Genomic DNA, 55,440 nt, shown 5'->3' on the forward strand with positions numbered 1-55,440 from the left:
GCACCTAAAAACTTCAAAATACGGCTGTGCATTGCAATGCACTTCTGACCGCCATCCGAAATCGGGTAATTTTTTCGCGTCATAATTTGCAGGACAGTTTTCATTTAATCCTTCCTTAAACGCAGTATTTTCTCAGACATTATCTACATAAAAGCGTATAGGCAAGCTGTGCCACATCCTCTGCATCGATGCTGCGAATACACCTATAATCCGTACACTTCGGTTTATTGTAACATGGCCAATATTCACAATCAAATTTTCCTGTCACGACGCTGCTGAGAGGAGTCTGCCAAATATGAAAATCATTAGCTCCATTCAACATTATACTGCGGACGCCTAAACTGTAAGAAGCGTGAACAGCGAAACTATCCAAACAAATAAGCAAATCAATGTGCCGAAGCTCTTCTAAAAAAAATTGCAGTTCTCCCGCAATGATATTGGAACTCTGATCAATCTCGATATTTTCTTCGAGAATTGCTCGTTCTGCGGGGGAACAAAAGAATTGTACAACACAGCCTTTTTCAAGCAATAATCTATACAATCTATCCCATTTTTCCCACTCCCATAATCTGCATTTCTGGCTGGCAAAAGGGTGTATTCCAATAATTGGAGGGGAAGCACATAGCCCGTTGGGTTCCTGCGTCCATTTTTGAACATCTAAATACTTTAGTAAATATGCAAGTTGGATATAGACATTTACCATATCCTTCGGTATGACGACAGGCTCAACAAGGAACGATAAGCCTCGGCGAATCAGATGATTGAAGGGATGCCCCTGCTCTCGCTCAATACTGATTATCCTTTTCGGATGAACCAACCACAAAAGAAATCTCTCGCGAAAATCTCCCATTGTATCAATTGCAAGGTCATAACGTTCCTTACGGAGTGTCCATATCGTTCTTGCAAGTGTGATGATATTCCATGACTTCATTCCAGCGATGGGAAATCCGGAATGGTAGACTTTATGAATTCGTGTGTTTCTTGAAAATATATCTGCAAACTGCCGCTTTGCCCAGAGATCAATTTGCTCTTCCGGATGCCCTACACCGTACTGAAAGATCAGTGTGTTCTTTATTATCGCATCGCCAAAATTTCTCGCTTCGAGAAACAACACCTTTCTGCACTGTCTTACATCAGACATGTATCCCAATCTCCCAAATACAATATTCTATAAATCATGTAAAACTAACAGAAAAGAAATATTTCACGAACTCCCATCCATATGCTTCAAAAAGATAGAGTCTGCTGTACCCATTTCTTTGATAGGCACGAGCCTTTTCAGAGGCACGTTCCAGCATTTTTGAAAAATTGGCATTGATGCTTGTTCCGCCGGCTTGAAAATAAGCTATAACTTCATCTCCTGGAAATATAACAATTTTAATGGGGAGTTTTCGAACCTTTAAGAACCAATCAAAATCCGCATATGCTTTAAACTGCAAATCAAAGGGGTAATTTAAGTATAACTCTCTCTTTGCAAAGCTGCTGGGATGATTCCAATTTCGGCTGGAAACAAAAGTGTCAAGGCGCGATTTCTTTTTTAGAATTTCTCCTTTTGCCCCCATATATTGAATTGTTCCATATGCAAAATCAAAAGGCGCCTCGGCATATGTTTTCTGTACTGTCTTCAGGGCAGTCGGTGTATACCAGTCGTCTGCATTCAAGAAAGCAATGTACTCCCCTTTTGCAAGCAAAACACCTTTGTTAAAAGCATCGTATATTCCACTATCTTTTTCCGAAACAAGGCTGTATATTATCCCCGCATTTTCAAATGCAGCGCGATAGGACTCCGCGATTTTTAGTGTGCGATCGGAAGACAGGCCGTCAATAATAAGATATTCATATGGTTTTACATCCTGCGTCAATACTGATTCAATTGTTCTCTTTATGGTATTTTCGCCATTATACACAGAAGTAATTACCGTGATTTTCATATAATTATGCTCCCAGCCCCTTCACGATCTCCACGTTTAATACGCACCTTTTCCCGTGAATACCGTCTTCACAGTCTTGAAGAGGTACACAAGGTCAATCCAGATCGACCAGTTGCGAACGTACCAGGTATCCATCGCAACACGCTCTTCGTAAGTAGTGTCGCTGCGCCCGTTGACCTGCCAGATTCCGGTGATGCCCGGAGGAACCATGTAGTATTCCTTGATGTTTTCTCCGTAGCGCTCTATCTCCTGCGTCACGATCGGGCGCGGTCCCACGAGGCTCATATCGCCCCATAGGACGTTCCAGAGCTGAGGCAGTTCATCCAGACTGGTTCTGCGCAGGAACGCTCCCAGTTTTGTGACGCGCGGATCATGGGTCAGCTTAAAGGATTTTTCCCACTCCCGCCGTGCAGCCGGGTTCTCTGCAAGATACTCCTCCAAACGGTGCTGCGCATCCGATACCATCGTCTGAAACTTGTAGCACGGAAAGAGTTTTCCATGCTGCCCGACACGCCGGTGGGCAAAGATCACGCGGCCTTTGTTGTCAATCCCGACAATGATGCACAGGACGAGCAGAAAGGGCAGGATGAGCAGGCCTCCGCAAATTGTTGCAGTGAGATCAAACAACCTCTTGGCAAAGCGGTTTCGCTTGCGGGCAAGGTTGTTGCGGATACTCAGCATAAACACCTTTTCGGTGTAAAAAGGCTCCACGCCGATGTTTCCGAGCGGAAGTGCCAGCAAATCCGGCACAAACAGGACATCACGAACGAGCGGCTGGATTCTGGAGATCAGTTGTCCCAAGCGTTCACTTTGCAGTCCCGGTGCCGTGATGATGACCGTATCGACGCCGGAACTGCGGATGATGGTCTCGGCGTCTGCCAGTGTGCCCATCAGCTGGAATTGCTGCGGCAGCGTCTTGGAGATCGGATGGTCGTCGAGAATGCCGATGACCTCGTAGCGGTACCCGAGATCCCCGTCGAAAAAGTGAAGGACCTGTTCCGCTGTCTTTCCTGCACCGATCAGGATGACGGGCTTTGTCAGCGTATGCGTTGCTTTCAGGAGCTTTAGGAGAATATAGCGCACTGCATAGATACTGAGCAGTGCGAGACAGCCGAACAGCACAACATAGAGGCGCGACGCGAGCAGTCCCGCCTGCATGAAGTAGAGTGCCAGAATGCACGCAATCATCGAGTAGAGCACAGCGTAAAAGATCTTGCGCACAGTCTCGAGGACAGGCTGCATCTTCGTATACGTCTGCATTCCCCACAAGAACGCAATGAATACGAGCGGTATCCAAAAAAGGAGATAGGAGAACGGCACGTAGAAGGTGCGCCCAACAATCATCCCGTATATTTCATGCAGTTCAAACGCCATTTTCTCCGCGAACAGAATGGCGAGATAATCGAAGGCCATAAAAAGGAGGGGAGCACATAATCTGCGCATGCGAGCCGACATCTGCGATCTCGTTTGCATGAATGTACTCCCCTCCCTTCATGTCTAAGGAAAATGACTGTTTAAAAAAGCTCCAACGTCTTGAGCAGAAATAGCCATCCAAAGATGGTAAAGCAGGACAATGCGCTGCTGTATACGACACAGTTGCCGGCGAGCTCGGCATCCGCCCGCATCTGCTGCGCCATGGCAAATCCTGCAACAGCACAGGGCGTGGCAAATATGGCGACGAGCGTGACGAGTTCCACACCCCGGAAGCCGAGTGCGATCGCGAGTGTAAGCATAATCACCGGCACAAGGATCAGACGCGATACCAGGCAAAAGACAAGCTGGCGCAGGTGCTTGCGGAAGCTGCCACCACGGAAGGAGGCCCCGAGGATGATAAGTGCCACGGGTGTCGTAGCCGCCGCGATCTGTGCCACGGGTTTCAGCACGGGGGCAGGGATCGGCAGCTCCGCGAGACGACAGAGACCCCCTGCGATCGCACCCATAATCATAGGATTCATTAGTACGCCGCGCAGGATCGGCAGGAGATCGAACCGTCCGCCGCGAAAGGTCTCGAGAACGAGCACGCCGAGGACGTTGTAGAGCGGAACGATCGCAGCGACCATCATCGTTGGTATAGCGAGCACCGCATCGCCGAAAATATTGCTGATGAGAGGGATGCCCATGAGCACGAAGTTGCTGCGAAAAATCGCCTGGATCATCGGCCCGCGCCGTGCATTGTCCACCTCAATCCGACAGACGATGATACCGAAGACAAGCGCCGTGAGGAGCACACCGCCCGCGCCGAAAAGCATCAGTTCCGGCTGAAACGCCGTTCCCGGATCGGAGACATAGATGTTGTAGAACATCATGAAGAAGAAGAACACCTGGAACACCATGCGGTTCACATGCAGGAGTTCCTCCTCCGTGAGCAGACGCGACCGCTTTATAAAAACGCCCACGGCCATCAGGCAGAACAAGGGGACGACGCCGCCAAGCGCGACAAAAAAATTGCTGAGCATAAAAAAAGCGCCTCCCCATCCATTGTCCTATATTATAACAGGAAAGGACAGGAGAGGCAACGGATAAAAGCCCGGCCCGCGGCGACGGATTGCCTGTATCTTCACGCATTGCGGAGAATCTTTATGCACACAGACGCATCTTCCGTTCACGGAATGTGACGACCTGCAGATCGAACGCGCGGGCAAGCTCCTGCGCGCACGCGTAATGGTTCCCGACAGCATTCGGAACATGGGCGTCCGATCCGATGGTAACAGCCCGCCCGCCGAGTTCGCGGTAGCGCCGATAGACGGGTGCGAGTTCCTTGATGCCGCGCGGTGCACCGAGACGGCGCGTATTGATCTCGATGACAGTATCGGTCTCGACGAGTGCGCGCAGAACGGCATCCACATCGTCGCTAAATTCTCCATAGGAGATCTCGGGATTCTCGAACGGCGCATTGCGCGCTATGTAGTCGATATGTGCAAGCACATTGATGAAAGGATGTGCATAGATCTCGTCGCGCATGACGGTAAAGTACTCATGGTACATTTCCGCCTTTGCACGCCCCTCAAAGGTCTCGGCAAAATATAAATCTTTCACGTCCAGAAAGTGAATGGAACCGAGCACAAAATCAAACGGAACGCGCTGCAAAAACGCGGCATTTTTCGCGCGCGCACTTGCCATCATTCCCATCTCGACGCCGAGCGAAAGGTTCCCCTCCGCCCGCAGAGGCTCATATGCCGCCCAGTATTCCTCTGGATTGAAGATAAACTCCTCCGCCCCTGCCGCGGGGTAGTCGTAGTCCAGATGCTCGGTAAAGACGAGCCCGAGCCCCTGCTTCTCCGCCGCCGTCAGCGCCTCCGCCGCCGTCATCTCTGCATCGGCAGAAAATGCCGTATGGATATGGCTGTCAAAAAACATTGTTACGCCTCCCGCATTTCCAGATCTCCAACAGCGTCAGACAAACGCGCAAAGTCCGCAAGAGAGAGCTGCTCGCCGCGTGTATTCTCCGCAATCCCTGCCGCCGAGAGTCCTGCACGGCTCATCTCCTTCGTCAGCCCTGCACCCGTCAGCGCGTTGAGGAGCATCTTGCGCCGCTGTCCGAATGCGGCGCGGATCAGTCGGAAAAAGAGTTTTTCATCGGCCGGCGCAGCGGCCGGCGTCTCCCGCACGCGGCAGGCGACGACCGCACTCGTAACCTCGGGCGCAGGCATGAACGCACGCGGCGGCACATCCATGACTATGCGCGGCTCGGTGAAATACTGCACGGCAATCGAAAGTGCGCCGTAGTCCTTTGATCCGGGGCGTGCCGTCATACGGACAGCGACCTCCTTCTGCACCATCGTGACAAGGCGCTCGATCGGCAGGCGCTGTTCGAGCAGCGTCATGATGATCGGCGTCGTGATGTAGTAGGGCAGATTTGCAGCGACCTTAAAGCGCTCGCCCTCCTTTAGTCCGAGGATTTCCGGGATATTCAGCTTCAGGATGTCCCCCGGCACAATCGTGACATTGTCATAGCCCTTCAGCGTCTCGGCAAGCACGCGCGGCAGTTTCTTGTCAATCTCAACGGCGACGACCCGCGCACCGGTCTCAGCAAGGCCCTGGGTGAGCGTTCCGATGCCGGGTCCGATCTCGAGCACCGTATCTCCCGGCGCGAGTTCCGCGGCCTCCACAATGCCGCGCACGACGCCGACATCTATGAGAAAGTTCTGCCCGAGCCGCTTGCTCGCACGCAGGCGAAATGCGTTCAGGATGTGGCGCGTGACCTTTGGATTGGCAATGACGGGAATTCCTGCGTTCATGACAGCTCCTCCATTGCAGATTCAAATTCATCGCGCGTAATCCCATAGGTATTGAGGCGCCGCAGAAAAGTCTTGGCATTCGCAAAGCCGATCCCGAGACGCCGGCCGAGGAATGCGCGCCGTACGGCAGCATCCTGTGTTCCCGTGAGTCCGCAGGTCATCATATCACTCATGGAAAAAAGAGGCTCCGGACGCTCCATCGGCGTACGAACGAGCGCGAGCGCCGCACGGATAGCGGCAGGATTTGCCTGCTCTACGCCGATATCTCCATCGTTCACATTCGTCGCATCCTCGACAGGAATGAAGGCGTGCTTTGCACGCGGGAACATCCCGATCAGCCGCGCGCGGATGCGTTCGCCGACGGTATCGGGATCGGTGAGGATAATGATGCCGCGTTTTTCGTAGGCGGCGCGAATGTTCTTGATCGCGGAATTCCGCAGGCGAAATCCGTCGGTGATGATGCAGTCCGCCTCAACCGCGCGCCGCACGGCAGCAATGTCCATCTTCCCCTCGACAACGATGACTTCTTTGATCACAGCCGCCTCACAGCTTCCCCGTACAGTTTCTCGTGAATTGCCTCAATCGGCAGCGGTGCACCATCCGTACTCGAAGGGATGCGCACCCAGCCGTAGCGCTCGGCGAGGAGGACATAGGCGGCATGTGCACGTTCGAGATAAGCGGCGTCGCGCTCGTGGATGTCGGGTGCTGCGCCCTTCTCCTTTGCCCGCATGGCGATCAGATGATCCGCCGCGCACGGCTCCATATCGAGGAAGAACACGGCATCCGGCACAGGCAGCCCCATCTTGCGGAACTCGAGATCGTAGAGCCAGTCGAGATATGCGTCCCGCTCCGCTGCGTCTCCGATCTTCACTGCTTGATGCACCATATTCGAGGTCGTATAGCGGTCAGCGAGGATAACAGCACCATCCTCGTAGTCCTTCCCCCACTTCATCCGATAGGAGGCATAGCGGTCCACGGCAAAAAAAGTCGAGGCAGCATAGGCATTCACATCATCCGCATGCGTACCGAAATCTCCGCGCAGATACATGCGCACAAGCATGGACGAATCCGCCTCATAGTCGGGAAAGGCAACGGGCACAACGCGGCGCCCCTCCCGCACAAGCCGCTCTGCGAGCATGCGTGTCTGCGTTTCCTTGCCCGAGCCGTCCCCCGCCTCAATGATAAAAAGCTTTCCTTTTGCCATCGTCATCCTTCCGCAATCACCGTCACCGTCCGAAGAGACATATCCGCCGCACCGACAACGTGTGCACCGACCGCACGCATGGCACGCAGGTAGCGAAGCGTCTCCTGATCAATCACATCGCCGGGCGCAAGCACGGGAATCCCCGGCGGATAGAACATGATCGTCTCCGCCGCCGTACGCCCCGCGGCAGATTCCGCCGCAATGCATTCGCTGCGCGCAAAATATGCGTCCCGCGGCGAGAGTGCCGTCTGCGGCAGAGGCGGCAGCGCAAGAAATGCTGTCTCCGACCCGCGTGACGTACACACGGGAGCATTGCGTTGCGCCATGCTCCGGAGCGCAGCGAGCAGCAGTTCTGCCTCCCGTTCTCCGTCCGCATAGGAGAGCAGAAAGAGCACATTGCGCGCATCGGCAAGCTCGCAGGCAATGCCGCGCCGCCGCAGTTCCTCCTCCGCAGCAAAGCCCGTCATCCCGAGGCCTGTAACCTGCACCGTGATCTTCGTCGGATCGAGCGCTGCCGCCCCTGCCGTGCCCATATACTCCGGCCCGAACGACCAGAGTCCCTCGATCTCATTGATCCGGCGGCGCAGCTCCCCGGCCAGACGGATGGCGGAGGCGAGGCGTCCCCGCCCCTCCTCCGCCATCTGTGCCCGCGCTGTGTCGAGCGAGGCGAGCAGGACCTCATTCGGACTCGTTGACTGCATGATCCCCGATGCCGCACGAATGCGCTCTGCTGGCACACGTCCGCCGCGCGCCAGCAGCATGGAGGTCTGCGTCAACGAACCGAGCAGCTTATGCGTGCTCTCCGCCGAGAGGTCTGCCCCCGCCGTCATTGCAGACGGCGGCAGCGCGTCCGAGAAGGCGAAATGCGGCCCGTGCGCCGCGTCCGTGAGGAGCAGCATATCATGCGCATGCAGGAACTCTGCGATCGCCGCCAGCTCTGTCGCCACGCCGTAATACGTCGGATAGACAAGGAGTGCCGCGCGCGCCTCGGGGTGTTTCCGCACGGCATCCTTCACCGCCCCGAGCGATATGCCCATCGCAATGCCGAGGCGCGTATCGATCTCCGGCTGCAGCCAGACGGGCCGCACCCCCGTGAGAATCATCGCACCGACGACGGACCGGTGCGCATTGCGCGGCACGAGGAGCACATCGCCGGGCGCAAGCGCCGCCATCAGCATGGTATGAATCGCGCCCGTCGTCCCGTTCACCATGAAATATGCCGCATCCGCACCGTACGTCTCTGCCGCCAGTTCCTCCGCCGTGCGGATACAGCCCGTCGGCGTATGGAGATCGTCGAGTTCCGACGTCAACGAGACATCAGCGCGCAGCCCTTCCTCTGTAAAGAAGCGGCGCAGCAGCAGATGGGCGCCGCGTCCGCCCTTATGCCCCGGCGTGTGGAACGGCAGGACGCCGCATCCCGCGTAGCGGAGCACCGCCTCCGCAAGCGGCGCGCTCACCGATCCTCCGCCAAGCGATTCTCCACGCGCAAATGTACCTTTGTCCCCTTGCCCGGCTCAGAGAGGATCTGGATCGCCGCGCCGATGATCTTGGCACGCTCCTCCATGCCGATCATACCGAAATGGCGCCCCCGCTGCCGGCGCTGCGTCTCCATATCGAGCGCATCGTCTGCATCCTCCGGCTCCTCCACACGGCGATTCGGATCGAATCCTACGCCGTCGTCCGCGATGAGCACCGTGAGTGCCTGATCCGTGTAGTGCATGCGCACACGCACCTTGTCGGTCTTGGCATGGTGAACGACATTGTTCAGTGCCTCCTGCACAATGCGGAAGATCGCGATCTCCACATGTTTTGGAAGCGCGTAATACGTCCCCTCGAGGCTGAATGTCCCGCGGAGCTTCCCGCGCTCGCCGAACAGCCGGACGAGCTGCTCCACCGCCTGCGGCAGCCCGAGATCGTCAAGCGCCATCGGACGCATGTCGAAGATGATCTGCCGCACGCCCGTCAGACATCCTCGGATCTCCTCGCGCAGCTCAACGAGCGTTTTCTTTGCCTCCGCCATGTCCTGGTCCATCAGCCGCTCCGTGATTGTTGTCGTAAATAGGGCATTCGCCAAGTCCTGCGCAGGACCGTCATGGAGCTCGCGCGAGATACGGTAGCGCTCCTCCTCTGTCGCCTTGATGATGCGTGCGCCGACAAATTTATCCTTCTGCACCGCCTCGATCTTCCATATAACTCCGCTGACCTGCGTGCTGAGATAGCTGAGAACCGATCCGATGGAAAGCGCCATGTGCTCGGCACGCTCCACCACCGTAAAGAGATAGCGCAGGCGGATCTCGAGCTTGTCGCGCTCCACGCGCATCGCCTGCTCCTTCTCGCGCTCAATCGCGAGGTTGATCTGGATGATCGAGACCGCCTCATAGCTCTTTCGGATCTCCTCCTCCGTATGCTCGGAGAAGTTCCGGCTCACCTCGGCAAGCCGCTGCTTCGCCCGCTGCTCATCCGCCGCGAGGGCGTCCACGCGCGCGATCGTATCCGCGACGTTCTTCTTGAGCTCTGCAAGCCGGTCCCGTGCCTCGTCTACCTCATTGCGCGTATTTTGATAGATGTCAAAAATCTGCGTCTTATTGTCCTCGATCGTGTCGATCGTATTGGTCAGGAGCCTGCGCAGCTGTCCTTCCTCAAGGCCCTCTTCGATCCGCTCGTCTGCCAAATCGGCACGCGCATGGCGCTGTTTCTTACTCGTACGCATCCGTCCCCTCCTGCACTCTGTCATGCGCCTATTGTACCCCATTTCCCCGTAAAAGTCACGCAGACTTCTCCCTTGCATTTTTCTTAAAAAATCGGTAAAATGACCAAATGGAGAGAAAACATATCCACAACAGATAAAACGAAAGCACAGGTGATCCGCATGAGCATATTCTCACGCTTCCTCCCGAAGCGCAAACCGCCAGAACTTAAAAACAACATCCCGAAGGAGAAGGAGAACATCCGCAAGACCTTCGGCGTCTACTGCAAAAATCATCACGGCGGCAGGAACGGGAAGCTCTGCCCGAGCTGCACCGCGCTCCTCGCCACCGTCTTTACAAAGATGGATCGTTGTCCCTACGGCATCACAAAGCCGATCTGCGACCGCTGCGACCGTCCGTGTTTCGGCACGAAGGCGACGCAGGAATTCCTCGCCATTATGAGCAGCTCCCAGCGCGGCATGTTCCTGCGCCACCCCATCATGACGATCCGGCACAAGATCGCCGGCATGGGCGTGAACTACGCGAAATACCAGCGGGACAAAAAGACCAGCGAAAAGCTGAAAGCGAGAGAGCAGGCCGCAAAAACACGCGCAAAGGAAAAAGAGAAAAAAACAACATAAAAGGAACCTCCCGGAATGAAACGGGAGGTTCCTTTTACATTTCAGTCCCCTGTTATGCCAGCTTCTTGATATAGTCCTTGAGCTCTTCTGCCGCATGCGTCACACGCGAAAGATTCGCCGTAATCTCCTGCGTCGACGCCGCCTGCTGCTCGCTGATCGCGCCCGTCGTCTCGATGGATCTCGAGATATCCTCGACTGCGCGGTTCATCTCGTTGAGCGTTACCTGAATGCGCTCCGTTGCCTCGCGTGACTGCTCGGCAAGCTTGCGCACCTCCTCCGCCACGACCGCGAAGCCGCGTCCCTGCTCGCCGGCGCGCGCCGCCTCAATCGCCGCATTCAGGCCGAGCAGATTCGTCTGGCCCGCGATATTCGTGATAAAATCGATCACCTTGATCGTGTCGGCATTGCGCTCCTCCAGGAACTTCGCCTGCTTGACCGACTCCTGACCTGCGCTCGCGAGTTCTGTCGCGCTCTGCGCAACCTGCTCGATCGCCGCGTAAACCGTCTGCGTTGATGTGGCGATCTGCTCAACCGCTTCAAGCAGGCGCTCGTGGTCAATCTTTGTCTCTTCTGCCATTTTCTCTCCCTCTCTGATCCACCCTGATAATGATGTCATATACGCTGTCTGCTATCGTTTTAATTCAACATATATGAGAAAAAACCTTCCAAGACAAAAAATTATCTCTGATCTTCCGGCATGAGGATAATGTTCACCGGCAGGTTGGATGCGCCGGGCGGCGAGTACTCGAACTGCACGGACTGATCGCTCGAATATGTGCCGAGATCGGCGAGCTCCGTGTACTCTGTGAGCAGCAGCCGCCCCTCCGCACGCGCCTGTGCCGCCTGTGCGGATTCCGGGCGCGTCTGATCGCCGAAATACGGACGGAGCGACGGCGTCTCCACGAGGCGCTTCTTTGTCCCGCTCACCGCACGAATGGCACCTGCATAGACACCTCCGAGCGGGCTGAGAAAGTATCGCGTCTGCACGCGCCCTGCCGTTGGTATATTGATCTGATAGAGGATGCCGTAGTTGCCGTAGTTGACGACCGCAGTGCCGTCTGTCGCATCGACGCCGCTGCGGTAGGTATCGTGCACATTGTCGCCGATAGGGAAGTAGACCGCCCCGTCGCGGGCCGGATAATAGACCTTCCCCGAAGTGACGATGCGGTTCATCCCGCGGAACGTTCCGCGCAGCGCAATCTCATCGCGCGGAAGCACGTGGGCCGTACGAAGGAATGCAAATGGGTCGACGTCGGCGCCGTACATGATGACAGAGACCCGTACGGGGGCGCTCGCATGGAAATCATAGACGCCGTAAACCAGCTCCCCCGGTGCGAGAACGGTTTCATCCATCGCAGGTGCGAGCAGGCGCGGGCGCTCCTTTGTCACATGGATGCGCTCACTCATCTCCTGCGGGTCAAAGTAGCCGATCTGCGTTGCCTTGCCGACATACAGATAGTCCACACTTGGCATACTTGCCGCGCCGCGGGTCACAGAGACGACTGCAAGATCCGCATCCGTCTCAAGAATAACGGCGACCTTCTTCGGCTGTGCCGTATCGTTCAGATGATAGTAGAGGATGCGTGCATCCCCATCCACCGTATCACGGTAGAGGATTCCGCTCTCCTTGACGTACTCTGGGCTGTCGGAGAAGAGCAGCGTGCCGCCCGTATCGCGGGACTCCACATCCCAGCGGCGCACCATGCGCGACGCACCGGGTGAGAATATGCTGTTCTGCGGAGGCGCCTCCGCCTTGATAATGCTGGCAACGCGGCCGCGGATGTCCACCTGTGCCGTTCCCCTTTCACGCATGATCGTCGTTCCCGCACTGTGGGGCGCCGCCCCTGCATATCCCGTCAGGCAAAGAAGCGCAAGCATCAGCATTGCTGCATCCCGAAACATTCCCTTATTCATGTCTCTGTCTTACATTCCCTTCATTTTACAGATCATCCCCGCGCAGCTTTGCCCTCAGCTGCATAAGATTGTCCCGCAGAGCCGGCGGGAGTTCCGCCATCCGCACATCCAGCCGCGCGGCAATGTCCGCCTTCATAAGGCGCAGACGGAACTCCGTCAAGCCGAAATGCGGCGGCGGGATATTGACACGGTGCAGGAGATACGGATTCGTCTCCGTATTGTTCAGTCCCGCTTCACCCGTCACCGCCGTCAGATAGTCCTCCTCCGCGAGCATCGCAACGATGCTGTCATCGTAGGCGCCGTTCGGATAGGAGAAGCTGTAGATGGTCTTCATCCCCTTCCACTCAAGCGTCAGCTTCGAGAGGCGCAGCTCATCACGCTGCTGCGCCGGCGTGAGGGTCGTGAGCGGCAGATGATTCGCTGTATGGCTGCCGATCTCCATGCCGCGCCGCTCCAGGTCGAAGAGATCCTCCCATGTCATATAGCCGGGCTGCCCGATGTCGTTCGTCACCATATAGAACACCGCCCGCATCCCGCGCTCCTCAAGCATCGGAAGGACTACACGGTGGTTGTCCTCATAGCCGTCGTCAAAGGAGAGGATAACCGGTTTCTCCGGCAGCTCCTGCTTGCCCTTGCGGGCTCGTGCATAATCCTGCGGCGTGATGGTCGTATAGCCCTCCTCCCGCAGGTAGTCGAGCTGCGCCGCAAACTCCTCCGGAGGAACGACATACGGCTCTGCGTCGGGCCGCGGATTCTCCGTCACCATATGATACTCGAGAATCGGAAATCCTGCGGGCGGCACTGCTGTCAGAATCCATACGACAAATGCACACAGCAGCAAAGAGGGCAGCGAAAAGCTCCTCCCGAACCGTCGGCCTATTCCTCTGATCAAATCGATACCTCCTCCGCCATCGCACGAATCTTCCGCAGGCGATGGCTCATCCCAGACTTACTGATGTGGCAGAGAGCGGCGAGTTCTGCCATGCTGACCTCCGGATGCATGCGCCGCATCTCGGCCGTCTCACGCAGATCCTCCGGCAGAGAGGAGAGCATTCCCACCGAATGCAGGCGTTCAATCGCCGCCAGCTGCTCTGCTGCCGCATCCACAGCACGCTGGAGGTTTGCCGTCTCGACATTGACCAGACGGTTCACCTGCGCGCGCACCTCCTTCAGATTACGTGCGACCTCGATCTCCTCCGCCGCCTCCTCCGCACCGATGAGGGAGAGAAAGTCCATGACGGCATCCCCCTCTTTGAGATAGACGACGTACGTGTCGCGCCGATCCGTCAGCCCCACCGGAAAATGCAGACGGCGCAGGAGCGTATGAAGAGCGCGCCCCATCACCGCGCTCTTCGTCGTGATCTCGAGATGACAGCTTGCCTCGGGACGGTTGACGCTGCCGCCGCCGAGAAACGCTCCGCGCAGATATGCCGCGCGACAGCATTTCCTGCGCAGGAGCGTTCGATCCGTTCCCGTACGCAGCGTTCCCCTGTCGAGGAAGCCGAGCCGTGTGAGGAGCGGCGTGACGCTCTCGCCCGCAGCGATGTTGACGATGTAGGTACGGCGGCGCAGCTGCGGCGTGCGCTCCATTGCGACCGACGTCTCGATCGCGCCGTCCATCGTGTGCAGGAGGCGGATCACGCGGCGCGCGACGGCAGCATTGTCCGCGGCAAAGCGCAGTCCGAGGCCGTGCGCCCCGTCCGTCACCATAGACGCGCCCATGCGCAGGAGCGCAGCGAGTTCTGCCGTCTGACAGCAGGAGCGGTCGGTATCTGTGCGCGAGAGCGCATTTTTTACATCCGAAGCAAACGACGGCATATCAGTGCACCCGAAAATCGTAGATCATGCGCATGACGCTGCGGCTGAGCTTATCGGGATCATGCCGCACAGCATCGGACTGATTGATGATGTCCGCTCCGACAAAGCCGATGCCGAGCGCGTTGATCCGTTCCTCGTCCACTGCGACGGGATAGATCCCCTGCATCTCATACTTACAGCGCAGTTCCTCGGCAATCGGTGCATTGTTGACCAGCATAAAATCGATGGCCCCGCGGCCCGCATGCTTGATGATTGCCTCCGCGTGCATGGACGCCGTATAGCCGTCCGTTTCGCCGGGCTGCGTCATGACATTGCAGATGTAGATTTTGAGCGCACGGCTTTTCCGCAGCTCCTCTGCCACACCGCTGACGAGGAGGTTTGGCATGATGCTCGTATAGAGGCTCCCGGGACCGAGGATGATCGCATCTGCCGTATGGATCGCCTCTAGTGCCGACGGAACAGGCGCAGCGTCCTGCGGAAACAGGCGCACGCGCCGGATACGGCCGGACACTTCGGGAATCCGGGACTCCCCTTCCACAACGGTGCCGTCCTCGAGGACTGCGTCGAGGCGCACAGACTGCTTCGACGCCGGGAGCACACGGCCCTTGACTGCGAGGACCTTCGAGGACTCGCGCAGCGCGGTCTCCATGTCGCCTGTGACCTCTGCCATCGCCGCGAGGAAGAGATTGCCGAAGCTGTGTCCCGCCAGGTCGCTTCGTCCTTCAAAGCGGTACTGAAAGAGCTTTTCCATCAGCGGCTCCGTGTCGGCAAGGGCCACAAGACAGTTGCGCAGATCGCCGGGCGGTATGATGCCGAGTTCCTCGCGCAGACGTCCAGAGGAACCGCCGTCATCCGCGACGGTCACAACCGCCGTTACGTTGCTCGTCAGCTCCTTGATGCCGCGCAGCAGTACGGAGAGGCCGTGCCCTCCGCCGATCACCGTCACGGAAGGGCCGCGGCTGAGACGTGTCTTTTCATAGACCAGATCGACGAGACGTGCCGAGGTGCCCTCGGGCATGAGTGCAGTGATGACAGAGCGGATGACATGCCGCGTCGCCACAAGCATAAGCACCATGCCGAAGACGGCGATGAGCACGCCTGCAATCACTGTAAACCCATAGTCATAGCTGCCCTGCCACGTATAGACGAAGCGGAAGATTGCCTCCTCAATCGAATCAATGTATTTGTAGTTGAAGATCAGTGCAGCTCCGAGGCCGACACAGAGCGTCCCGAGTGCGAAGACGAACAGCCAGCGCTTGAAGCCCATGCCGGGATAAAGCCATTTGATCAAATGCATGGCATCATCCCTCGCTCACGTGTTCCTGCACCTCGTTCTTCATGAGATCGCGATGCTCAAGGCGCGCATCATAGGAGTCCTTGATCCGGTCATAGAGGTGCTTTGCGATAAAAACGCTGCGGTGCATGCCGCCCGTACATCCGATCGCGATGACAAGCTGGCTCTTGCCCTCCTTCACATAGTGCGGCAGGAGAAAATCGATGAATCCGTCGAGGTGCTGCTCGAACTTCTGCGTCACGTCCCATGACTCGATGTAGGAGGCAACCTGCGGCACGGTGCCGCTTTTGCTGCGGAGCGAGTCCACGTAGAACGGATTCGGCAGGAAGCGCACATCAAAGACGAGATCGGCGTCGAGCGGGATGCCGTACTTAAATCCGAACGAGAGAATGTTGACGCTCATCACCGCATCCGTGCCCGGCGTATCGTAGTGCTGACGGATAATATCGCGCAGCTCGGCCTTGCGCAGCTTGGACGTATTGACGAGCTGCGTTGCGCGCGCGCGCACGGGGGCAAGGAGCTCACGTTCGCGCGTCACGCCCTCTGAGATGCGTGCGGCGGGCGCGAGCGGATGCGGACGCCGCGTCTCTTTATAGCGGCGGATGATCACATCGTCCGAGGCTTCGATAAAGAGCAGTTCATAGGAAATATCCCCCGCATCCAGTTCATTGAGCACCTTGACAAAATCGTCAAAGAACTCCCGGCTGCGCGTATCCACCACGATCGCTGCGCGGCTGATCTGCCCCTGCGTCTCGCGGCAAAGATCAATGAATTTCGGGATGAAGATCGGCGGCAGATTGTCCACGCAGAAATAGCCGATGTCCTCCATGTAGCGTGCGGCAAGGGATTTCCCGCCGCCCGACAGACCTGTCACGATCACGGGGCGGAACTTCTCCGCGGGACGCTTCACCTCGCTCATAATATCACCTCACAGCACAAATTTCTCGATCGCGGCGGCGATCCCATCCGCATCATTGGACGCCGTCACATAGCGGGCGCGCTCTTTTGCTTTCGGCCGCCCGTTCTCCGGCACAACGGAGAAGGCGCCCATCTCCAGCATCTCATAATCGTTGTCCGCATCGCCCGCGACCATCACCTCATTGAGGCACAGGCCCATCGCATCGGCGAGCGCCTGCACGCCGACTGCCTTGGAGACGCCGGGCGGATTGATGTCGAGGCTCGTCCCCGTGTTCTGCTGCGGCACAATCTGATCACCGAAATGCTCCTGCACAGCGCGCAGGCAACCCCCGATGCCGTCATCCAGATTGCGCAGGACAAACTGCGGGACATTCTCCGTATAGCGGAGATAGTCATTTCCGACTGCCGTCACCACGAAATCCGCCGTTGTACGGTAGGCAGTGAAATATTCCGGACGGTACTCCGGCGCATAGATCTCCGTGCCGATATACCAGTTCACATACCAATGGCGATCGTAGACAAACGTTAGAAATTCTCTGACGAGAGCAGTATCGAAATAACGCGCAAAAACGGGCGTCCCCTTCTCTGTCCCGATATAAGCACCGTTGCAGCAGACAATAGGCGCATCCGAACCGATCAGGCGGGCAAAATGCAGTGCCGAACGGAGCATGCGTCCCGTCGCAATCGTGACGGTGACGCCGCGGGCCATTGCACGCGTGAGGACGTCTTTTGTATGTGCAGTGATTTTCTTGTCTGATGTGAGAAGCGTCCCGTCCAGATCGAGTGCAATGAGTTTGATCGCCATGATTCAGCCCCTGTTCATCGGCACGGGCGCGTCCGCCCCCATGCCCAGCACATAACGGTAGATCGCCGCCGCAAGTCCGTTCTCCGTGCAGGAGAGCGTCTCATAGTCGGCCGCTTTCTTCACCTCGGGAAACGCATTGCCCATCGCCACGCTCGTGCCCGCCGCCTTCAACATCGGCAGATCATTGTACGCATCGCCGATCGCCATCGTCTCCTCGATCGCAATGCCGAGCTTCGCCGCAAGCGCCGTAAGCGCTGATGCCTTCGAAATGCCCTTGGGCACGATTTCGATCAGACGGTCTGCGGAGCGCGTTACATCCACATCCGCGCCGAAGGCCTCCATAAGAGCATCCGCGCGCTCCTGCGTCACAGCGCCCCCCTGTGTCACGAGGAGCAGCTTGCAGTTGCCCGCAGCATGTGCGAACAGGCCGTTCCAACCGACCGCCTGCCCCGCAAGCTTCTGTGAGTTCTCGTAGAAGCACGACTCATCGCATGACTCAACATAGCGCAGACAGCCGCCGCTGTATATCTGAATGTACCAGTCCCGCGCGCGGCAGAACGCAATGATATCATGCGTGACCGCGGCATCCATCGTATGTTCCTCATAGATGCGCCCGCTCGGGCTCTTAATGAGGCCGCCGTTGTACGAGATGATCGGCACATCCACGCCAAGCGCCGCGGCGACCGGCAGCGCCGCCTCGAACATGCGCCCCGTCGCGATTGTCACCACAACGCCTGCCTCCGCAGCACGGCGCACCGCCGCAATATTCTCTGCCGAGACAATATTCCCGTCCGGCAGCATCGTCCCATCCAAATCCGATACGAACAGTTTTACTGCCACATCCGGCTCCCTTCTATCCTGCGTTTTCACCCATTGCGGGCTGACAAAGCGCTTTCCTCTGTGTTATAATACCCCGAAACGATTCATCGAAAGGAGACCGTGATGCTCAGCATCTTCCGTCAGCTTATCGTCCTCGTCGCCCTGCTCCTCATCCTCGTCGGCATCTTCGGCCTTTCCTACACCTATCAGATTGATCACCGCACGGCGCGCAGCCTCTCTGCATACGCGCGCATCGACTTTCAGGCATCCTATACCGGCGAGGGCAAACTCGAGGGCGCCAACCTCGCACTCTGGGACTATCGTTATGACGAGGCAAAGCTCCTGCCCGAAGCCGTTCTCTACACCGACGGCGCCGCATGGGAAATGAAGGCGGCGGTCAAATATACGCCGCACCCCGTCCCCAATGCGGAGAGCCGCTACAAAAACGAAAATAAACTGTTCGCCGAGCTCCCCCGTGCATCGCTCCCCGCCCTGCGCAAAGCGCTCAGCGTTCGGTTCCGTTTCTACTATGACAACGGGCAGACCATCGACCTGCCGCTCAGCGAGCCCGATCTCGCCTACTGGCAGCGCGCGCTCGGGCAGGGCATCTGAGACGCTATATGATCCGTGCATCCCGATAGGAGATATGCTGTTATTGTACTTTGATCGAAAACATTCGTCAAGGCAGGGAATTCCAATGAAGAAAAACGACCTTTTGCTCATCGGTGCGCTGCTCATCCTCTGCGGGATCGCCGCCGTATTTTTTTTCGCACGCACAGACAGCGCGGTACGGCATGCTGTCATCACGCAGGACGGACGGCAGCTGTATGACATCCCCCTCACGGGACATACCGGGACAGAGGATATCCGCATCGCGGACGCGCATGGAGAGAATATCGTCCGCATTGAGGGAGAGACCATCTCCGTCATCGACGCCGACTGCCCCGACCTTGTCTGTGTCAAGACGGGAAAGGCGCAGAAGAAAGGGGACATCATTGCCTGCCTCCCGCATAAACTGCTGATCGAAGTGAAATGATATGAGACCACTGCAGCGCATAACGTACATCGCCATTCTCACAGCGCTTTCCCTCATCCTCTTTGTCCTCGAAGGCTTCCTTCCTCTGCCGCTTCCCGTTCCGGGGGCAAAGCTCGGACTTGCTGCCGTCGCCACCCTCGTTGCGCTCTACCGTCTGCCGCACATCCGCGACGCGGGCACCGTCCTCGCCCTGCGCATCCTCCTCGCCTCCTTCTTCGGTGGGGGGCCTGCCGCCATGCTTTACAGCCTCGCAGGCGGTGCGGCCAGCTTCCTCTCGATGGCGCTTCTCAAGAAATACACAGGGCTGTCCGTCATCGGCATCAGCGCTGCGGGCGGCTTCCTCCACAATATTGCGCAGCTTCTTGTCGCTGCGGCTGTCATGGAGACAACAGCCCTCCTTTCTTACGCACCTATCCTCGGCGTCATCGGCATTTTGACCGGCGTCTGCATCGGCACCGCCGCGCGATTTGTCCTTCAAAAAGTGCCGGGATAAACATTCTCATTTTCATGATTCTGTGTTATACTCGAAAGAACGGATCTCTCTGTTTTTCTCTCACGATAGGAGGACAAATCAAATGGAGTATCGCATTGAACACGATTCCCTCGGCGAGGTGAAGGTCCCCGCGGACAAGTACTGGGCGGCGCAGACAGAACGCAGCTTTGAGAACTTCCCCGTCGGCATTGAAAAGATGCCCGCCGAAATCATCCACGCATTCGGCATCCTGAAAAAATCTGCCGCCATCGCGAACAACAAGCTCGGCAAGCTCGATGAGAAGCGCCTGACCGCCATCAAAGCGGCGTGCGATGAGATCATCGCCGGGAGGCTCGCGGAGCATTTCCCCCTCGCGGTCTGGCAGACGGGCAGCGGCACGCAGTCGAACATGAACGTCAACGAGGTCATCGCGAACCGCGGCAACGAAATTGCGGGCGAAAAGATCCTTCATCCGAATGATCACGCGAACATGTCACAGAGTTCCAACGACACCTTCCCGACGGCAATGCACATCGCCGCCGTCATTGCCATCGAGGACGGCCTCTTCCCGAGCATTGATCTTCTTGCCGCTACCTTCCGCCGCCTCATGAAGGAGAACGAGGGCATCGTCAAGACCGGGCGCACCCACCTGCAGGACGCCGTTCCGATCTCCTTTGCACAGGAGATCAGCGGCTGGCTCTCCATGCTCGAGCAGTCAAAGAAACAGCTGCAGGCAGCACTCCCCTTCCTCCATGAACTTGCCCTCGGCGGCACTGCCGTCGGTACGGGGCTCAATGCGCCGAAAGGCTTTGACACCGCCGTTGCAGAGGCGGCAAGCGAACTGACGGGCAAAAAGTTCGTCACCGCACCGAACAAGTATCACGCGCTCACGAGCAAGGACGCCATCGTTTTCGCTCACGGCGGCCTCAAGGGGCTCGCCGCAAACATGATGAAGATCGCGAACGACATCCGCTGGCTCGCATCCGGCCCGCGCTGCGGTCTCGGCGAGATCACGATCCCTGCGAATGAGCCGGGCAGCTCCATCATGCCGGGCAAGGTCAACCCCACCCAGTGCGAATCCGTCACGATGGTCGCCGTGCAGGTCATGGGCAACGATGCCGCGATCGGCATCGCCGCATCGCAGGGCAACTTCGAACTGAACGTCTTCATGCCGGTAATGATCTATGATTTCCTCCAGTCCGCACGGCTCCTCACCGACTCCATCAAGTCGTTCAACGACCGCTGCGTCATCGGCATCACAGCGAACCGCGAGAAGATGCATGAGAACCTCCATCGCTCGCTCATGCTCGTGACGGCGCTGAATCCGTACATCGGCTACGAGAACGCCGCCAAGACCGCACACAAGGCGTTCGACGAGAACATCAGCCTCAAGGAGGCGTGCGTCGCCCTCGGCTTCCTCGCCGCCGAAAAATTCGACGAGGTCTTCCATCCCGAAGAGATGGTATAAGCGTATATTTCCCACGGGAAAAGGACTGCCGCACGAGACGGCAGTCCTTTTCCTTTGCCTCTATATTGCCAAAAAACTTTTATCCAGCACACGCAGGGTCCGACGGTCATAGTCGATGATCCCCTCGTCGCGCAGATGGCTCATCTCACGGCTGAGCGCGCTGCGCTCCACGCCGAGATAGCGTGCGAGCTGCGTTTGATTCATCCCGCGCAGATCTCCTCGGTCCTCATCTCCAGATATCGTCCGCAGATAGACACTGAGTTTTGCACGGATGCTTTTTTGTCCCATGATGCGGATTTTGTGCTGATAAAAGATTCCCTTGTGCGCGATGCGGCGCAGCATGTTCAGCGTAAAGCGCCAAAGGTGCGGATCGCTGCACGAGGTCCGCTGATAGAGCTGACGGAACTGCAGGCGCAGGATCAGCGTATCGCTCAGCGCTTTGACGAACATCCGGCTCGCCGCAAGATCCGCCCCCTCCATGGTCTCGCCGAAGCTCTGGCCCGCCTCGAAGATGCTCATGTCAATCTGGTCGGCATTCTCGTTGAGGAAGGACACCTCGACAGAGCCCGAGAGGATGATGCCCGTCACAACCGGCGCACGTCCCATCCGCATGATGCTCTGCCCTGATGTATAGTGCTTCAATTCGCCGCCGAGGGCCTGCACGAGCTCCGGCAGGGCGTCCGCGGGAATCCCTTCGAACAGATCGTGCCGCAGCAGAAGTTCCGTATATGGTGCCAGCATCTCATGAGTCAGCATAGACCACTCCTTTCCATAGGCCGGAATTTTTGCATCCCGGCAGAGAATAATTCTCTCCCATTATAAATGGACAGCAGGACTTTGTAAATGATGCGCATTCTTTTGCCGGGATATTTTCTCTCATGCCCAGTCACAACACCGTAATGTCTGTGCGCCTGCATGTCATTTTCGCGGAGGTTTTTGCGTCCGTTTGTCGAAAAGTGTATAATAGCAAATATCTGCCAAACAAATTCTGACGGAAACGGAGCATACTATGCAGAACATATCATATCAGAATCTTATCATCGGATTCGGCAAAGCAGGCAAGACACTCGCAGGCTTTCTCGCAAAGAAGGGTGAGAGCGTCGCCCTCGTCGAGCGTTCAAAAGAGCGCTACGGCGGCACCTGCATCAATGTCGCATGCATTCCGTCGAAGTCGCTCGAATACAGTGCGCGCCTCTCGGCGGCAGCGGGCGGAGACTTCGCGGCAAAGGCGGAACGCTACCGCGCGGCAATCGCCGAAAAACGCCGCCTCACGGCCATGCTGCGCGAGAAAAACTACGCGAAGGTAACGAGCGCCGGCGCTGTTGTCATCGACGGCGAGGCTTCCTTTGTCGACGCACACACGCTGCGCATCGTCGGAGCGGGCGGAGTACAGTCCGTCACGGCGGAGCGCATCTTCATCAATACAGGTGCACTTCCCTTTGTCCCCCCGATTCCGGGAGCTGAGAGCGCGCATGTCTACACGAGCGAGACGATGATGGAGCTCGACGATCTCCCAGAGAAGCTTGTCATCATCGGCGGCGGCTACATCGGGCTCGAGTTCGCTTCCTATTATGCCAACTTCGGATCTGCCGTCACCGTCCTGCAGGACGGCGACACTTTTATCCCGCGCGAGGACCCCGAGATCAGCGCACGCGTCCGCCAGCAGATGGAGAGCCGCGGCATCCGCATCCTGACGGACGCAAAGCCCCTGCGTATTGAGGACGGCGCCAACGGTGCGAATGTGATTGTCCAAACAGCGGACGGTGAAAAACATCACGCGGCAAATGCCGTTCTCATTGCCACGGGACGCCGCCCGAACATCGCAGGGCTGAATCTCAATGCGGCAGGCGTCGCAGTGACGCCGCGCGGAGCCGTAGCCGTCGATGAGCACCTCCGCACGAACGTGCCGCATATCTGGGCGATGGGTGACGTCACGGGCGGCATGCAGTTCACATACATCTCGCTTGACGATTTCCGCATTGTGAAGGACCAGCTCGCCGGCAGCGGCGCGCGCACAACCGCAAATCGCGGCGCCGTCCCCTACTCCGTCTTTCTCGATCCGCCGCTCTCCCGCGTCGGCATGACCGAGGAGGAGGCGCAAAGAGCAGGATTTGACGTTCGCGTTGCACGCCTCGAAGTCGCCGCTATTCCCAAAGCACAAGTCTACAAGAAACCCGCGGGGCTTCTCAAGGCAGTCGTCGATGCAAAGACCGGCATCGTCCTCGGCGCGCATTTCTTCTGCCCGGAGTCGCAGGAGATGATCAACCTCATAAAGGCGGCGATCGACCACGGTATCCCTGCCTCTGCACTCGGCTCCGCTGTTTACACCCATCCGACCATGACCGAAGCCCTCAACGATTTGTTTGCCTGAGATAAAGGAGGACACATTATGACAAACTTCCGCAGAAAAGCACTGCGCCGCATCGGCCTGATCCTCATGCCGCTCGTCCTGTTTGGCGCCGGATACGGACTGCCGCAGGCGAACGCCGCAGAACCGGCAGCTGCAAGCACACTCCCGTCCGAGGACGGACAAGTTCAGCAGCTGTCGATGGAGTTCCGCCATCCCGTGGAGGACGGCACCCTCATGCGCATGATCTGTCTGATCGACGCGCCCGTCAAGAATGCCCTCCCCGCTGATGAGATTTCGGCGCGGAATCTGGATCCTGAGAGCTTTATCACTTGTCTCGGCGAATTCATCGGCAAGCAGTACACAAACGGACGCTATCAGGACATCGCCGAGCACTACGTCCCGTGGACGCCGGAGCTCGAAGCAAGCTTCCACAAGCTTATCGCCGACCGGAATCTCGCCGCTGAAAACGACTTCGGAGCGCGCGCAGAGACGGCCGTCGATCCCGCCTACAACATCGTCGTCGCCTACAAGAGCGGCCGCAGTCTCCACGTCACCGCCGCGGACAAAACGGCGAGCGGAAACGATGCCGCCATCGAGGACGCCATACTCACATGGGCAGATGATGCATTCGCCGCAAGCCGGAAGTAAATCCCTCCAACAACGAAGGAGTATTGCATGGAAACATGGAAAAAATACATCAGTGCCATCGTGTTCATCTGCGGGTTTGCGGTCTTGCCTTCATACACATTCAGCGCGGCCGCTTCACAGGAGCATGGAGTTGTATTGACAGGCGAAGCAAAACAAGACTACATTCAAAAAGAGATGAATGCACTCTACCACCCCTCCAAAAATACGCCGGCAAAGCCATGGACACAGCCCAAGGGGTGGGTCTATGAAAAGCTTGCGATTGGAGATGTGCCGGTCGAACGAATTGCCCCGGTGAAGTCCGCCTCACAGAGGGTCATCCTACTCCTTCACGGCGGCGGTTATATGGGCGGCATAACCGACCGCTACCGTGCGCTGGCTGTTCGTCAGGCGACCTATATGGACGCGGCGGAGGTCTACTGTACAGACTACCGACTCGCTCCTGCACATGTCTATCCGGCAGCGCTTGAGGATGCGGCTGCAGTTTACCGAGGACTACTCGCACGCGGAATCGATCCGTCAAACATCATCGTCTTCGGGGATTCTTCAGGAGGTAATCTCGCCCTCGAACTTGCACTCTATCTAAAGGAACAAGGCCTTCCGCAGCCGGCCCTGCTGCTCCTCCTCTCGCCATGGACAGACTTTGAGTACAAGGAGGGCACATCGCGCACAGAGAATTTTGAAAAAGACAAAATGCTTGGTGCAGGCACTCCATTTGCAGACTCGGTACGCAAACCGTCACCATATGCAGGCAGCCTCCCGCTCGATGACCCGCGGCTCTCTCCGATTCACGCCGATCTCAGCGGTCTGCCCCCCATGCTGATTCAGACAGGCGGCTATGATCTCCTTTTAACAGAGGACGAGCTCCTTGCAGAAAAAGCTGCAGCAGACGGCACACCTGTATCTCTCACCATTTATCCTGAGATGCCGCATGTCTTCACACTTGTTCTGCCAGACCTTGCAGAGAGCATCGCCTCACTTGCAGAGATGCGCGACTTTGTGAATCGCCATATACACTGATTTTATAAAACTTCACACAAAAGGGACATTTCGTCAGCGTGACGAAATGTCCCTTTCCTATGTTAATTTATGCCTCTTTGCGGTCAAACGGCACCTGCCCGAGCTGGAGGTCGGGATTGTTCTCGCGAATCCAGCCGAGCGCCCACTCGTTGCTCACGAGGAGGACGGGGTTGCCGTTCCTGTCATGAACGAACATGCCGCGGTCGGCGCCATGCAGATCGGCGGGTGTAATCGTGCGCCCGTCGGGATATGCGAGCCAGCGCGCCGTCTCGAACGGCTGCATCTGCATCGTGATCTCCGTATTGTACTCGTTCTTGAGGCGGTATTCGAGCACCTCGAACTGGAGCGTACCGACGGTGCCGACAATGTAGCTGTCAAGACCCGCTCCGACCTGCTCGAAGAGCTGGATTGCCCCCTCCTGCGTCAGCTGCTCGATGCCCTTGACGAACTGCTTGCGCTTCATCGTATCCTTTGCCGCGACGCGCGCAAAGCGCTCGGGCGGGAATACGGGGAAATCCTCGAACTTGAACTTGTGCGCGGGATCGCAGAGCGTGTCCCCGATGCCGAATACGCCGGGATCAAACAGTCCCACAATGTCGCCGGGGTACGCCGTGTCGATGATCTGGCGGTCCTGCGCAAGGAACTGCTGCGGCTGAGCCAGCTTGATGAGTTTGCCCGTCGGCGCGTGCCAAACGCTCATATTGCGGTCGAACTTCCCGGAGGAAATGCGGATGAACGCGAGGCGGTCGCGGTGCGCGGGGTTCATGTTTGCCTGAATCTTGAACACGAAGCCCGAGAAATGCTCATCGTCCGGCTCGATCACGCCGTCCGAGGACATGCGCGGTGCCGGCGGCGGCGCAAGGCGGATATACTCCTCAAGGAAGTTCTGCACGCCGAAGTTCGTCATCGCCGAGCCGAAGAACATGGGCGTGAGTTCGCCCGCATCGACTGCCGCACGGTCGAATGCCTCGCCCGCATCACGCAGCAGCTCAATATCGTCAGCGAGCGCTGCAGCAGCCTCCGCACCGACGCGCTCCTTCCACACAGGGTCGTCCATCTCGAACACCTCGGAGACGCGCGTCTCCTGTCCGTGCGTTGCGTCCTCGGCAAAGAGCTCAATGCGGTTTTTCTCGCGGTCGTAGACGCCGCGGTAGGTGCCGTCCGTACCGATCGGCCAGTTCATCGGATAGGAGCGGATGCCGAGCACGTTCTCCAGTTCGTCCATCAGATCAAGCGGCGCCTTGCCGAAACGGTCCAGCTTGTTGACAAAGGTGAAGATGGGGATGCCGCGCTGGCGGCAAACCCGGAAGAGCTTGCGCGTCTGCGCCTCAACGCCCTTTGCCGCGTCAATGATCATGACGGCGCTGTCCACCGCCATCAGCGTACGGTAGGTGTCTTCGCTGAAGTCCTGATGCCCGGGCGTATCGAGGATATTGATCCGATAGCCGTCGTAGTCGAACTGCAGGACGGAGGAGGTGACGGAGATGCCGCGCTGCTTCTCGATCTCCATCCAGTCGGAGACAGCATGGCGCTGCGTCTTGCGCGACTTGATCGAGCCGGCGAGATGAATCGCGCCTCCATAGAGGAGCAGCTTCTCGGTGAGCGTCGTCTTGCCCGCATCCGGATGTGAGATGATGGCGAATGTGCGCCGCTTTTCGATCTCGCGCGCAAGTTCTTCTTTTAGCGTTGCCATGAATCTCCCTTACTTCAGTGTCAATGATACGGGGCAGTGATCGCTCCCGAAAATGTCGGAATGGATCTCCGCCGCTGCGATGCGGTCACGCAGCTCCGCGGAGACGAGGAAGTAGTCGATGCGCCACCCGGCATTCGTCTCGCGCGCGTGGCGCAGATAGGACCACCATGTGTACGCGCCCGTGCGGTCCGGATAGAGTGCACGGAAGGTATCGACAAAACCAGCCGCCAACAGCTCGCCGAACTTGCCGCGCTCCTCATCCGTAAAGCCCGCATTGCGGCGGTTGCTCTTCGGGTTCTTGAGGTCGATCTCCGTGTGCGCGACATTGAGATCACCGCAGACGACAACAGGTTTTTTCGCACGGAGATCAAGGAGGAACGCGCGAAAGGAATCCTCCCAGGCCATGCGGTAATCGAGGCGTTCGAGCGCGCGCTTTGCGTTCGGCGTGTAGACAGTAACGAGGTAGACATCCGGCAGCTCCATCGTAATGACGCGCCCCTCGTTGTCGTGCTCCTCTATACCGATGCCATAGGACACCGAGAGGGGCTTTACGCGCGTAAAGATCGCCGTACCCGAATACCCCTTTTTCTCTGCGCTGTAAAAATACTGCTCATAGCCGGGCAGATCGAGGATCGCCTGTCCCTCCTGCATCTTGGTCTCCTGCAGGCAGAATACGTCGGCATTCAGCTCCTTGAACGATTCCATGAAGCCCTTCTTGAGCGCGGCGCGCAGTCCGTTGACGTTCCATGATACAAAGCGCATGGGGATCCTCCCTCCGTCAGAGCGTCTTATATGCCGAAATCGGCCAGAATACGAGCATCGCCTTGCCCTTGATGAGATCATACGGCACAAAGCCGACATCGGCAAAGCGGCTGTCCTCAGAATTATTGCGGTTGTCCCCCATCACGAAGACGTGCCCCTCAGGTACGGTCGACTTCGGGTACTCGCTGCGTGTCTTCTCGAGGATGTAGTCCTCTGTCAGCAGCTGATCGTTGACGAGCACGCGTCCCGCGCGGATCTCGATCGTATCGCCCGGCGCAGCGATCACGCGCTTGATGAAGTCGCGGCTCGGATCGCGCGGGTATTGAAAGACGAGGACCTCGCCCTTCTCCGGCGGCCGAAAACGGTAAATGAATTTATTGACGACGAGGCGCTCCTCCGACTCGAGGGTCGGACGCATCGACGGTCCGTCGACAACGTAGAGCTCGACGATAAAGGTGCGGATGAACATGGCAAGTGCGACGGCGACAACGATGGATACAATCCAGTCCTTGATCTCCGAGGCGGTTGATGTTTCTTTTTCCATAAAGCCCTCCTCTCACACATCTCATACAGCAAAAATAGGGACTGCCGCAGCAGTCCCCATTTCCCGTACCATCAGCGCTTTTCGCGAATACGTGCCGCCTTGCCCGTAAGACCGCGCAGATAGTAGAGCTTTGCGCGGCGGACAATGCCGCGGCGTGTCACCTCGATCTTTGCAATACGCGGGGAATGCACAGGGAAGAGACGCTCGACGCCCACACCCGACGCAATGCGGCGTACGGTAAAGGTCTCGCGGACGCCCGTCCCCTGACGGCCGATGACGACACCCTCGAACACCTGAATACGCTCGCGCGTGCCCTCGACGATGCGCGCATGCACGCGCACGGTGTCGCCCGGTCCAAACGCGGGGATATCGGAGCGGAGCTGCTCCTTCTCCAGGATCTCGATGATATTCATATGTTTTCCTCCTTCGTTCGGATGTTCATAAACGGCTCATGCCGCCCAGCGGACCATCCACACAGATACTCAGTGACTATAGCACAAGATGTGATTTGACGCAAGAAAAATTTTGCAGCACGCCTTAAAAGCCCGTGCCGCGTGTTCTGCACGGCTACCCTCATCCGTTTTCCCGATCGCTTTCCCTGCACATGCCTGCAGGGGCCGGCAGCAACGTGCACATCGCCCGCTGCACGTGCGATCCCCTTCCGCCGAATTTTTCGCCGCAAAACGTGGCGCACTCAGATGCGGTCAGCGGCAAAGTCCTGCAAGCGCCCGACGTACAATCTCCTCAGGCACATCGCTTCGCACGGAGACCCTGCCGATGCCCTCGGCAAGCACCCAGTGGATGTGTCCGCCTACGGTCTTTTTGTCGTGAAAGAGATCCGCATACATTCCGTCGACTGTCACACCATTAGCACGCAGAGGCAGCCCCATCGCCTCGATGAGGCGCTCTATGCGGAGGCGGTCTTCCCTGCGGAGCAGGCCCATCTGCTCGCTGATGTCCGCCGCCCCCGCCATGCCGATCGCCACAGCCTCGCCGTGCCGATAGCGGATATAGTCCGTCTCCTTCTCGATCGCATGTGCAATCGTATGTCCGAAGTTCAGAATGCGGCGCAGACCGCCCTCGCGCTCATCCCGGCGAACGACATCGGCCTTGATCTCACAGGAACGCGCGATCACATGCGCTGCGGCCGCAGGCGCGAGCGAAAGCACGTCCGTACGATTCTGCTCGAGCCACGCAAAGAACTCGCTGTCGCAGATGATGCCGTATTTGATGATCTCGCCGAGTCCCGTCGCTATCTCGCGCTGCGGCAGAGTTCTGAGCACGTCGAGATCCGCAAAGACCGCATCAGGCTGGTAAAACGCCCCGATGAGATTCTTGCCGAGCGGATGGTTGACGGCAACTTTGCCGCCAACGCTCGAGTCGACCTGTGCAAGAAGGCTCGTCGGCAGCTGAACGAACGGAACGCCGCGCATATAGGTTGCGGCCACAAAACCCGTGAGATCACCGACCACGCCGCCGCCCAAGGCAAAGATCGGCGATTGCCGGTCGAGGCTGAGTTCGATCGCACGCGTAAAGAGACGATTCGCTTCGTCCAGCGTCTTAGAACTCTCCCCCGCGGGAATCATAACGATCTCCGCCGCGACGCCCGCAGAGGCGATGCACTCCGCGATGCGCTCGGCATAGAGCGGACCCACGTCCGTATCTGTGACGAGCATGCCGCGCGGCGAATATCCTGCGCGGCGGACGAATGCGATCAGAGCCTCCGTTAGGCCTTCGCCGATCGCGATCGTATAGCTGCGCTCTCCGAGCGCGACCTCAACTCTGCGCGTCATATCATTTTCTCCATATCCGAATTTCCTGCAGTATACGCTCCGTGACCTCAAGCGGCGATCGGCCGCTCGTGTCGACGGTAATATCCGCATCCTCATAAAGGCGGCGCCGCTCTTCCAGCAGTTTTACAACCGCTGTGCGGCGGTCTCCCCCGTCGGCGCTGTCGAGTACGGGGCGCTTGCCGTGTGCCGCCGTCCGCTGGAGAATGGTATCGACATCTGCCGTCAGCGCCACGAGGATGCCGTTTTTGCGAAGTGCCGCCGTATTTTCGGGATCCTTGACGGTTCCGCCCCCCGTCGCGATGACGGCATTGCTGCGGCTTGCCGCAGCGTGCACGGCTTCCTTCTCACGCGCGCGGAAGTACGGCTCACCATGCTGCGCAAACATCGCAGGGATGCTCATGCCATGCTGTTCTTCGATCTTTCGGTCAAGGTCGTGGAAGGCACAGCCGAGCCGCGCGGCAAGCAGACGCCCGATGCTTGTCTTTCCCGTGCCCATAAAGCCGATCAAAACAACGTTCTTCATCGATTCATCCATCGACTTTCCAGCCGCGCGCGGTAGGCGGCGAGCGAAGCCGTGAGATCGGTCATCGCATCCGCATGGAACTGCGTACAGATGGCATCTGCGAGGATAAAGGAGACCATTGCCTCGCCAACCACAGAGGCGGCGGGAACAGCGCAGGTGTCGCTGCGCTCCTTGCTTGCTGAGACCTCCTCACCCGCTGCAATGTCGACGGTACGCAGAGGGGCCATCAGTGTCGGGATGGGCTTCATCACTGCGCGCACGACAAGCGTCTCCCCGTTCGTCATGCCGCCCTCGAGACCGCCCGCACGGTTCGTCTTGCGGCAGGGGCATCCGTTTTCCCCCATAAAGAGTTCATCGTGAACCTGGCTGCCAGGCACATGCGCACACGCAAAGCCCGCGCCGATCTCGACGCCCTTGATCGCCTGAATCGACATGACCGCCCCCGCGAGGCGTCCGTCGAGGCGGCGATCCCACTGCGTATGTGAGCCGAGCCCGACGGGAAGTCCGCGCACAATGATCTCGAAGATGCCGCCGAGCGTATCGCCTGCCGCCTTCGCCTTGTCAATGCACGCCTTGATCCGCGTCTCAGCCTCGGGATCGCAGCAGTTCAAATCGCTGCTGTTCGTCACACCGACATCCTCATCCCGAATCGCCGTGCGATCCACCGTCACACCGCCGATCTCCGTCACATGGGAGGCGACGGTCACGCCCACAGCCGCAAGCAGCTGACGGCACACGGCGCCGACAGCGACGCGCATCGTCGTCTCGCGCGCACTGGAGCGCTCGAGGATATCGCGTGCGTCCTGCCGGTCATATTTCAGCACGCCCGCAAGATCCGCGTGCCCCGGGCGCACAGCGGTGACTTTGGGCCCCGTCGGCATGCCGAACGGATCCATGCGCTCCGTCCAATTTACAAAATCACGATTGATCACCTGCAAGGTGATCGGAGATCCGAGCGTCTCGCCGAAGCGCAGACCCGAGAGTACCTCGACGCGGTCTGTCTCGATCTTCATGCGGCCGCCGCGCCCGTAGCCGTGCTGACGGCGTGCAAGCTGCGCATCGATCGCCTCACGCGCAATGGGCAATCCCGCCGGAATGCCGTCAAGAATCGCCGTCAATGCCGCGCCGTGCGATTCGCCGGCCGTCATAAAACGCAGATGGCTCATTCAAATCCCCCTGTTGTTTCACAAATATCGTCTGTTTTGAAATAAATTCGATGCAATATCGCCTTTTCCTGCAACACTGTCCATTTTCTGCCGCGCGTACGCATACTCCGCATGCCCGAATCCCTATTCTCCTCGATCGCCCCGACGCACGGGCGGCAGCTGTTCCTCATCATTTTCCCCATGCAGCGACGCAAGATTCACTGTAAGTGTGCAGTGCAGTTCATGTGCCTGCGTCGTCAGCACGAAGCTGCCGAATTGAACGGCACGTTCGTCTTCCTGGACGGCACGCAGGAAATCGAGAATCTGAAAGTATCCGCCGTAAAATTTAAGCTCCACCGGCCGGATGACGATCTCCTCTTCTTCACGCGGCGCATGCAGCACAATCCCCTCAATGGTGACGCCGCTGCGCCGAGCAAGCTGTTCCGCGCGATGAACAAACGCTCCCTGTCGGCTCTCGTTCGGCAGAGCTGCCGCAGCCCGCGCCATGCGCACGCGCAGTTTTTCCTCTGCCTGCCCGTCCGACAGCAGCGTATGCTGATACTCCTCGACACGCGCAAGCTGGGCGCGCGAACGGTCCCGCTGCACAAGTGCGGCCGTCCGTTCCGCCGTCAGAAGCGGAGCGAGTGCAAACAGATAGATCAGCAGGAGGGCACACGCCCAGATCAGCGCGATCTCGATGCGCTGACGCTCTGAAAGATTCTGCATATCGTCCCCCTCTACCAATGCGTCTCCAGAACAAAACGGATGCGTCCATCCTCCGCTCCCTCCTGTCCCGCATATGCGGGCATCAGATCCGAGGAGAAAAATTTTTGCTCCTCCATGCGGCGAATTGCAGCGGAAAGCGACTCATAACTCTCCGCCTCTCCCTCAATGCGCACACGCTCCGCCGATGTCGTTATCCCTGTGAGACGAATTCCATCCGCCGCTGCAGCGCCCAGATGAACGAGCAGTGCGCGAAGAGGCGAAGATGCGGCCGCGAATGTCATCCATGCCTGCTCGTGCTGAACGGCATCTCTGTGCATCGCAGAGAACTCTTCCATGCGCCGGAGATCCGCTCCGCGCAGCGCCAGTTCCTCCTCCGCCTGCGTACACGCGCGCTGTGCCTGCTCATAGGAAGCAATGTCCGCGCCCGCCGCTGCAAGGAATGCCGCCGTCGCCGCCGCGGCGATCACAGACGCCGCATGCGGGCGCAGCCATCCGAGAGGATTTTTCCGTTCGGACCAATACAGATGCGCCGGGGTTTTTGCATCCATGAGAAGGCCCGCATAGACGGCGGGCAGAAGCTCGTCCGGCTCCGTCTTCGCCGTCTCCCACGGCATCTGCGGCGCGCAGGCGCGTGCGATCGTCTCCGCGCAGATGCCGCCCTGCGGCGGACAGACCGTCACCCGCCGCAGGTGCAGACCCGCGGCAGCAAACGAAGAGAAGTATTCCCGTACCCGTGCCGCATCCATCCACGCCGTCCAGAAGCGCTGCGGAGATGTCCCCGGAAGCGGTGCACAGCAAATGCAGATATCCGCCGGCAGCACAGTCCCTTCTGCATCCGCCGCCGCACGCAGCGACCAGAGGAGCGCATCCCGCAGCTCGGGTGCGGCAAGCGGAGCCGGCAATTCCTGCTCCTTCGTCTGCGCCGCACCTTCGGGCACAGCAAATGCAAGCGGCAGATTCTCCCATCCTACGCGCAGGAGTTCCTCGTGCACACGGGAGGCAAGAGCCGTTGCCTCCGAGCCGTCTGTGCCGCGATTTTCCGTAATATGCGATTCCGATACCATCCACGCCCCTCCCATATCCTCGGGAGCAAAAAGGCGAACAAGCGCGATAGTATCCGCCGATACGTAGACGCCTGCCGCTTCGCGCGCCTTCCAACGCAGACTAGAACCAGCGCCGCCAAACATAGCGATCTCCCTTCTTCTCCATGAGCGCACGGACAATTTTCGCGCGTTTCCAATTCTCTCCGTCGGGCATGCGCGCCTCCCCCTCATCTATGGCGGCAGCGACCAGATAGATGCAGCCGTCCGCTTCGCCCGGCAAAGGCACCTCGATATAGACAGACAGCGCTGTATTCTCCGCTGCAGGAACCTCGCCCACCGCAATCGGCATGCGCCCTTCGCGCAGCGGCGGGCCGTAGGCATCCGCCGCCCGTTCCAGGCCTGCTGCCGCCGTCTCGATGCCGCTCTCCGCCGCAAGGCGCAGCTGCATCTCCCGCTCATACTCCGCAGAAACACTGCTCCCGCCGCGCATGAACTGAGCTGCCGCAAGCGCAAGCAGGATCAAAACCATCAGCGCGCAGAGGCCGACGGCGGATGTAAGACCGCGCTCATCCCGAAGCAGGCACTCAGTATCCACTCATGTTCTCCCGCAGATAGACGCTCGTCTCAATCCGATGTGTACGCCCGGTCGCCGCGCTCGTCCCCGTTATGGCGATGTGATAGAGACGCGGATTCCACAGATCGGGGGTAATCGAGAAAGCGGAGACAGATACGCCCGCCCCCGCAAATGACCCCGTGATGGGAAACGACGCGTAGTTGAGCACAATCCGACCGTTCCGCAGCCAATAGCGATCAAGAGCCTGCTCCGATTGATCGCCGCGCCGCACTTTCTGCCGCATCTCGTAGACGCCCGTCATGTATTCTCGGATATGATCGGAGAGCAATGCGGACTCCACAATCCGTGCTGCTGCGATCTGCATCTCCTGCCGCAGCTCCGCATCCGCAATTTCGCGCTGATAGCTGCGCCAACTCCACGTGACCGCAAAGGCCAGGAGGCTGAGCAGCAGCACAAAGACAGGCAGACTCACCGCAAGCTCCATCAGCAGCATTCCCGCCTCGCCGTGCCGTTCAGAGATTTCCCTGTGTCCGCACATGTTCTTTCATCCTCCGCACAAAATCAGCCGCCTCTGCACGTCCGAAAATCCGCCACGAAACAAGCAGATGCACATCATGAAAATCTCCCTGCCGAACGACCTCTGTCTGCACTGTATACGATACATTGTTCGCACTGATCTCGGAGACCCCGGCCGTCGGAGGAATCCCACGGTCGAGCGCCGCCTCCATTGCCGAAAACTGCCCGCGCGCGAGGAGCGCCGCGTCCATGCGTGCCGCAGAATGTTCTTCGAGGATTGCCGTGCGCGCAAATACACCGATCACAGCAGCTGCAGCGAGTACGATCAGCCCGAGCATCACAGCCTCAAAGAGCGCCCATCCGGCCTCCTCACTCCTCTTCATCCGCTGCATCCTTCCCGCCCCTCTGCAGGCGAATCCGCGCTGCACGGTCGATCACGACATACAAGCTCTCGTGCTCATAGCCCTGCGCATAGACGCGTATCTTCATATTATGGCTCCAGATCCTCTCGATATCTCCGTTTCGCGTGAAGGCCACGGGCGTTTCTCCCATCGTCTCCTGTGTGATGTGTACGAAAGGCAGCGGCATATGCACGCGGTCCTGCTGAAAGGGATGATGCAGCTCGTAGGTCCCGTACCGTATTCGGATCTGAGGTGCACGCTCAGAGGACAGAGGACGCTCCATCATGTAGAGCGGCATCGCCGTCGTGCGGCTGATCGCCTGAACACGGCGCAGCTCACCGATAAGACACATCGCCTCATACTCCACCGCCGCATGCGCGTAAATGGAACGCGCCGCCGGAAGCACCGTCGAGAGCAGCACGGCGAAAATGGAGAGCGCGAGCAATATGTTCAACAGAACAATCCCCCGCTCCTGCCGGCAGCGCATCACCCCGTCCCCCAGTAGAGGCGCCAGAGATAATCGCCGGCAATAAAGCCAATGTATCCGCCCAGCGCCAAAAACGGGCCGAACGGAATTCCATCGTGTCGCTTCCTGCGGCCCGTGATGAGGAGAACCGCCGCTGCCGTGCCGCCGAGCATGAATGCGATCCAGAGCGCGATCACCGCCGCCTCCCAGCCGAGCCAAAGGCCGAGCCCCGCGGCAAGCTTCACATCCCCGCCGCCCAGACCGCCGCGCGCGGCGATATACAGGCAATAAAATAAGACGCCGCAAAGCGTCCCGCCAATCATCGCATCCGTCACAGATCCAACCCCGGCCATCGAAAAAACAAGTCCGAGCGCCGCAAACGGCAGTGTAATACAGTCATAGAGCATGCCGTCCCGCAGATCCAAAAAGGAGAGCCACAGAAGCGCCGCCGCGAAAATTCCTCCGCAGACGCTGCGCATACCCATCCCCGCAGAAAAAATAATGCCGAACTCAGCGAGCAGCCAAAAGACGAGGAGCAAAATCCCCTCACGCCGTGCGGGAAAAAGCTGCGCCGCCCTTTCCAGCATATTCTCCGCTCCTCCTCACTGCTTCGCGTGGTACTCCTCCGCCGTGCGCCCCGCACAGGTCGCGCGCCAGACACCGGCCTTCTTCTCCACTTTATACGCCGCGTTTTCCATCGAGACTTCCTGATCGCCGACGCGCACACTGCCCGACGGCGGTTTGAGATTCTTGAGATCCGTCACATACTCCGTCAGATCGTCGATGCTGCCGGGGGCTTTCCCCTTTGCCGTCTGGTAGAGCACGATCGCCGTATCAAGTGCCGTGAGATCGGCCTGCACCTTGACCGTATTCGCCGTTGCGATTGCAGACGAGAAGCGCGGCACGGCAATCGCGAGAATCACCGCGAGGATCATCACGGCCAAAAGCGTCGAGAGAAGAGAAAATCCCTGCTGACTGCGCGCAGCCGGCAGACGTTTACTTAAAGTCGACAAACTCATCAATGCGCGCACCGCCTTTCGTCATCGGCTCCACGAAACTGCGCCACACATCCATCACAATCACGCGCGGATGTGTTCGGTCCTCGAGCGCACCGGAGAGCGCCGCTGCGAACTCCTCCTGCGTCGCGACGCGCGCCGCCTTGATGCCGAAACTCTCCGCGTATTTCACGTAGTCCATCGCATGATCGAGTTCGCATGCGATGTAGCGCTCGTCGTAGAGCACCTTCTGCAGCTGACGGATCATGCCGAGGCTGCGGTTGTTCACAAGGATTGAGAGTATGGGCAGATCGAGGCGCGCAATCGTATAGTACTCATTGCCCGTCATCTTGATGCCGCCGTCGCCTGCAATGTGAATCATGCGGCGGCTGTCGCCCCACGCGATCTGCGCCCCCATCGCCGCAGGCAGTCCGTAGCCCATCGTGCCGAGGCCGCCCGAGGTCAGCCACGTCCGCGGCTCCTCCACGCGCAGATGGAGTGCCGCCCACATCTGGTGCTGCCCCACGTCCGTCGCATAGGCGTACGCCTTGCCCGCCGTGTTCTGCGCAATCTGGTGCAGCGCCCACGGCACCGTCAGGCGCCCGACATGGTAGTCGTAGTCGTGCTCCTCCTGCCACGTGCGGATCTGTGCCCACCACGCAGAGAGGTCGCTCTTTGGCGCTTGGCGCATAAGCAGCTTCAGGATCGTCCGCATATCGCCCGCCAGACCGAGGCTGTTCTCGACATTCTTGTCGATCTCCGCAGGATCAATGTCGATGTGGATAAACTTGCGGTCCGCCATATACTTGCTGAGATTGCCGGTCTGCCGATCGGCAAAGCGGCTGCCGAGCGCAATGACGAGATCGGCGGCACCGATCGCATAGTTCGCCGCTTTCTCCCCGTGCATCCCGGCAAAGCCGAGCATCTGCGGATGGCTGCTCGGCAGGGCCCCCATGCCCATCAGTGTATGCACCACAGGCAGATGGTATTTCTCAATAAAGGCCGCAACTTCCGCCGATGTCCCCGCCGAGATCACGCCGCCGCCCACAATCACGAGCGGGCGCTCCGCGCGCACGATCTCCGCCGCTGCCTCCGCCGCGCAGATGATAAAGTCCGCGTCCGGCTTCCCCGGTGCATAGACACGCGGTTCCTCGGCCGTATAGGCGACCTCTTCAAAGAAGAGATTGCGCGGCACATCAATCAGCACCGGCCCCGGGCGTCCGCTGCGCGCGAGCTCAAATGCCCGGCGGATCGTCGGCACGAGATCCGCCGCATCCTTGATCTTATAGTTATGCTTCGTCACGGGCATCGTCACATCAAGGATATCCGTCTCCTGGAACGCATCGCGGCCGAGCATGGCGATATCCACCTGCCCCGTGATCGCGACCAGCGGGATCGAGTCCATATACGCCGTCGCAAGTCCCGTGACGAGATTTGTCGCGCCCGGTCCCGATGTCGCGATGCAGACGCCGACGCGGCCCGTTGCGCGTGCATAGCCGTCCGCCGCGTGTGCGGCATTCTGCTCATGCGTCACGAGGATCTGACGAATCTCCTTCTGTCCGTAGAGAGCATCATAAAGTGGCAAGATCATCCCGCCCGGATAGCCGAACAACGTGTCCACGCCCTGCTCCCGCAGACATGCCAGAACTGCCTCTGCACCTCTCATGCGCGCCGCACTCTCCTCAATTCTACACAAATGATAAAAGTATTATAGCATACACACATCTGACAGGGCAAGACGCATGCCCCGGTGAGATCCCTCATCTTCTGATTTTATCACAAAATTTCCTTTTTTCGATTCTCAATGCAAAGGCACTCGAGAGATACTGAAAAAACTGCCGTTATTTTTGTGCTTCAAGAACAACACATCGATGGTATTCTGTGTTACAATGAATTATCCCCGCACGAGAAAGGTGCGGATATCGAAGGACCAAAACAGTAGGAGGATTTGTTATGAACCATACAAAGGCACCTTTTCGCTACGATATTGTAGGCAGTTTTCTGCGCCCCGCCGCGCTCATGAAAATGCGCGAGGCCTATGCGGCAGGAAACGCCGCGGCAGAGGAGCTGCGGCAGGCAGAGGACGCAGCGATCCGCGATCTTGTCGCAAAGGAGAAGGAAGTCGGTCTGCGCGCCGTTACGGACGGTGAGTTCCGTCGGCGTTACTGGCATCTCGATTTCCTCGCAGCACTCGGCGGCGTGGAGGAGATCGGAGCGGCGCATTGGTCCGTCGCGTTCAAGGGTGCGCAGCCGAAGGCGGCAACCGTAAAGATCACGGACAAGGTAGACTTCGGCGCGCATCCGTTCCTCGAGCACTTCCGCTTTTTGAACGGCCTCGCCGGCGATGCGCTCGCAAAGATGACGATCCCCTCGCCGAGCATGCTGCACCTCATCTGCTGCGTGCGCGCGACGGACTATGCGCCGATCCCGCGCTACGAGAACGAGGATGCTCTCTTCGAGGACATTGCCCTCGCCTATCAGAAGGCAATCCGCGCATTCTACGAGGCGGGCTGCCGCTATCTGCAGCTCGACGACACCTCCTGGGGCGAGTTCTGCGATCCCGAAAAGCGCGCGGCATATGAGGCGCGCGGATTCGACCTCGACCGCATCGAACGCGCCTACGTCGCGATGATCAACCGTGCGCTCGAGGCAAAGCCCGCAGATATGACGATCACCATGCACATCTGCCGCGGCAACTTCCGCTCGACATGGTTCTCGTCCGGCGGCTATGAACCGGTCGCAGAGATTCTCTTCGGCGGCTGCCGCATCGACGGCTTCTTCCTGGAGTACGACTCTGACCGTGCGGGCGGATTTGCACCGCTCGATTTCATCAAGGATCAGCGCGTCGTGCTCGGACTTGTCACGTCGAAATCCGGCATGCTGGAAAAGCGAGAGGATATTGTCGCGCGCATTCACGAGGCGGCAAAGCACGTCCCGCTCGATCAGCTCTGCCTCAGTCCCCAGTGCGGCTTTTCCTCGACTGAGGAGGGCAACATCCTGACAGAGGAGGAGCAGTGGAACAAGCTGCGCTTCATCAAGGAGATCGCGGAGTCCGTCTGGAAGTAACGGCGCGGCATGTTCTCCGCATGCGCAAAGTGCTCTTCCTATGGCGAGCAGACGGTTCCTCGCCGGACTCCTGCATAGGACATGTACTCATAAGAAAGGATCGATGCTCTTGTTTGATGAAAAGCTGATTGTTTTTCCGGAAGATTCTTTTGCGGCAAAGGAAGACGTCATCCGCTGTCTGACCCATCTTGAAAACAGCCGTGTTCTGGATGCCGACCGATATGAGCAGGCGGTATTGGAGCGCGAGGCGTCTTTCGCCACCTACACGATCGACGGCGTTGCCATGCCGCATGCGAAATCGGAGGGCGTCGGCGAGGCGTTCGTCGCCTTTGCCCGCCTCAAGACACCTGTTCCCTGGGGAACGGAATCCGGCGAAGATGCGCGCGTGGTGTTCCTGATTGGCGTGCCGCAGGCTGCTGACGGGGAGCAGAACAACAATCTGCACTTGAAGATTCTGGCGGCGCTCAGCAAGAAACTGATCCACGAATCATTTCGGCAAAAGCTCTCGGAGGCAGCCTCCGAGAAGGAAGTCTACCAGCTGCTACAAGAGATTGAGGAGGATTTCCGATGAAGATCGTAGGCATATCCGCCTGTACCGCAGGCATTGCGCATACCTATATGGCGCAGGAGGCGCTTGAGCAGGAGTGCAAAAAGCGCGGCATCGACTGCAAGATCGAGACGCAGGGCGGCATGGGCATCGACAATGAACTGTCCCAGGAGGAGATTGATGCTGCCGATGTCGTCATTCTCGCCGTTGCCGTCAGTGTCGAGATGTCCGAGCGGTTTGATTCCAAGCGCGCGGCAGGCAGAGTTCTCGATGTTACGCCCGGCGATGCCATTAAGAAAACGGCGGAGCTGATCGACCGCGCGGAAAGCATCGCGGCATCGAGTGCGCCTGAGGCTGTGCAAACGAAGAGCAGTGCCGCCCGTTCCGCGCGCTCTGCCTCGGAGGAAAAGACCAGCCTCGGCGCAGAGCTCTTCCGCTACTTCAACACCGGTATTTCATACTTCCTGCCGGTCATCATCGCGGGAGGAATGCTCTTCTCCTTTACGCTCATTACGGGTACGGTTGAGGACGGCCGCATCATCCCGAGCAGCCAGTTCTGGCAGAACGTATACGATCTCGGCATGGCCGGATTCTCAATGATGGTGCCTGTGCTGTGCGCCTACATCGCCTACGCCATCGGCAGCAAGGCGGCGATTGCCCCCGGCTTCATCCTCGGCCACGCCGCCAACACGCCCATGGGCGAGTCCCATATCGCCACCGGATTTCTCGGCGCGCTGCTCCTCGGCTTTCTCGTGGGCTACTTCGTCCGTTGGCTGAAGAAGTTCCCCGTTCCGGATGTTCTCCAGCCCATGATGCCGACCTTCCTCATTCCGCTCTTTACAACGCTCATTCTGGGCCTGTTCTACATCTATCTTCTGACCGTTCCGCTGAACGCCTTCGTACAGTTCATGATTCAGGTCATGTATCAGCTGAACGGCGCCGGTGCGATGGCGCTCGGCATCGGCATCGGCCTCTTGGCTGCGGCAGACTTCGGCGGTGCATGCAGCAAGGCCGCTACAGCATTTACCCTGGCACTCATGGCCGAGGGAATTCTCGGACCAAACGGCGTGTTCCGCATGTGCTGCGCCATCCCCCCGCTCGGCATGGGGCTCGCCGCATTCATCCTGCGCAGTCGATATGACGCGGCGGATCGCCAGCTCGGCATCTCCGCGCTCTTCCTCTCGTCTGCGGGCATCACGGAGGGGGCAATCCCCTTCGCCGGCAAGGACTTCCGCCGCACATGGATTGCCTGTGCGATCGGCACCTCCATCGCTGGAGCCGTCGGCATGCTGCACGGCATCACCTCCATCGTTGCCTTCGGCGGCGTCGTCGCCATCACCGGCGTCGTGGACGGAAAGCTCTGGTATGTGCTGGACATGCTGCTCGGTGCGGGCATCATCGTCTTGATCCTCTTCTTTACGAAGCCGAAACTTGAAGGAGCAAAAGAATAAAGCGTAAGACACAAAAAGAATCTCCCGAGACTTTACCGTCTCGGGAGATTCTTGTCGTTTCGGAGATTTTACTTCACGACTTCCCCGTGCCAGTCCTGGATACCGCCCATCTCGATGATGTTTGTGTAGCCCATCGCCGCAAGTTTCTGCGCCACCTGCTGGCTGCGCGCACCGCTCCGGCAGTAGACGAAGATCATCTGCCCCTTGTCCGGCAGCTCCTTTGGAGGTGTCGTGCCGATGGACTCATTCGGGACATTGACTGCATTCGGAAGGTGCCCGCCGGCATATTCCGCCGCCGTCCGCACATCCAGAATCAGATAGTCCTTCTCCTCCGTCATCATCTTTGCCGCCTCATCGGAGGAGACGCGCCGAAATGCCGCCATGGCCTGCTCCTTTCCATCCGCAGCCTGGGAGGGCTGCGCGCCGCCGCATCCAAAGATGCCGAGCGTTAAAACAGCAAACGTCAAAACCGTAAAAAACTTTAACATAAGAATGCCTCGCATATCAAAACAAAAATCACTTCACAAGCTCCCCGTTCCAGTCCTGCAGGCCGCCCATCTCAACGATGTTCTTATAGCCCATGTGCGCAAGCCGATTGGATACATTCATGCTGCGAACGCCCTTGGAACAGTAAACAAAGATCGTCTGATTCCGATCCGGCAGCTCCTTCGGCGGCACATCTCCGATACGTTCGATCGGGATGTTGATCGCATGCGGGATGTGCCCCTGCTCATACTCCTCCGGCGAGCGCACGTCGAGGATCAAATAGTCCTGCTCCTGCTTCATCAGCACCTGTGCCTCATCCGGCGTAATGCGCCGATACTTCGCCTGCTCCTTGCGGTCCTCCACGGAATTTTCGCCGCAGCCGATAAGCGCTGCCGCAGTCGTCAAAAGAAGCACCAGCGCCAGAAACTTCCTCATATATTTCCCCTCCAACAATTCACAGCATCCTATCGAAAGAGCACCATGATCGTCCCTCCGATCGCCGGCAGGGCAACAATCCAGAAGCGCAGCACAGGCAGCGGTGCGAGATGCGTGAGCTTCGCCCCGAAATATGAACCGACTGAGAGCCCAACGAGCGTCTGGATAAAGAGCTGAAGTTCAAGCTGTCCGTAAAGAATATAGCCGATCCCCCCGCTGACAGAGATCGGTACGATGATCATCATCGTTGTCCCGATTGCCTGCAGAAGCGGCACGCCGAACACGACCATCAGCGCAATCTGGATATATGCCGCGGATCCGATGCCGAACGCGCCCGAGAGGACGCCGCAGATGAAGCCGATCGGCAATCCGCAGAGATAGAGCCGCCGCCCGGTTAAGAGTTCCTCCCGCACAGGAATCTGCCGTCCCAGCCACTCCGCCCGATAGATGCGCAGATAGAGGAGGACCGCACTCGAGAGCAGCATAAATCCTGTAAAGAGGCTCAGATGCGGCGCCTCCATATGGTTTGAAATCACGGCGCCGATCAGCGCCCCGATCAGTCCGCCCATACCGAGAACGGCCCCCGTGAGAGGAACGACCTCATGCTCGCGATAGTGACTGACTGCGCCCGAAAGTGTGGTGAACGCCATGGATCCGAGCGCAACGGCGAGCGCCTGATGGATGGGAACGCCGAACCCGACGACGAGCAGCGTGATGATGACGCCGCTGCCGCCCGCCCCAACGAATCCGATGATCCCACCCATAAGGAGCATAGACAAAAAAAGCATCGCATTCCCCGCAGTTCTCCACAGGAAGCGCAGAAGAACTGTTCTTCCATAAATAACATAAAAGGAGCTGCCCTGCAGCTCCTATTTCATTGCGATGGTGACGCCTATGGGATTCGAACCCATGAACCCGCCGTGAGAGGGCGGTGTCTTAACCACTTGACGAAGGCGCCTTCTGGTGACGCCTATGGGATTCGAACCCATGAACCCGCCGTGAGAGGGCGGTGTCTTAACCACTTGACGAAGGCGCCACATATGTCAACAGGAGTTACTATATCATAGGGTCCCTAAAAAAGCAAGCGCTTTTTTCTCCGGCCGGGGCTTACGCCGAGAGCTGTTCAAGCGCCGAGCGAAGCCGTTCGAGCCCAGTCTCCCGTCCGAGAATCGCGAGGATTTCGGTCGCGCCGCCCGGCGTCACCTGCTGCCCTGCAGCTGCGACGCGCAGAATCCACATGACGGTCCCCTTCTTCCATCCTTCACGCTCGATGCACTCCTCGAGCAGCGCGTAGAGGAGATCGTTCTCCCACCGCTCCGCCGGAAGCGCTTCGAGAATCCCGATGAGTTCGGGCAGAAGTTCTCGTGCCGCAGCCGGGGTGACCTTGTTGCGCTTATTCTCGTAAAGGCGCGCATCAAAGGGCGGCGGCTCAATGAGGAATTCGATTGCCGGGCGCACGTCACCGAGCTTCTCCACACGCGTACGCAGGAGATGCGCAACCGCCGGCCACTGTTCCTCCAAACGTGCGGGCAATGCTCCGGCAAAGGGGCGCGCGGCCGCAGCGAACTCCTCGTCCGTCATCGCCTTGAAATACTCGCCGCTCATCCAGCCGAGCTTATCGTAGTCGAATACGGCCGGCGACTTCGACAGCCCCTCGAGCGAGAATGCCTCAATCAGCTCGTCCATCGAAAAGACTTCCTGATTCGTTGTCTTCGGACTCCAGCCGAGGAGCGCCACATAGTTCACAATCGCGGCGGCGGGATATCCCATTTTTACGAGATCGTCGAAGCTCGTCGCGCCGTGCCGCTTTGAGAGCTTGCTCGTCTTGCCCGTCGCATCGTCACGTCCCATGACAGGAGCCAGATGAACGAATACGGGCGGCGTCCAGCCGAAGGCCTCGTAGAGGAGCACGTGCTTCGGCGTCGAGGTGATGAACTCGGTTCCGCGGATGATGTGCGACACCTTCATCAGATGATCGTCGATCACGTTGGCAAAGTTATAGGTCGGCATGCCGTCGCGCTTGAGGAGCACCTGATCCTCGAGCTCCGCGTTCGGAATCGTGACATTGCCGTGGAGCACATCATAGAAGGTGGTCTCGCCGACGAGCGGCATCTTCTGACGAATCACGTACGCATCGCCTCGATCGAGATGCGCCTGTATTTCCTCCGGACTGAGTTCGCGGCACGTGCGCGGATAGCCGCCGAACGACTTCTCTCCGTCCGCAGGAGCTGCCTCTTCCGTATGATTGCAGAAGCAGCGGTAGGCGTGTCCGCTTTCGACGAGCTGCTCGGCATATTTTTTGTAGATCTCCATGCGTTCGCTCTGAACGTACGGCCCGTAATCTCCGCCGATGCCGTCGGGCCCTTCATCAGGAACAATCCCCGCCGCGTCGAGCGTGCGGCGAATGAACTCCACTGCATCCGCAACGTAGCGGCTGCGGTCGGTATCCTCAATGCGCAGGATGAACGTCCCGTCATTTGCACGCGCAAACAGCCAGGCATAGAGTGCCGTGCGCAGATTGCCGATGTGCATATAGCCCGTAGGACTGGGCGCGAAACGGGTACGAATCTCCGTGTTTATCAAGCTGTTTTCCCCCAAACTCCAATATCATCAGCCGCGCAGATAACTGCAGAGGGCGCGGAACATGATGAGAGAGCTCATCGCGCCCGGGTCCTCGACGCCGATGCTGCGCTCGCCGATGATGGCGGCTCGTCCGCGCCGCGCGGCGATCGTCTTCGTATACTCCGCCCCTGCGCGCCCGGCATCCAGTGCGTCCTCAAGGCATTCGCGCAGGCTCTTCCCATCCGCATTCTCCGAGCGAAAAGCATCGCGGATCGGGATCAGCGCATCGAGCATTGTCTTGTCGCCGTACTCGGCACGCCCGCGGCGCTGAATGGCCTCAATGCCGGCTGTGAAGAGTTTTTCAAAACTCGCCACGTCGAGCCGCGTCTTAGCGTTCACAGCCTCGCCGGCACGCACGAATGCAATACCGTAGAGAGGACCTGCAGCGCCGCCGACATTCTCGATGAACGCGCGCCCGATATGATGAAGCACATCCTGTACCGGCGCATCACCGGGCAGCTCCGCGAGCCTCTCCTGCGCAGCGGTGAATCCCCGCGCCATATTGAGTCCGTGGTCTCCATCCCCTGTCTTTGCGTCCAATGCCGTCAAATAATCTTTCTGCGCCATAATTGCGGCAATGACCGCATTCACCGCATCACGAACATTTGCCATCTCCGTCACACCAGCTTTCCAGTAAAAATTGGAACTTTCCATATTCTTATGCATATTATAACACGGGATTTTCCATAGGAAAAGAGGTAGGAATGTATTTCGATGTAGTTTTCGGAAAAAACAGATTTCATATCATTTCAACGATATTGTTGTTCCCGTATTTGTCAAGTCTTGCGGCTCACTTTTTTTTATGCTATCATGATTACAAGGAGGAGCGCCTTAGATGTGCGTATGCCTTAGCAATGTCTAACCTACAGATCTTTCAGGGAATCCGAATTGATTTCGGTGAACGCGATGCACCTCGGTGAACGCCGCAGCCGGACTTAGGGTACCCACCTGCTCTACGCAGGTATAGACATATAAGTCATACGGCATTTCAGACACCTCTCTTGAGGTCAGAGCGGAATTGTCCATGCGGCGGTTTTGTTCTGACCTTTTTGTATGCACTTAGCGCACACGACGGGAAGGATTTTTTCAAAAAGACACGAATAGATACAGATAGTATACATTGTTTACAGGGGAGAACGAGATGTCGGATCTGAATAAAACAAGCGAAGATGTATCCGCGGAGGATATGCCTGCAAAGCGCCGCGGCCGCCCGAGAAAACGCGTGCAGGAGACAGCGGCGGCGGAAGTCTCTGCAAAAAAACGCGGCCGCCCGAAAAAGAACGCATCTGCGCAGATGCAGAAGGCAGAACGGCACGATCGCCCTTCCGAACTCGTCTTTGCGCTTGACATTGGGACACGCAGCGTCATCGGCATCGTCGCCGAACAGCGAGACGGCATGCTCCATATCCTCGCTACCGAGCGCATGGAGCACAAGACGCGCGCGATGCTGGACGGGCAGATTCACGATGTGCCGCAGGTTGCCGCTGTCATCCGCGAGGTCAAGCGCCGTCTGACCGAACGCACGGGCACGCTGCATAGTGTCGCCGTGGCCGCTGCCGGGCGTGCGCTCTATACGATGACGGCAGAGGCCGAGCAGGATGTCACAGGCATCATCACACCCGCACAGCAGCGCGACCTCGACTTCGCAGGCGTGCAGGAAGCACAGCGCAGGCTCGCCCATTCCCACACCGTCGACGATCCGACGCGCTATTACTGCGTCGGATACAGCACGATCCGCTATACCCTCGACGGCAACGATCTCAAGACGCTCGTCGGACAGCGCGGACGCAAGGCACAGGCGACCGTCATTGCCACATTCCTCCCGCGGCAGGTCGTTGACTCCATGCAATCGGCTCTGCGCGAGGCCCATCTGGAGATGCAGGCACTCACGCTCGAACCGATCGCCGGCATCAACGTCCTCATCCCGCCGACGATGCGCCATCTGAATCTCGTCCTCGTGGATATCGGCGCGGGCACATCCGATGTTGCCATTACACGCGGCGGCTCCGTCATCGCCTACGGCATGGTGCCGATGGCGGGTGACGAGGTCACCGAGGCAATCTCGCGTGAATATCTGCTCGATTTCAACATCGCTGAGGATATCAAGCGCAAAACGGCCGACGGTCAGGACGTCTCCTTCACCGATATTCTCGGCATGAAGCTCTCGCTCACCGCCGAACAGGTCGTCGCCGCGATCAAGCCCGGCGTTGAAAATCTCGCGGACGCGATTGCAAAGCAGGTTCTCGAACTCAATGGCGAACCTCCGCAGGCCGTCATGCTCGTAGGCGGCGGGGCACTCACGCCGATGATTCCGGAGCTTGTTGCAGAGGCGCTTGACATTCCCGCAGGGCGTGTCGCTGTCCGTCAGCCGGAGGAAGTCGACGGCATCGCGGATCTTCCCCCGGAGCTGCATGCCCCCGATGCAGTGACCCCGCTCGGCATCCTCAAGATCGCTTCGATCAACACACTGCATTTTCTCGCCGTCTGGATCAACGACATCGAATACAGCCTGTTCAATTTCCGCGCGCTCAACGTTTCCGACGCCCTCCTCGCCGCGGGCATCAATCTGCGCAAATACAACGGGCGCCCCGGCATGGGTCTTGTCATCACGGTGAACGGAGAGCGGCGCAGTTTTCCGGGAACGATGGGTACGCTCGCGCAGATCACCGTTGACGGCAAAAGCGCAACCCTCGATACCCCCATCCACGACGACTGCCGCATTAAGCTTGTCGCGGGAGAAGACGGCCGCCAGCCTGAGATTCATCTGAGCGAAGTCATCGGCTCCACGGACAGCTATACGATTCTCCTCAACGGGGCAAAGACAGATGTTGCTGCAAGCATCCTCCTCAACGATGACACGCCAAGCGGCGATCCTGTCCTATGCGACGGCAATTCGATCGTCACGCACCCGGAACGCACGCTCGGCGAAATGCTCCATGCGATGAATCTCCCTCCTGCGGGGCGAGGCATCTCTTATACGCTGAACGGTGAAACGCGCCGCTTCTCCGCTCCCCCAAAGATCACACTGAACGGAGCAGCAGCATCCCTCTCGAGCGTGCTGCGTGAGGGTGATGCCGTCACGTATGAGGAGGCCGGCGCCCCGACGATCGAATCCATCCTTGATCTCTCCGTCGCCGGATCATATGCAGTCATCACATACGAGGGCAAGGAGCATCAGGTACCTGCCTCCGGCTTTGCACTCACAATCAACGGACGCGCAGCGTCGCCCGGCACCGTCGTCGAGGACGGCGCCGTCATTGCCTATCAAAAGGGAACGGGCAGTGCCAACGTCAGTGAAGCACTTCTCGCGGTCGGCTTCACGCCGCCGCCGGCAACCAGCCGCGTTTCTTTTGCGATCCTCGTCAATGGCGTCAAGGCCGACTTTACAAGCCCCATACGAACGGGAGACACTCTTGAGGTCATATTCACTCCATTGGGGAACCCAAGCACTGCGGCACCGACGCCGGATTCCAGCGCACCCGCAGCGAGCGAGATTCTCTCCGACATTGCTGCGCGCGCGGGGATTCTGCAGACAGAGACCGTATCCGCAACAGATGCGCAGGAGCAGGAAAAAGCCTCTGTGGCCGCCGAGACTCCCCCGCCCGTATCGTCCTCAAAGCAAAGCGGTACGATCCGTGTCGAGTCGCTGATGCGCTATGACTGAACCAATACAAAAAGAACTTCTGCATGAACATTTTGCTCATGCAGAAGTTCTTTTTATTTCCATTCAGGATTTTCCCGGAGGGACTTCCAACGATCGTGCAGCCAGAACCATTCCTCAGGATACTTTCGAATCCATTCCTCGATCCGCGTGTTGATCGTCTGCGTCACACGGCGCACATCGGCAGCGCGGTCATCGGTCTTTTCGACAAATATCCCGGGCTCCACCGTCAGGATGTGATGGCCGCTTGGCTCGCGATGCATGAAAACGGGGAAGATCGGCACTTCGCAGCGCCGTGCAATGGCAGCCGCGCCTGTAAAAGCATTCGTCTTCTGCCCGAAGAAGTCGACGATAACGCCGTCGCGCAGAGACGGATCTTGATCGCTGAGGAGTCCGATGATCCATCCCTCGCCGATCATGCGGAACATCTCGCGTACGCCCGTCCGATAGGTGACGTGCATGCCGACGAGCGCGCGGTACTCGTTGATGAAGCGATCCATCCCCGCCGAGCTCTGCCGCTTTGCAACGCCGACGAGAGGGAATCCCGCGCAGGCGAATGCGCCGCCCATGAGCTCCCAGTTGCCGCTGTGGGACGTGGCAAAGATCGCGCCCTTCCCCGCTGCGATGGCCGTGCGCACCTCGTCTGCGGCACCCTCGATCGTAACATAGTCGCTCATGCGCGGCTTCATGACCGGGAAGCGCAGGACCTCCATCAGCATGGGGCCGAACCGCAGGCTGCTCGCGCGCGCAATGCGATCCGCCTCGTCTTCCGATACACCGAGGCAGCGCATGACCTGCCCGCATGCAAGTGTCTTTCGCTTTGCAGGAATAAAATGCCACGCAAGCCGTGCAAGAAGCTCGCCCAATACCATGGCAGTCCCGTGCGGCAGCAGACAGATGATGCGGCTGAGCAGTTTCACGGCGTGATAGGAAAGCATCTCAGTCCTTCCCGCGCAGCTGTTCGAGTTCTCGTTCGAGGGATTTTACCTTTTTCGCCAGATCGGGCAGGCGCCGGATCGCAGCCTGTACGCGCAGCCATTCGGTATGGGGCTGAACGGGGAATCCCGCGCAGAAAACCCCCTCCGGCATATCGGCGATGATGCCGGAACGCGCAGCGTAGACCGAGTTCGCACCGATATTGATATGGCCGACCGTGCCGACCTGCCCGCCGAAGGTGACGTTGTGTCCGACCTTTGTCGAGCCGGAGATTCCGGTCTGGGCGACGATGAGGCAGTTTGCTCCGATGCTGCAGTTGTGCCCGATGTGCACGAGATTGTCGATCTTCGTCCCCTTGCCGATGACGGTCGCGCCGAGCGTTGCGCGGTCGATGCCGACATGTGCGCCGATCTCCACGTCGTCCTCAATGACGACGCCGCCGACCTGCGGGACCTTCGTATGCACGCCCGCTTCGGTCGTAAAGCCGAAGCCGTCTGCACCGATGACGGCGGAGCTGTGAATCGTGCAGCGCGCGCCGATGCGGCAGTGCTCGCGCACCGTCGCATTCGGATAGATAACGGTATGATCGCCGATCTCGCTGTATTGTCCGATATAGGCATGGGGATAAACGGTTACGCCCGCGCCGAGGACGGCATGGTCGTCGATATAGGCAAAGGGCAGGATCGTCACGCCCTCCCCGATCTGAACGTCACATCCGATATAAGCCTCATCGCTGACGCCGACGACATGCTCGATCGGCGGAGTAAAGCTCGTGAGGAGCTTTGCAAATGCCGCCTTCGGATCCTCGACAAAGATCACGGGGCAGGAAAAGCCCTCGGTTCCCTTTGGAAGAAGGAGTGCGCCCGCCTTTGCGCCCGCGCGCGCCGCATCGATATGCGGCGGCACGGCAAAGGCAAGATCATTCGCCCCCGCCTCGTCAAGGGAGGCGAGGCCGCGTATCATGCGCGTGCCGTCGCCATGGACCGTGCCGCCGACAAGCGCCGCGATCGCATTGACTGTCTTTTCCATGCTTCATGCTCCTTTTACTGGAGTTTCCCAATCACTTCGTCGGTGATGTCCAAGCCGCCCGAGAGTACGCTCGGATATCTGTCGGAGCTGTCCATCACGACGTCCAGCTTCTTATTCTTTACGACATCCTCTATGGCCGTGTTCAGCTTCTGCTCAAGCTGAATACTGTACATCTGATTGAGCCCCGCCATCTTGCGCTGCGTCTCTATCTGGAGCTGCTGCGACTCCTCCGCCGTCATCTTCGGATTCGCCGCGAACTTCGCCTGCGCTTCCTGCTGCGCCTCCGTGAGCTTGGCGTTCGCCTCATCGACCACAGCCTTCAGCTGGGGCGCCTCCTCCTGCACACGCTCACGGTCCAGCGTACCGACATGTACCTGACCGCAGCCCGCAGTCAATGCACTCGCCGCGAGAAGAACCGCTGCCGCTGCCTTACCGAAATAATTCATATGTATAAATCCTTTCACTGTGTCATCCTTTGATGCTCTGCATCTCATGCACCATCTCCGCCGTCACATCCGTCGCCGTATTTGCGATAAGCGGCGCAAAACGGCGTACAGCAAAGAGCTCGGCGGCGGGCAGAGACGCTCCCGCGCTCTCCTCCGGAGATGCAAGCACCAGAGAAAAGTGGTGCATGATCGCAAGTTTCGCCGCACGGCTGCGTACATCGCGCCAGATCTGCGCCTCGAGCGCATCCGCTTCATTGCGTACGGCTGCAAGACGCAGCGCACGCTTCGCAGCCGCAGAGTTCTCCTCGCGTTCTTTGAGGGCGCGCTCCATCTCGTCTGCATTGCGGCTTTGCGCTTCTTTCTGCAGGCGCTCTGCCTCTGCCTTCTGCGCGTCGATCGTCTCCTGCGCACGTCTCGTCCATGCTGCCTGCTGCGGCTCGATGCGTGCGGCGACGCGCGCGCGAATCTGCGCCTGCCACTCGCGATAGAGTGCCATCTGACGTGCTCCGCGTTCGCGCTTGAGTTCCTCGCGATCCCGTTCCCATACGGCGCGCTCGGCGGCAAGCTCCTCCTCTGAGACGCGCGGACCATGCATGGCACGCTGATTGTCGATCTTGAGGTTGATGTTCAGAATGGCGTTCAGATACTCGTCGTCGATTGCCTTTTTGCGTGCCTCATAGTCCGCCTCTGTCTGCTTGCGGTAGACCTCAGCCAGGCGCTTCCGCTCACGCTCGAGTTCGACGCGCGTCGAGATGACCGTCTGCGCGTTCTTCTGCCAAACGGAGTCATCAAACGGCGCAGCCTCCGCCTCCGGCGGCTTGATCTCAGGTGGTGCAGGCATATCCCGCACAAGCAGTGTCAGGCTGCGCTCCTCGGCACGCAGTTCCTGCAGCTGCGCATAGGACGGATGAGCCGCGAGAACCTCTTCGATGCGCATGGTTCCGATATCGCTGGGCTCTTCCGTTCCTTCATGCCGCGGCATGAAGAGGAACACAGCAAGGAGGAGCAAAAGGCAAGCGCCGCCCGCGAGGATCTCCCTGCGCCTCGTTTTCCAAAGCTCCGGCATGCGCCGCCCTCCCTTTATCTCCTGCTATAAAAATGTACCGAGCAGCGCGCTGCCCGGTACATATGCGCATCTCGTGCGATTATTTCCCCAACTGTTTGATGACATCCTGCGTGATGTCCTGACCACCGTAGACCACAGCGCCCTTCTCGATGACGACCGAGAGTCCCTTTTTCTCGGCAACGCTCTTAACCGCGTCCTGAATGCTCTTCTCAATCGGCTCCATCAGCTCTTCATTCTTCTGCTGGAGGCGCTGCATTGTCTGCTGATAGTAGTCCGACTTCTCCTGATCGTTCATGTTCGCAGACTTCGTCTCAAAATCCGACTGTGCTTCCTGCGAAGCCTTCTGCATCTCAGCATTCGCCGCCGCGAGCTGCGGATGCTGGCTGCCGACCTGACGATAGTCCACAACGCCGACGGAGGACGTCGCCGCCGAAGCGATGCCCGAACCGCTCTGCGTGAGCGCAAGCGCAACCACCGAGCCGACAAAGACCACGGCAATGAGGATGCTGATAATCTTAACCTGCTTCTGCTCAAGTTTGATCATGAATAAATACTCCTTTTCTGTCAAAACCATCGGCAATCAGCCGAACGGATTCATTATAGCAAAGTCGGGCGCGCAATTCAAGATTTCATCGATAAAATGAATCTGGTCCGCCTGCCCCGCATTACTTCACTGTGCGCTGCCCAACTGGCTTGCTCATGCTGATCTCCACCTCGACGAGCGCAAGCTGCGCCGCAGGGTTGTTCAGATGGTTCGCACGCGAGAATGTCGCATTAACAATCTTGTTTCCGCCGTCCTGCCAGCGGTAGGTATAGGAGTAAACGCCGTCCACGATGCTCTGTCCGACGAGCACGCCCTCCTGTCCGAAGATCGCCGCAACTTCGCCGACACTCATGCCCTTCTTCACCGCGGCAATACGCTCCTCAGTGACGACATCCTGTGCATCCTGAGGTCCCTGCAGGGCACCGGGCGCGGGCACGCGCTCCGCCGTCTTTCCTCCGCATCCTGCAATAAGCAACGATGATGCGGCAAATACCGCTGCGGCAATCCCCAATGCCTTGATCTTCATCATGATGACCGACCTTCTTTCTCCATACCGCCATGCAAACGATGGCTGACCTCTCCCAAATACGCCTTCATCATACACTATTCTCGGCGTTCATTCAACCACAGAGATGAAAAAGAACTGCGCCGCAGCCTCCTCACGGCATCGGCGCACGCCGGTAGACACGCAGCTTCGTCCGCCCCTCTTCCGGCATTGCCCCGAGCAGCTCCCACTCCTGCGCATCAAACTGCGCATCGAATGCATCGAACGCATGCCGCTCCACAACGAGATACACCGTACGATCCCGCGGCAGCTCATCCATCGGCAGGAACGGCATCACATTCTTGCTGCTCCAGCTCATCTCCTTCGGTGCGCGCGCGGCAATTTCCTCACGCGGCGCAAGCGCATACATCACGTGCCCCGTGTAGTAGGGAACGGTCGCCGTATAGTCGCCGTAACAAGCGAGGACATCATCGCTTCGCAGCACGGGCGAGAGAATCGCCGCCGCCTGCTTCCCGCTGAAATGTCCGTCGCGCTCGGAGTAATTCACTGCAGCGAACACCACAGCGAGGTAGAGGCCCGCACCGATGACCGCTCCCACGCGCAGAGTGCGCGGATAGTGCAGGAGCAGACGCGCCGTCAGGATTGCCGCTGGGAGGAATGCCGGAAAACTGTACGTCGGGTACTTTGTCGCCATGAACTGGAAGAACACGGGCACAACGACCGCCCAGACAAGCAGAAAGTGCGCGCGCACATCGATGACCGGCTGGAATCGCCACGCACGCCAGAGAGCAAGCGGCAGGGCAAAGCTCCACGGGAACATGCCGAGGAAATAGATGCCGAGATAAAAGTACCAGACATCCCACTTCGCATGCTCAGACACCGTTGCACGCAGAACGTTGTGGATGCCGAGAAAGGTATTCACAAAATCTGTGCCGTGCGTAAGATACATATAGACATACCACGGCGCGCAGACCGCAGCGAAGACAAGCAGCCCCGTCGGGATGCAGATGCGCCCCAGTGCGGAGAGATCACGCCGGAGCGCAAGGAACACGAGGATGATGAGCCCCGGCAGGAGCAGCCCGATCGGCCCCTTTGTCAGCACGGCCAGACCCGCACAGGCATAGGCGATGTAGAAATAACCGCTGCGCCGTTCATAGTAGCCGACGAAGAACGCACCGAGCGTCCCGCCGAAGAAAACGAAAAGGCTCATATCCGTGATGATGAGCTTTGCGAGGACCGCATAGAGCAGCCCCGTTCCGAGGATGATCGACGACCAGAATGCCGTCCGTTCATCGTAAATGCGCCGTGCGAAGGCATAGGTCAGGAGAAGGCCTCCCGCTGCAAAAAGCGCGGGAAAAAAACGCGCGGCAAAATCCGTCACCCCGAATGCGGAAAACGCCGCAATCAGCTCCCAATAGAAGAAGATCGGCTTGTCGTACCAGTAGCCGCCGTAGATCTGCGGCGAGAGATAATCTCCCGCCGCGCACATCTCCTTCGCCGTCTGCGCATAGTTCACCTCAACGGGCGCCGTCACGGGGAGCTGCGCGTTCCCCCAAAAATAGAGCACCATCATAAAGAGGAGCAGCGCGCCTGTACTTATCCGCTCATTCATGAGTCTCCTCCCGATGTGCCGTGCGGCGATGATCCGAAGCAATGAGGTAGAGCGGCCGATTCTTTACCTCCTGCAGAATACGCGCAATGTACTCACCGCATATCCCGAGCATCATCATCTGCATTCCGCCGAAGAACAGGCTGCAAACGACGATGGTGGACCATCCCGGCACCGTCTGCCCGCTCAGTGTCTCAAACAGTACGTGGAGGAAAAGCAGCACCGCGAGCAGCGCCGATACAATGCCTACATAGAAAGCTGCACGCAGCGGCTGGACGGAATAGGCCAGAATCCCGTCCAGCGCAAACGAAATCATCTTGTGCAGAGAGAATTTAGAGTGCCCCGCATAGCGCTCCTGCGCCACGAACTCCACCACGGCCTTGCGAAACCCCATCGCGCCGACAATGCCGCGAATAAACCGCGCATGCTCACGATACCGGCGCAGAGCGAGCACCGCTTTGCGGTCCATCAGTCGAAAATCCGAACCGCCCTCCTGAATCTCCACATCTGCAAGCGCGTTGAGGAGACGATAGTAGTATTTCGACGTCAGCCGCTTAAAGAGAGAAACCCCCTCCGTCGTGAGGCGCACGGTCTGA

60 protein-coding genes and 2 tRNA genes (1 of these 62 only partly in view) are annotated in these 55,440 nt (G+C 58.6%); 12 read left to right on the forward strand and 50 right to left on the reverse strand.

What is annotated here, in order from left to right; translation table 11 throughout:
- Positions 1-139 precede the first annotated feature (139 nt).
- The 10 genes from HMPREF7545_RS00800 to HMPREF7545_RS00845 form a co-directional block, all read right to left on the reverse strand.
- Entirely contained in the window at positions 140-1,141 is a 1,002-nt protein-coding gene (locus HMPREF7545_RS00800; protein ID WP_006693756.1) for a glycosyltransferase family 9 protein, read from the reverse strand.
- 34 nt (positions 1,142-1,175) lie between these two features.
- Entirely contained in the window at positions 1,176-1,931 is a 756-nt protein-coding gene (locus HMPREF7545_RS00805) for a glycosyltransferase family 2 protein (RefSeq protein ID WP_006693757.1), read from the reverse strand.
- A gap of 36 nt (positions 1,932-1,967) precedes the next feature.
- Positions 1,968-3,404 (reverse strand): undecaprenyl-phosphate galactose phosphotransferase WbaP, encoded by a 1,437-nt coding sequence (gene wbaP, locus HMPREF7545_RS00810; RefSeq protein WP_050752671.1) that lies wholly within the window; start codon positions 3,402-3,404, stop codon positions 1,968-1,970.
- A 41-nt stretch (positions 3,405-3,445) separates the two neighbouring features.
- Positions 3,446-4,387: an AEC family transporter gene (locus HMPREF7545_RS00815; protein WP_006693759.1), complete on the reverse strand. Its 942-nt coding sequence runs from the start codon at positions 4,385-4,387 to the stop codon at positions 3,446-3,448.
- A 121-nt stretch (positions 4,388-4,508) separates the two neighbouring features.
- Positions 4,509-5,288, reverse strand: a complete 780-nt coding sequence (locus tag HMPREF7545_RS00820) for a histidinol-phosphatase HisJ family protein (protein WP_006693760.1) — start codon at positions 5,286-5,288, stop codon at positions 4,509-4,511.
- 2 nt (positions 5,289-5,290) lie between these two features.
- Positions 5,291-6,169, reverse strand: coding sequence for a 16S rRNA (adenine(1518)-N(6)/adenine(1519)-N(6))-dimethyltransferase RsmA (gene rsmA / locus HMPREF7545_RS00825; RefSeq protein ID WP_006693761.1), 879 nt, complete (start codon positions 6,167-6,169; stop codon positions 5,291-5,293).
- Positions 6,166-6,705, reverse strand: a complete 540-nt coding sequence (gene rnmV / locus HMPREF7545_RS00830; protein WP_006693762.1) for a ribonuclease M5 — start codon at positions 6,703-6,705, stop codon at positions 6,166-6,168. The genes rsmA and rnmV overlap by 4 nt, the downstream gene beginning before the upstream one ends.
- Positions 6,702-7,373 (reverse strand): dTMP kinase, encoded by a 672-nt coding sequence (locus HMPREF7545_RS00835; protein WP_040571072.1) that lies wholly within the window; start codon positions 7,371-7,373, stop codon positions 6,702-6,704. Before HMPREF7545_RS00835 ends, rnmV begins: the two co-directional genes overlap by 4 nt.
- A 2-nt stretch (positions 7,374-7,375) precedes the next feature.
- The gene (locus HMPREF7545_RS00840; protein ID WP_006693764.1) at positions 7,376-8,830 is read right to left on the reverse strand and encodes an aminotransferase class I/II-fold pyridoxal phosphate-dependent enzyme; all 1,455 of its coding nucleotides are present in this window, start codon (positions 8,828-8,830) and stop codon (positions 7,376-7,378) included.
- Positions 8,827-10,083 carry a sensor histidine kinase gene (locus HMPREF7545_RS00845; RefSeq protein ID WP_040571073.1) on the reverse strand — a complete coding sequence of 419 codons (1,257 nt, stop codon included), beginning with the start codon at positions 10,081-10,083 and terminating at the stop codon, positions 8,827-8,829. Before HMPREF7545_RS00845 ends, HMPREF7545_RS00840 begins: the two co-directional genes overlap by 4 nt.
- 159 nt (positions 10,084-10,242) lie before the next feature.
- Between HMPREF7545_RS00845 and HMPREF7545_RS00850 the strand changes: the two genes are divergently transcribed.
- Positions 10,243-10,701, forward strand: coding sequence for a nitrous oxide-stimulated promoter family protein (locus tag HMPREF7545_RS00850; RefSeq protein ID WP_040571074.1), 459 nt, complete (start codon positions 10,243-10,245; stop codon positions 10,699-10,701).
- A gap of 52 nt (positions 10,702-10,753) precedes the next feature.
- Here the strand turns inward: HMPREF7545_RS00850 and HMPREF7545_RS00855 are convergent, their stop codons facing one another.
- The 8 genes from HMPREF7545_RS00855 to HMPREF7545_RS00890 all read right to left on the reverse strand — a co-directional run bounded on the left by HMPREF7545_RS00855 (position 10,754) and on the right by HMPREF7545_RS00890 (position 18,290).
- A complete protein-coding gene (locus HMPREF7545_RS00855) occupies positions 10,754-11,317 on the reverse strand; it encodes a methyl-accepting chemotaxis protein (RefSeq protein ID WP_006693767.1) in 564 nt (187 codons plus the stop codon).
- Between the two features lie 62 nt (positions 11,318-11,379).
- Entirely contained in the window at positions 11,380-12,615 is a 1,236-nt protein-coding gene (locus HMPREF7545_RS00860; RefSeq protein WP_006693768.1) for a hypothetical protein, read from the reverse strand.
- A gap of 25 nt (positions 12,616-12,640) precedes the next feature.
- Complete coding sequence (locus HMPREF7545_RS00865) at positions 12,641-13,507, reverse strand: polysaccharide deacetylase family protein (protein WP_155812195.1); 867 nt, start codon at positions 13,505-13,507, stop codon at positions 12,641-12,643.
- Complete coding sequence (gene whiA, locus HMPREF7545_RS00870; RefSeq protein WP_006693770.1) at positions 13,504-14,433, reverse strand: DNA-binding protein WhiA; 930 nt, start codon at positions 14,431-14,433, stop codon at positions 13,504-13,506. Before whiA ends, HMPREF7545_RS00865 begins: the two co-directional genes overlap by 4 nt.
- A 1-nt stretch (position 14,434) precedes the next feature.
- Positions 14,435-15,730: a gluconeogenesis factor YvcK family protein gene (locus HMPREF7545_RS00875; RefSeq protein ID WP_006693771.1), complete on the reverse strand. Its 1,296-nt coding sequence runs from the start codon at positions 15,728-15,730 to the stop codon at positions 14,435-14,437.
- Between the two features lie 4 nt (positions 15,731-15,734).
- Complete coding sequence (gene rapZ, locus HMPREF7545_RS00880) at positions 15,735-16,646, reverse strand: RNase adapter RapZ (protein WP_006693772.1); 912 nt, start codon at positions 16,644-16,646, stop codon at positions 15,735-15,737.
- A gap of 9 nt (positions 16,647-16,655) precedes the next feature.
- Entirely contained in the window at positions 16,656-17,450 is a 795-nt protein-coding gene (locus HMPREF7545_RS00885) for a Cof-type HAD-IIB family hydrolase (RefSeq protein ID WP_006693773.1), read from the reverse strand.
- Positions 17,451-17,453: 3 nt separating this feature from the next.
- Positions 17,454-18,290 carry a Cof-type HAD-IIB family hydrolase gene (locus HMPREF7545_RS00890; RefSeq protein ID WP_040571075.1) on the reverse strand — a complete coding sequence of 279 codons (837 nt, stop codon included), beginning with the start codon at positions 18,288-18,290 and terminating at the stop codon, positions 17,454-17,456.
- Between the two features lie 102 nt (positions 18,291-18,392).
- Between HMPREF7545_RS00890 and HMPREF7545_RS00895 the strand changes: the two genes are divergently transcribed.
- The 4 genes from HMPREF7545_RS00895 to fumC all read left to right on the forward strand — a co-directional run bounded on the left by HMPREF7545_RS00895 (position 18,393) and on the right by fumC (position 21,245).
- On the forward strand, positions 18,393-18,881 hold the full coding sequence (locus tag HMPREF7545_RS00895; protein ID WP_006693775.1) for a hypothetical protein: 489 nt from the start codon (positions 18,393-18,395) through the stop codon (positions 18,879-18,881).
- A gap of 85 nt (positions 18,882-18,966) precedes the next feature.
- Positions 18,967-19,305 (forward strand): NusG domain II-containing protein, encoded by a 339-nt coding sequence (locus tag HMPREF7545_RS00900; RefSeq protein ID WP_006693776.1) that lies wholly within the window; start codon positions 18,967-18,969, stop codon positions 19,303-19,305.
- Between the two features lies 1 nt (position 19,306).
- The gene (locus tag HMPREF7545_RS00905) at positions 19,307-19,798 is read left to right on the forward strand and encodes a Gx transporter family protein (protein WP_006693777.1); all 492 of its coding nucleotides are present in this window, start codon (positions 19,307-19,309) and stop codon (positions 19,796-19,798) included.
- Between the two features lie 82 nt (positions 19,799-19,880).
- Positions 19,881-21,245 (forward strand): class II fumarate hydratase, encoded by a 1,365-nt coding sequence (gene fumC, locus HMPREF7545_RS00910; RefSeq protein WP_006693778.1) that lies wholly within the window; start codon positions 19,881-19,883, stop codon positions 21,243-21,245.
- Between the two features lie 60 nt (positions 21,246-21,305).
- On the opposite strand, the gene HMPREF7545_RS00915 is transcribed toward fumC, so the two are convergent.
- Complete coding sequence (locus HMPREF7545_RS00915) at positions 21,306-22,001, reverse strand: Crp/Fnr family transcriptional regulator (protein WP_006693779.1); 696 nt, start codon at positions 21,999-22,001, stop codon at positions 21,306-21,308.
- 253 nt (positions 22,002-22,254) lie between these two features.
- On the opposite strand from HMPREF7545_RS00915, the gene HMPREF7545_RS00920 reads away from it, so the two are divergent.
- The 3 genes from HMPREF7545_RS00920 to HMPREF7545_RS00930 are packed head-to-tail and all read left to right on the forward strand — an operon-like array spanning position 22,255 to position 25,260.
- Positions 22,255-23,616, forward strand: coding sequence for an FAD-dependent oxidoreductase (locus tag HMPREF7545_RS00920; protein ID WP_006693780.1), 1,362 nt, complete (start codon positions 22,255-22,257; stop codon positions 23,614-23,616).
- A gap of 18 nt (positions 23,617-23,634) precedes the next feature.
- Positions 23,635-24,243 carry a hypothetical protein gene (locus tag HMPREF7545_RS00925; protein ID WP_006693781.1) on the forward strand — a complete coding sequence of 203 codons (609 nt, stop codon included), beginning with the start codon at positions 23,635-23,637 and terminating at the stop codon, positions 24,241-24,243.
- 27 nt (positions 24,244-24,270) lie between these two features.
- On the forward strand, positions 24,271-25,260 hold the full coding sequence (locus tag HMPREF7545_RS00930; protein ID WP_006693782.1) for an alpha/beta hydrolase: 990 nt from the start codon (positions 24,271-24,273) through the stop codon (positions 25,258-25,260).
- A 67-nt stretch (positions 25,261-25,327) separates the two neighbouring features.
- Here HMPREF7545_RS00930 and HMPREF7545_RS00935 read toward each other — a convergent pair whose 3' ends face one another.
- The 16 genes from HMPREF7545_RS00935 to ilvB all read right to left on the reverse strand — a co-directional run bounded on the left by HMPREF7545_RS00935 (position 25,328) and on the right by ilvB (position 38,107).
- Entirely contained in the window at positions 25,328-26,953 is a 1,626-nt protein-coding gene (locus tag HMPREF7545_RS00935; protein ID WP_006693783.1) for a peptide chain release factor 3, read from the reverse strand.
- A gap of 9 nt (positions 26,954-26,962) precedes the next feature.
- The gene (locus HMPREF7545_RS00940; protein WP_006693784.1) at positions 26,963-27,715 is read right to left on the reverse strand and encodes an exodeoxyribonuclease III; all 753 of its coding nucleotides are present in this window, start codon (positions 27,713-27,715) and stop codon (positions 26,963-26,965) included.
- Positions 27,716-27,731: 16 nt separating this feature from the next.
- Complete coding sequence (gene lepB / locus HMPREF7545_RS00945; protein WP_006693785.1) at positions 27,732-28,259, reverse strand: signal peptidase I; 528 nt, start codon at positions 28,257-28,259, stop codon at positions 27,732-27,734.
- Positions 28,260-28,330: 71 nt separating this feature from the next.
- Complete coding sequence (gene rplS / locus HMPREF7545_RS00950) at positions 28,331-28,672, reverse strand: 50S ribosomal protein L19 (RefSeq protein ID WP_006693786.1); 342 nt, start codon at positions 28,670-28,672, stop codon at positions 28,331-28,333.
- 291 nt (positions 28,673-28,963) lie between these two features.
- A complete protein-coding gene (aroB, locus tag HMPREF7545_RS00955; protein ID WP_006693787.1) occupies positions 28,964-30,052 on the reverse strand; it encodes a 3-dehydroquinate synthase in 1,089 nt (362 codons plus the stop codon).
- A gap of 1 nt (position 30,053) precedes the next feature.
- A complete protein-coding gene (locus tag HMPREF7545_RS00960) occupies positions 30,054-30,575 on the reverse strand; it encodes a shikimate kinase (protein WP_006693788.1) in 522 nt (173 codons plus the stop codon).
- On the reverse strand, positions 30,572-31,741 hold the full coding sequence (gene aroC / locus HMPREF7545_RS00965) for a chorismate synthase (RefSeq protein WP_006693789.1): 1,170 nt from the start codon (positions 31,739-31,741) through the stop codon (positions 30,572-30,574). Before aroC ends, HMPREF7545_RS00960 begins: the two co-directional genes overlap by 4 nt.
- 123 nt (positions 31,742-31,864) lie before the next feature.
- Positions 31,865-32,446, reverse strand: coding sequence for a type 4a pilus biogenesis protein PilO (pilO, locus tag HMPREF7545_RS00970; RefSeq protein ID WP_040571076.1), 582 nt, complete (start codon positions 32,444-32,446; stop codon positions 31,865-31,867).
- Positions 32,447-32,457: 11 nt separating this feature from the next.
- Positions 32,458-33,633, reverse strand: coding sequence for a PilN domain-containing protein (locus HMPREF7545_RS00975; protein ID WP_006693791.1), 1,176 nt, complete (start codon positions 33,631-33,633; stop codon positions 32,458-32,460).
- On the reverse strand, positions 33,611-34,084 hold the full coding sequence (locus tag HMPREF7545_RS00980) for a hypothetical protein (RefSeq protein WP_006693792.1): 474 nt from the start codon (positions 34,082-34,084) through the stop codon (positions 33,611-33,613). Before HMPREF7545_RS00980 ends, HMPREF7545_RS00975 begins: the two co-directional genes overlap by 23 nt.
- Positions 34,074-34,601, reverse strand: a complete 528-nt coding sequence (locus tag HMPREF7545_RS00985; RefSeq protein ID WP_040571077.1) for a hypothetical protein — start codon at positions 34,599-34,601, stop codon at positions 34,074-34,076. The genes HMPREF7545_RS00980 and HMPREF7545_RS00985 overlap by 11 nt, the downstream gene beginning before the upstream one ends.
- Positions 34,576-34,962 carry a type II secretion system protein gene (locus HMPREF7545_RS00990; protein ID WP_155812196.1) on the reverse strand — a complete coding sequence of 129 codons (387 nt, stop codon included), beginning with the start codon at positions 34,960-34,962 and terminating at the stop codon, positions 34,576-34,578. Before HMPREF7545_RS00990 ends, HMPREF7545_RS00985 begins: the two co-directional genes overlap by 26 nt.
- A complete protein-coding gene (locus HMPREF7545_RS00995) occupies positions 34,949-35,467 on the reverse strand; it encodes a pilus assembly FimT family protein (RefSeq protein ID WP_006693795.1) in 519 nt (172 codons plus the stop codon). The genes HMPREF7545_RS00990 and HMPREF7545_RS00995 overlap by 14 nt, the downstream gene beginning before the upstream one ends.
- On the reverse strand, positions 35,467-36,033 hold the full coding sequence (locus tag HMPREF7545_RS01000) for a prepilin peptidase (RefSeq protein ID WP_006693796.1): 567 nt from the start codon (positions 36,031-36,033) through the stop codon (positions 35,467-35,469). The genes HMPREF7545_RS00995 and HMPREF7545_RS01000 overlap by 1 nt, the downstream gene beginning before the upstream one ends.
- Positions 36,034-36,048: 15 nt before the next feature.
- Positions 36,049-36,465, reverse strand: coding sequence for a competence type IV pilus major pilin ComGC (locus tag HMPREF7545_RS01005; protein WP_037372567.1), 417 nt, complete (start codon positions 36,463-36,465; stop codon positions 36,049-36,051).
- Entirely contained in the window at positions 36,443-38,107 is a 1,665-nt protein-coding gene (gene ilvB / locus HMPREF7545_RS01010) for a biosynthetic-type acetolactate synthase large subunit (protein ID WP_006693798.1), read from the reverse strand. Before ilvB ends, HMPREF7545_RS01005 begins: the two co-directional genes overlap by 23 nt.
- A gap of 287 nt (positions 38,108-38,394) precedes the next feature.
- Here ilvB and HMPREF7545_RS01015 point away from each other — a divergent pair, with 287 nt between their 5' ends.
- The 3 genes from HMPREF7545_RS01015 to HMPREF7545_RS01025 all read left to right on the forward strand — a co-directional run bounded on the left by HMPREF7545_RS01015 (position 38,395) and on the right by HMPREF7545_RS01025 (position 41,505).
- The gene (locus HMPREF7545_RS01015) at positions 38,395-39,507 is read left to right on the forward strand and encodes a 5-methyltetrahydropteroyltriglutamate--homocysteine S-methyltransferase (protein WP_006693799.1); all 1,113 of its coding nucleotides are present in this window, start codon (positions 38,395-38,397) and stop codon (positions 39,505-39,507) included.
- Positions 39,508-39,610: 103 nt separating this feature from the next.
- Entirely contained in the window at positions 39,611-40,078 is a 468-nt protein-coding gene (locus HMPREF7545_RS01020; protein WP_006693800.1) for a PTS sugar transporter subunit IIA, read from the forward strand.
- On the forward strand, positions 40,075-41,505 hold the full coding sequence (locus HMPREF7545_RS01025; protein WP_006693801.1) for a PTS fructose transporter subunit IIC: 1,431 nt from the start codon (positions 40,075-40,077) through the stop codon (positions 41,503-41,505). The genes HMPREF7545_RS01020 and HMPREF7545_RS01025 overlap by 4 nt, the downstream gene beginning before the upstream one ends.
- A gap of 68 nt (positions 41,506-41,573) precedes the next feature.
- On the opposite strand, the gene HMPREF7545_RS01030 is transcribed toward HMPREF7545_RS01025, so the two are convergent.
- From HMPREF7545_RS01030 to dhaL, 7 genes are all read right to left on the reverse strand, one after another.
- Positions 41,574-41,993, reverse strand: a complete 420-nt coding sequence (locus tag HMPREF7545_RS01030; protein ID WP_040571078.1) for a rhodanese-like domain-containing protein — start codon at positions 41,991-41,993, stop codon at positions 41,574-41,576.
- A gap of 28 nt (positions 41,994-42,021) precedes the next feature.
- Positions 42,022-42,426, reverse strand: coding sequence for a rhodanese-like domain-containing protein (locus HMPREF7545_RS01035; protein ID WP_006693803.1), 405 nt, complete (start codon positions 42,424-42,426; stop codon positions 42,022-42,024).
- A 29-nt stretch (positions 42,427-42,455) separates the two neighbouring features.
- Entirely contained in the window at positions 42,456-43,214 is a 759-nt protein-coding gene (locus HMPREF7545_RS01040) for a sulfite exporter TauE/SafE family protein (protein WP_006693804.1), read from the reverse strand.
- Between the two features lie 95 nt (positions 43,215-43,309).
- Positions 43,310-43,384 (reverse strand) — tRNA-Glu (locus HMPREF7545_RS01045).
- Between the two features lie 3 nt (positions 43,385-43,387).
- Positions 43,388-43,462 (reverse strand) — tRNA-Glu (locus tag HMPREF7545_RS01050).
- A gap of 71 nt (positions 43,463-43,533) precedes the next feature.
- Positions 43,534-45,006 carry a glutamate--tRNA ligase gene (gene gltX, locus HMPREF7545_RS01055; RefSeq protein WP_040571108.1) on the reverse strand — a complete coding sequence of 491 codons (1,473 nt, stop codon included), beginning with the start codon at positions 45,004-45,006 and terminating at the stop codon, positions 43,534-43,536.
- 30 nt (positions 45,007-45,036) lie between these two features.
- Positions 45,037-45,660, reverse strand: coding sequence for a dihydroxyacetone kinase subunit DhaL (gene dhaL / locus HMPREF7545_RS01060; RefSeq protein ID WP_231237714.1), 624 nt, complete (start codon positions 45,658-45,660; stop codon positions 45,037-45,039).
- Between the two features lie 529 nt (positions 45,661-46,189).
- Here dhaL and HMPREF7545_RS01070 point away from each other — a divergent pair.
- The gene (locus HMPREF7545_RS01070; protein WP_006693807.1) at positions 46,190-48,712 is read left to right on the forward strand and encodes a cell division protein FtsA; all 2,523 of its coding nucleotides are present in this window, start codon (positions 46,190-46,192) and stop codon (positions 48,710-48,712) included.
- A gap of 53 nt (positions 48,713-48,765) precedes the next feature.
- Here HMPREF7545_RS01070 and HMPREF7545_RS01075 read toward each other — a convergent pair whose 3' ends face one another.
- The 8 genes from HMPREF7545_RS01075 to HMPREF7545_RS01110 all read right to left on the reverse strand — a co-directional run.
- A complete protein-coding gene (locus HMPREF7545_RS01075) occupies positions 48,766-49,647 on the reverse strand; it encodes a lysophospholipid acyltransferase family protein (protein ID WP_006693808.1) in 882 nt (293 codons plus the stop codon).
- 1 nt (position 49,648) lies between these two features.
- Positions 49,649-50,674, reverse strand: coding sequence for a UDP-3-O-(3-hydroxymyristoyl)glucosamine N-acyltransferase (gene lpxD / locus HMPREF7545_RS01080; protein ID WP_006693809.1), 1,026 nt, complete (start codon positions 50,672-50,674; stop codon positions 49,649-49,651).
- Between the two features lie 14 nt (positions 50,675-50,688).
- Positions 50,689-51,120: an OmpH family outer membrane protein gene (locus HMPREF7545_RS01085; RefSeq protein WP_006693810.1), complete on the reverse strand. Its 432-nt coding sequence runs from the start codon at positions 51,118-51,120 to the stop codon at positions 50,689-50,691.
- Between the two features lie 22 nt (positions 51,121-51,142).
- The gene (locus HMPREF7545_RS01090) at positions 51,143-52,186 is read right to left on the reverse strand and encodes a hypothetical protein (RefSeq protein WP_006693811.1); all 1,044 of its coding nucleotides are present in this window, start codon (positions 52,184-52,186) and stop codon (positions 51,143-51,145) included.
- Between the two features lie 79 nt (positions 52,187-52,265).
- On the reverse strand, positions 52,266-52,730 hold the full coding sequence (locus tag HMPREF7545_RS01095) for an OmpH/Skp family outer membrane protein (RefSeq protein WP_040571080.1): 465 nt from the start codon (positions 52,728-52,730) through the stop codon (positions 52,266-52,268).
- A 121-nt stretch (positions 52,731-52,851) separates the two neighbouring features.
- On the reverse strand, positions 52,852-53,259 hold the full coding sequence (locus HMPREF7545_RS01100; RefSeq protein WP_006693813.1) for a hypothetical protein: 408 nt from the start codon (positions 53,257-53,259) through the stop codon (positions 52,852-52,854).
- A gap of 130 nt (positions 53,260-53,389) precedes the next feature.
- A complete protein-coding gene (locus HMPREF7545_RS01105; protein WP_006693814.1) occupies positions 53,390-54,847 on the reverse strand; it encodes an ArnT family glycosyltransferase in 1,458 nt (485 codons plus the stop codon).
- A protein-coding gene (locus HMPREF7545_RS01110; RefSeq protein ID WP_006693815.1) for a glycosyltransferase family 2 protein crosses the window boundary here: on the reverse strand, positions 54,840-55,440 show its 3' portion. Its footprint extends 350 nt past the window's final position; 601 of the gene's 951 nt are visible here — the last part of the coding sequence; its start codon lies beyond the right edge, outside the window; it ends in the stop codon at positions 54,840-54,842. Before HMPREF7545_RS01110 ends, HMPREF7545_RS01105 begins: the two co-directional genes overlap by 8 nt.

The sequence above is a fragment of the Centipeda noxia ATCC 43541 genome, assembly GCF_000160555.1.
Taxonomy (GTDB): domain Bacteria; phylum Bacillota; class Negativicutes; order Selenomonadales; family Selenomonadaceae; genus Centipeda; species Centipeda noxia.

Excerpts from the sequence above, each read along its gene's own strand:
- HMPREF7545_RS01000 (WP_006693796.1), bottom strand. The coding sequence starts at position 36,033 with ATGCTGGAAAGGGCGGCGCAGCTTTTTCCCGCACGGCGTGAGGGGATT.
- HMPREF7545_RS00995 (WP_006693795.1), bottom strand. The coding sequence starts at position 35,467 with ATGCGCTGCCGGCAGGAGCGGGGGATTGTTCTGTTGAACATATTGCTC.
- HMPREF7545_RS00925 (WP_006693781.1), top strand. The coding sequence starts at position 23,635 with ATGACAAACTTCCGCAGAAAAGCACTGCGCCGCATCGGCCTGATCCTC.
- HMPREF7545_RS00885 (WP_006693773.1), bottom strand. The coding sequence starts at position 17,450 with ATGGCGATCAAACTCATTGCACTCGATCTGGACGGGACGCTTCTCACA.
- aroC (WP_006693789.1), bottom strand. The coding sequence starts at position 31,741 with ATGAGCCATCTGCGTTTTATGACGGCCGGCGAATCGCACGGCGCGGCA.
- HMPREF7545_RS00930 (WP_006693782.1), top strand. The coding sequence starts at position 24,271 with ATGGAAACATGGAAAAAATACATCAGTGCCATCGTGTTCATCTGCGGG.
- dhaL (WP_231237714.1), bottom strand. The coding sequence starts at position 45,660 with ATGGCAAATGTTCGTGATGCGGTGAATGCGGTCATTGCCGCAATTATG.
- HMPREF7545_RS00845 (WP_040571073.1), bottom strand. The coding sequence starts at position 10,083 with ATGCGTACGAGTAAGAAACAGCGCCATGCGCGTGCCGATTTGGCAGAC.
- rplS (WP_006693786.1), bottom strand. The coding sequence starts at position 28,672 with ATGAATATCATCGAGATCCTGGAGAAGGAGCAGCTCCGCTCCGATATC.
- HMPREF7545_RS00850 (WP_040571074.1), top strand. The coding sequence starts at position 10,243 with ATGAGCATATTCTCACGCTTCCTCCCGAAGCGCAAACCGCCAGAACTT.
- HMPREF7545_RS01100 (WP_006693813.1), bottom strand. The coding sequence starts at position 53,259 with ATGATGAAGATCAAGGCATTGGGGATTGCCGCAGCGGTATTTGCCGCA.
- HMPREF7545_RS00800 (WP_006693756.1), bottom strand. The coding sequence starts at position 1,141 with ATGTCTGATGTAAGACAGTGCAGAAAGGTGTTGTTTCTCGAAGCGAGA.
- HMPREF7545_RS00875 (WP_006693771.1), bottom strand. The coding sequence starts at position 15,730 with ATGCATTTGATCAAATGGCTTTATCCCGGCATGGGCTTCAAGCGCTGG.
- HMPREF7545_RS01025 (WP_006693801.1), top strand. The coding sequence starts at position 40,075 with ATGAAGATCGTAGGCATATCCGCCTGTACCGCAGGCATTGCGCATACC.
- HMPREF7545_RS00805 (WP_006693757.1), bottom strand. The coding sequence starts at position 1,931 with ATGAAAATCACGGTAATTACTTCTGTGTATAATGGCGAAAATACCATA.
- HMPREF7545_RS00940 (WP_006693784.1), bottom strand. The coding sequence starts at position 27,715 with ATGCGCTTTGTATCATGGAACGTCAACGGACTGCGCGCCGCGCTCAAG.
- rapZ (WP_006693772.1), bottom strand. The coding sequence starts at position 16,646 with ATGAGCGAGGTGAAGCGTCCCGCGGAGAAGTTCCGCCCCGTGATCGTG.
- whiA (WP_006693770.1), bottom strand. The coding sequence starts at position 14,433 with ATGCCGTCGTTTGCTTCGGATGTAAAAAATGCGCTCTCGCGCACAGAT.
- HMPREF7545_RS01085 (WP_006693810.1), bottom strand. The coding sequence starts at position 51,120 with ATGAATTATTTCGGTAAGGCAGCGGCAGCGGTTCTTCTCGCGGCGAGT.
- HMPREF7545_RS00900 (WP_006693776.1), top strand. The coding sequence starts at position 18,967 with ATGAAGAAAAACGACCTTTTGCTCATCGGTGCGCTGCTCATCCTCTGC.
- lepB (WP_006693785.1), bottom strand. The coding sequence starts at position 28,259 with ATGGAAAAAGAAACATCAACCGCCTCGGAGATCAAGGACTGGATTGTA.
- HMPREF7545_RS00975 (WP_006693791.1), bottom strand. The coding sequence starts at position 33,633 with ATGTTTGGCGGCGCTGGTTCTAGTCTGCGTTGGAAGGCGCGCGAAGCG.
- lpxD (WP_006693809.1), bottom strand. The coding sequence starts at position 50,674 with ATGGAAAAGACAGTCAATGCGATCGCGGCGCTTGTCGGCGGCACGGTC.
- HMPREF7545_RS01105 (WP_006693814.1), bottom strand. The coding sequence starts at position 54,847 with ATGAATGAGCGGATAAGTACAGGCGCGCTGCTCCTCTTTATGATGGTG.
- HMPREF7545_RS00920 (WP_006693780.1), top strand. The coding sequence starts at position 22,255 with ATGCAGAACATATCATATCAGAATCTTATCATCGGATTCGGCAAAGCA.
- HMPREF7545_RS01005 (WP_037372567.1), bottom strand. The coding sequence starts at position 36,465 with ATGAGTTTGTCGACTTTAAGTAAACGTCTGCCGGCTGCGCGCAGTCAG.
- HMPREF7545_RS00895 (WP_006693775.1), top strand. The coding sequence starts at position 18,393 with ATGCTCAGCATCTTCCGTCAGCTTATCGTCCTCGTCGCCCTGCTCCTC.
- HMPREF7545_RS01020 (WP_006693800.1), top strand. The coding sequence starts at position 39,611 with ATGCTCTTGTTTGATGAAAAGCTGATTGTTTTTCCGGAAGATTCTTTT.
- ilvB (WP_006693798.1), bottom strand. The coding sequence starts at position 38,107 with ATGAGAGGTGCAGAGGCAGTTCTGGCATGTCTGCGGGAGCAGGGCGTG.
- HMPREF7545_RS01040 (WP_006693804.1), bottom strand. The coding sequence starts at position 43,214 with ATGCTTTTTTTGTCTATGCTCCTTATGGGTGGGATCATCGGATTCGTT.
- pilO (WP_040571076.1), bottom strand. The coding sequence starts at position 32,446 with ATGCAGAATCTTTCAGAGCGTCAGCGCATCGAGATCGCGCTGATCTGG.
- HMPREF7545_RS01075 (WP_006693808.1), bottom strand. The coding sequence starts at position 49,647 with ATGCTTTCCTATCACGCCGTGAAACTGCTCAGCCGCATCATCTGTCTG.
- HMPREF7545_RS00855 (WP_006693767.1), bottom strand. The coding sequence starts at position 11,317 with ATGACATCATTATCAGGGTGGATCAGAGAGGGAGAGAAAATGGCAGAA.
- HMPREF7545_RS01035 (WP_006693803.1), bottom strand. The coding sequence starts at position 42,426 with ATGAGGAAGTTTCTGGCGCTGGTGCTTCTTTTGACGACTGCGGCAGCG.
- HMPREF7545_RS00985 (WP_040571077.1), bottom strand. The coding sequence starts at position 34,601 with ATGTGCGGACACAGGGAAATCTCTGAACGGCACGGCGAGGCGGGAATG.
- wbaP (WP_050752671.1), bottom strand. The coding sequence starts at position 3,404 with ATGCAAACGAGATCGCAGATGTCGGCTCGCATGCGCAGATTATGTGCT.
- HMPREF7545_RS00960 (WP_006693788.1), bottom strand. The coding sequence starts at position 30,575 with ATGAAGAACGTTGTTTTGATCGGCTTTATGGGCACGGGAAAGACAAGC.
- HMPREF7545_RS01090 (WP_006693811.1), bottom strand. The coding sequence starts at position 52,186 with ATGCCGGAGCTTTGGAAAACGAGGCGCAGGGAGATCCTCGCGGGCGGC.
- fumC (WP_006693778.1), top strand. The coding sequence starts at position 19,881 with ATGGAGTATCGCATTGAACACGATTCCCTCGGCGAGGTGAAGGTCCCC.
- HMPREF7545_RS00915 (WP_006693779.1), bottom strand. The coding sequence starts at position 22,001 with ATGCTGACTCATGAGATGCTGGCACCATATACGGAACTTCTGCTGCGG.
- HMPREF7545_RS00835 (WP_040571072.1), bottom strand. The coding sequence starts at position 7,373 with ATGGCAAAAGGAAAGCTTTTTATCATTGAGGCGGGGGACGGCTCGGGC.
- HMPREF7545_RS00820 (WP_006693760.1), bottom strand. The coding sequence starts at position 5,288 with ATGTTTTTTGACAGCCATATCCATACGGCATTTTCTGCCGATGCAGAG.
- HMPREF7545_RS01095 (WP_040571080.1), bottom strand. The coding sequence starts at position 52,730 with ATGATCAAACTTGAGCAGAAGCAGGTTAAGATTATCAGCATCCTCATT.
- HMPREF7545_RS01015 (WP_006693799.1), top strand. The coding sequence starts at position 38,395 with ATGAACCATACAAAGGCACCTTTTCGCTACGATATTGTAGGCAGTTTT.
- HMPREF7545_RS01070 (WP_006693807.1), top strand. The coding sequence starts at position 46,190 with ATGTCGGATCTGAATAAAACAAGCGAAGATGTATCCGCGGAGGATATG.
- HMPREF7545_RS00935 (WP_006693783.1), bottom strand. The coding sequence starts at position 26,953 with ATGGCAACGCTAAAAGAAGAACTTGCGCGCGAGATCGAAAAGCGGCGC.
- HMPREF7545_RS00860 (WP_006693768.1), bottom strand. The coding sequence starts at position 12,615 with ATGAATAAGGGAATGTTTCGGGATGCAGCAATGCTGATGCTTGCGCTT.
- HMPREF7545_RS00990 (WP_155812196.1), bottom strand. The coding sequence starts at position 34,962 with ATGAAGAGGAGTGAGGAGGCCGGATGGGCGCTCTTTGAGGCTGTGATG.
- aroB (WP_006693787.1), bottom strand. The coding sequence starts at position 30,052 with ATGACGCGCAGAGTTGAGGTCGCGCTCGGAGAGCGCAGCTATACGATC.
- HMPREF7545_RS01030 (WP_040571078.1), bottom strand. The coding sequence starts at position 41,993 with ATGTTAAAGTTTTTTACGGTTTTGACGTTTGCTGTTTTAACGCTCGGC.
- rsmA (WP_006693761.1), bottom strand. The coding sequence starts at position 6,169 with ATGAACGCAGGAATTCCCGTCATTGCCAATCCAAAGGTCACGCGCCAC.
- HMPREF7545_RS00905 (WP_006693777.1), top strand. The coding sequence starts at position 19,307 with ATGAGACCACTGCAGCGCATAACGTACATCGCCATTCTCACAGCGCTT.
- HMPREF7545_RS00815 (WP_006693759.1), bottom strand. The coding sequence starts at position 4,387 with ATGCTCAGCAATTTTTTTGTCGCGCTTGGCGGCGTCGTCCCCTTGTTC.